This window comes from Polymorphospora sp. A560 (genome assembly GCF_045781765.1).
In the GTDB taxonomy this organism is placed as follows: Bacteria; Actinomycetota; Actinomycetes; order Mycobacteriales; family Micromonosporaceae; genus Polymorphospora; species Polymorphospora lycopeni.
Window position 1 is genome coordinate 6,815,511 of sequence record NZ_CP122282.1, and the last position, 57,671, is coordinate 6,873,181.

Consider the following 57,671-nt stretch of genomic DNA (forward strand, 5'->3'; position numbering starts at 1 on the left):
GGGTGCGGCACCAGCGCCGTACGGGAGTCACCCGACCCGAGCAGCGGCACGGGGAACCAGAACCGGCCGTCGTACGACGCCTCGACGGTCAACTGCTTCGTCGCGGCACCGGCCGATCCGTCCTGGCGCTGCACCGAGACCGGTACGGAGAACACCGTGCCGCCCGGCGCCCGGTTGTGGTCGTCGAGGTTCGGCGCGAACCGGACCACCGCCAGCGGCAGCCGCTGGGGTGCCGTAACCGTCGCCGACTTGAACGTCCACTGCACCGACACCGAGGTCGACAGGCTGGCCACCCCGCTGCTGCGGGTCGCCTTCGCCTCCAGCCGGTACGTCGCCTGCCCGGCCGGCACGCCGAACGACCCGGTCGCCACCTGCGCGTTCTGCCCGACCAGCGAGCCGTTCCGGAAGAGCTTCGTCGACGCGCCCGTCACGTTGGAGCGCGCCTCACGGTTCGCGCCGTGGTCGGTGAAGAGCGGGATCTCGACGTCGATCTGGTTGCCGGTGCGGGTCGCCTTCGTCCACGACCACGGCCAGCTCGCCGGGAACGACGGGCCGAACACCCCGGTGTTCCAGCGCTCGCTGCCCTGGTTGCCGACGCCGAACATGCGCGCCCCGCTGTAGAGCATCGTCTCCGGGTTGTCGTTCGGCGCCCCGGTGAAGGTGCCCACCGACGACAGCCACGGGGTGTCCGGCACGTAGTACTCGGTGATGGTGAACGGCAGCGTGCCGTGGACCAGGTAGTCCTTGCGGCCGGTCTTGCCCGGCGCGGCGGCGGACAGCCGGGCCTGCACCTTGCCCAGCTCGGCGTCGCCCATGTGCCGGATCAGGTCGGTCGGCACCCGGTCCGGTTCGAGCCACTGCACGTGGTAGAGGTACGGGCTGCCGCCGAATCCGCCCTGGCCGTCCGGCCGGGCCAGCCGGGCGGCGACATAGAAGACGAACTGGTCGGCCGGTGCCGCACTGTCCGACGGCCGGACCAGCATGCCGTCGAAGTTCACCCCGTGCGTGCTGCCGCCGATCATCCGGCCGTCGACCGTCATCCGGGAGAAGATCGCGGCGACCTCGCCCGGCTCGGCGTCGGCCCGGTCGACGGTCAGCCCGATCGGGCGGCCCTCGGTGGCGGTCAGCGCGATCGTCCGGGCCCGGTCGTGCACCACCAGCGGCTCGGCGATGTAGGTGCTCAGCGCACCGGTGCCGATCTGGGCCTCCATGAAGTAGTTGCCGGCCGGCAGCGAGACCACGGCGGTGCCGGACGGGTCCGTCGCCGTCACGACGTTCTCCCGCTCCACGTCGTTGAAGGTGACGGTCCAGTTCGTGGCCGGGTTGCCGTTGTGGTCGGTGGCGACCAGGGTCAGCTGGTGGCTCGCCTGGGTCACGACCGGCGTACGCGCCGCCGCGCCGGACCGGACGAACCGGGTGCCGTCGGCCCCGCCGGCGGTCACGGCGAGGTCGATCGGACCGGCCCCGGTGGCCGGGAACCGCTCGACGACCGCGAGGTCGACGACGGCCTCCCGGCGCTCGGTGGCCGCCCGCATCCCGGCGATCAGCCGCGACTCCGAGTCGGCACCTAGGTCCGGCGCGCCGCTGCCACCGGCCGTGGCGGAGAGCGGGGCGTCGAGCCAGAGCCCGGCGGCTCCGCCGCCCAGCACGGGTACGTCGTTCTTCGGCGCCAGCCGGGACCAGAACTGTCCGGCCCGGTCGCGCGCCACCCGTACCCCCGCCGCGTCGATCAGCGGCAGCCGGGTGACGGCCTGGCCGCCGGCGGCCGCCGCGGCCCGGGCCTCGTCGGCGGCGGTCACGATCAGTGGCAGCTCACGGGCGTCGGCGTCGGCGTAGCCGAGTTCGAGCAGGCGGCTGACGTTGAACAGGCGCGCGTCGACGGTGCCGGCGGCGATCAGGGTGGCCGCGTCGGAGGGTACGACGTGCACGTCGCCGCCCCGGACGGACCGCTGGAACCGGACCGACTCGCGGCCCGGCGCCGGCTTCACGACCAGTTCCTGTCCGGCCGGTGCGTCCGGGCGGGACAGCACCCGGTCACCGGTGACGAGAGTCAGCCACGGCTCGGCGTACGGGGCACCGGTGGTCGACGGGGCCGCCTGCGCGCCACCGGCCAGCACCGCGGTAGTGACCGGCAGCACGACCGCGAGGGCCAGTGCCATGGTGGGGAATCTGCTGCGCCGTCGTGACATGGACACTCCTCACGGCTGGGACGGCTCGGACGAGCAAAACCATAGGTGCCGTAGATCGACCGGCCGCGAAATATGGCAACCGACGGCAAGACCCGTGGACTACGCGGAAACGGCGACGGAGCATCGATTCGAGCCGACTTCCCCGGGAGGTGCCGGTGCCCACGGCGCGACCGACGCTCCTCGACGGTGCGATGGCCACCGAACTCCAGCGGCACGGCCGGTCGATGCGCGATCCACTGTGGAGCAGCGAGGCGCTCGGCGACGCCGCCGGGCGGACCCTGGTCCGCGACGTGCACGAGCGCTACCTCGCCGCCGGCGCCGACGTGGTCACCGCCAACACGTTGCGGTGCAACCGCCGGACGCTGGACCGCGCCGGACTCGACGAACCAGCCGCCCGCCACCTGGTCGAAATCGCCGTCCGGCTGGCGGTCACGGCCCGCGACACGGTCCGGCCGGCGGCCCGGGTCGCCGGTTCGATCGGGCCGGCCGAGGACTGTTACCAGCCGCACCTGGTGCCGCCGGACGCGCAGATCCGGGCCGAGGCCCGCTGGCTCGCCGGGCTGCTCGTCGCCAACGGGGCGGACCTGCTGCTGGTCGAGACGGTCAACACCGCGCGCGAGGCGCTGGCGGCACTGACCGAGGCGCGGGCGTACGACGTGCCGGTCTGGGTCAGCCTGGTGTGCGCCCCCGGCGCCCGGCTGCTGTCCGGCGAGCCGCTGGCACCGGTGGCGGCCCGGCTGGTGCGGGCCGGGGCGGCGGCGGTGCTGGTCAACTGCACCGGGCCGGCCGACACCGGCACCGCGCTGACCGCCCTGGCGGCGGCGCTGGCCGGCACCGGTACGCCGTTCGGCGCGTACCCGAACGTGGAGGACCGGACGGGGATCGCGCCGAACACCGCGGTCGACCGGTACGTCGCACCGCACACCGGTCCCGCCGGCTTCGGCGCCCTGCTGGCCGACTGGTGCGACCACTTCGGACTGTCCGTCGTGGGCGGCTGCTGCGGCACCACCCCCGCACACGTGGCGGCGGCCGCGGCCGGGTTCGCCGGGGCGGGAGCGTGGTTCAGTGCGCGCTGACCCGGAACTCCGCCAGTTCGGCCCGCAGCCGCCGGCCCAGGTCGTGCCGGTCCGGCTCCGGCAGCAGCGCCGAGTCGGCCCCGGCCAGCGTCATCTCGGCCAGCTCGGCAACACTGAACCCGAAGTGCGCCACCGCGAGCCGGTGCTCGTCGGTCAGGTCGGTGTGGAACATCGACGGGTCGTCGGTGTTGACGGTCACCGGCACCCCGGCCTCCCACAGCCGCCGCAGCGGGTGCTCGCGCAGGTCGCGCACGGTGCCGGTGCACAGGTTGCTGGTCGGGCAGACCTCCAGCGGGATCCGGCGGTCGCGCAGCACGGCGAGCAGGTCCGGGTCCTCGGCGGCCCGGATGCCGTGCCCGATGCGGGCCGGCCCGAACTCCAGGCAGTCCCAGATCCCCTCCGGCCCGACCGCCTCGCCGGCGTGCGGCACGAACGCGACCCCGTTGGCGGTGGCGTACCGGATCGCCTCGGCGAACAGCGAGGCCGGCCGGCCGGGTTCGAAGCCGCCGAGCCCCAGGCCGACGACGGCACCGGTGCGGGCGCCGGCCACGCACATGGCCGCCACCTCGAAGCACTCGTCGAGCGGCTCGCCCCGGACGTGGTCGAGCACGAAGCGCATCCGTACGCCGGTGTCGGCGAGCACCCGGTCGGCCGCCCGGGACAGCGCGTCGAGCTGCTCGTCGTACGGGATGCCCCGGCCGCGGTAGCGGGGGCCGGGGCTGTACGTCGCCTCGAGGTAGCGGACGTTCTGACCGTGCGCGCGCAGCCCCAGCTCGTACGTGATCAAAGAGATGTCGTCCGGTTCGCGGATCGCCGCCGTGCACCTCTCGTAGAGGTCGAGGAAGTGCGCGAAGTCGCGGAACCGGAACAGTTCACGCACCTCCGCCTCGGTGTGCACGCCGAGGTCGAGGTGGTGCTTGCGGACCAGCCGCAGAAACGTCTCGGGGCGCATCGACCCCTCGACGTGAACGTGCAGCTCGACCTTCGGCATCGCCGCCACGACGGCCGAGAGGTCCGCATGACACAGAGAGGATGACATCGATCGATCGTAGGTTGACGGTGTCGTCAAGTACACCACCGGTCGAGCGCCCTCGACCGGCCGAGCTGTCCACCAGGACGGGGGCGACCGCCCTCGTCACCACCCCGGACGGAGTGCGTCAATGACCGCCACCCAGTCATCCGGCAGTCGGGCCAAGAGCCTGATCGCCACCCTCAACGGCCCGCTGCACCAGCGGGCCCTCGCCATCTACATGATCATCGTGGTCGCCCACTGGGCCGAGCACATCGTCCAGGCGGTGCAGATCTGGGGCCTCGGCTGGCCGACGCCGGAGGCGCGCGGCGTGCTCGGCATGCCGTTCCCCTGGCTGGTGCAGCAGGAGTGGCTGCACTACGGATACGCGCTGGTGATGCTGATCGGGCTGGCCATCCTGCTGCCGGGCTTCCACGGCCGGTCGCGGACCTGGTGGCGGATCTCGCTGATCATCCAGGTGTGGCACCACTTCGAGCACCTGCTGCTGCTCATCCAGTCGCTCACCGGCGCGCACCTGCTCGGCAGCGCCACCCCGGTCAGCATCGCCCAGCTGGTGGTGCCCCGGGTGGAGCTGCACCTCTTCTACAACGCGATCGTGTTCCTGCCGATGATCATCGCGATGTACCTGCACGTGCGCCCGACCAAGGTCGAGGCCGCGAAGATGACCTGCCGCTGCGCACCGGCCCGTACGGCGGCCGCACTGGCCCGATGACCGCGGCGACCCTGCGCCGCGCGGTCGCCATCGGGATCTTCGCCGTCTCGCTGCTCGGGCTGCTGCCGCTGGTGCTGGACGAACCCGTCGGGCTCGCGGCGGCGGCACCGGCCGACCAGTCGGTCGTCGAGACGGCACCGCAGACGGTCTCGCTCACCTTCGCCGGCGAGATCGACCGTGACTCGGCGCACGTCACGGTCCTGGACGCGGACGGCCGGGCGGTCATCGCCGGCCGTCCGGTCGTGGACCGCTACGAGATCCGCCAGCCCGTCTCGATCAGCGGCTCCGGTGGCTACTCGGCCACGTACCACGTCAGGTTCGCCAACGGCGCGGTCGCGACCGGCACGGTGTCGTTCGGGGTCGGCGACGGCGCACCGCCCCGCGTGGCGGGCGGGCACGCCGGCCACGGGGGGCAGATCGACCCGGTGACGCTCACCGTGCTGGCCGCCAACGTCGTCGCCCTCGTGGTGATCGGCTGGAAGCTCGCCCGGCGCCGGCCGGCCCGGACGGATCCACCCACCTGAGACCGATTACTATCCTCCGGACATACCAACCGCGCCGCCACGCTCACCTCACCACCCCCTCGGCACTGCCGGTAGCGAGCCGATCGCAGATCGTCTAGCACGGCAAACGGGATCATGTAACGACCACACCGGCACCCACCGAACGGGTACCCCGCACTACGTGATTTTGAAGGTAAGCTGGGAGGGCGGCCCCGCTGCGGTGCCGCCCGGCCCGGGTGGGGTCGGGTGGTGCTTCAGCCAGGTGGTGTTCTGGCCAAGTAGCGGTTGGACCAGGTGATGGTGGGGCCGGGTGGTGGTGGGGCCGCGGGCGCGCGGCCCCGGGTAGGCGCCGCCGCGGCCGGAACACGGCCCGCGGGACGGCCCGGTGAGGAGCGACGGTGAAGGAGCAGCGCGAACGGCGCACGTACGGGCAGCAGTGCGGTCTGGCGTACGCATTGGACATCGTCGGCGAGCGCTGGACCCTGCTCATCGTCCGGGAGATGCTGCTGCGCCCCCGCCGCTACCGCGAACTGCTCGACGCGCTGCCCGGCATCGGCACGAACCTGCTCGCCGAACGGCTCAACTTCCTCACCCAGGCCGGGGTGATCGAGCCGACCGACCCCGACCGGCGCACCGGCGGCTACGCGCTCACCGAACTCGGCGAGAAGCTGCGCGAACCCGTGCTCGCCATGGCCCGCTTCGGCCTCGCCGTCATGTCCGGGCAGTCCGAGCCCAGCCCGGCCACGGTCACCCGCGCCTCCTGGGCGGTGCTCGCGATCGAGGCGATGTGCCAGGCCGAACGGGCCACCGCCGACGAGACGTACGAGTTCGACGTCGCCGGCGAGGTCTTCCACGTCATCGCCGGCGACGGCAAGGTCACGACCAGGTCGGGGCCGGCGACGGACCCGGTGCTGCGGATCGGCACCGACACGCAGACGTTCTTCGACCTCGGCTCGGGGCTGATCGAGCCGGTCGAGGCGGTGCTCAGCGGATCGGTCACCATCGAGGGTCCGCCGGCCGCCGTGCCGCGCTGCCTCTACCTGCTGGGCCTGGGCTCGGAGCCCGCCGAGCGCAGCCTGCTGGGGCCGGCCCGCCGCACGCCCCGCCGGCCGGCGACCGGCGCCGACCCGGCACTGACCTCCGCGCGGTAGCTCAGCACCCGCCGCCGGCGACCGACGTACGCAGCCGGCGCGCGCTGTCCACGTCGGGGCAGCCGGCCAGCGCCATCGCCTCGTGCAGCTCCTCGCTGATCAGGTCGAACACCCGGGTCACGCCGGGCGCTCCCCCGGCCGCCAGTCCCCACAGCAACGGCCGGCCGACCAGCACCCCGGCCGCGCCGAGCGCCAGGGCCTTGAGCACGTCGACGCCGCCGCGGATGCCGCTGTCGACCAGCACCTCGCAGCGGCCGGCGATCGCGTCGACCACCGCCGGCAGCGCGGTCGCCGTCGCGACCGCCCCGTCGAGCTGCCGCCCGCCGTGGTTGGAGACCACCACGGCGTCGGCGCCGGCGTCGACCGCCAGCGCGGCGTCGTCCGGGTCGAGGATTCCCTTGAGCACCAGCGGCAGCCGGGTCACCGAGCGCACCCAGGCCACGTCCGCCCAGCTCAACGAGGGGTCGAACAGGACTTTGGTGTGGAGGGCCACCTCCGACCTGCCGGCCCGGCCGGCACCCGCGCCGCCGCCCGCGCCGCCGAGGTTGGCCGCCACCACCGTCGCCGGCCGGACCAGGCCGCCGCGCATGTCGCGCAGCCGGCGGCCGAGCAGCGGTACGTCGACGGTCAGCATCAGGGCCGCGCAGCCGGCCGCCTCGGCCCGGCCGATCAGTTCCCGGAACAGCCCGCGGTCGCGCAGCCAGTAGAGCTGCATGACGGTGGCGGCACCGGTCGCGGCGATGTCCTCGACCGTACGGCTGGCCATCATGCTCACGACGAACGGCACCCCGGCCGCGGCGGCCGCCGCCGCGGTGGCGACCTCCCCGTCCGGGTGCAGCCACGTCTGGTAGGCCATCGGCGCCACCGCCAGCGGGACCGGCACCGGCAGGCCGAGCAGCCGGGTCCGGGCCGTACGGCCGGCGACGTCGACCGCGACCCGGGGCAGCAGGCGTACCCGGTCGAACGCCAGCCCGTTCTCCCGCATGGTGTGCTCGCCACCGCTGCCGCCCTCGACGAAGTTCCACGCGTCGGCGGTGGTCGTCGCGCCGGCGGCGGCCCGCAGGTCGTCGAGGCAGACCGCGGCCTCGACCGGACCGGTCAGGGTGTCGCTCACCAGACCACCGGCGAGAGCGTCGCCAGCAGCCAACCCAGCGCGAGCGCCTGCACTGGGGCGGTGAGTCGCGGGTCCCGGCTGGCGACGTAGACCCCGGCGACGACCAGTTCGAGCAGGATCAGGAACGGCGCCAGCACCATCAGGTAGAGCCCGAGCATGCCGGGCAGCACCGCGTTGCCGACCCCGACCATCACGGCGCCCAGGATCAGTACGCGGGCGGCCAGTGACCAGCCGCTGGCGGCGAGCGGCGGGCCGGCCCGCAGCAGGTCGTCGACGACGTGGAAGAACGGCAGCATGATCAGCGCCATCAGCAGGGCGATCACGATCCGGGCCGGGGTCGGGACCAGCGTGTGTCCGGTCGGCCCGACCGGCAGCAGGACCAGCAGGAGGCCGCCCACGGCCAGCGCCACCGGCAGCAGCAGCCGGCGTACCCCGGCCGTCGGGGCTTCGGGGCGCGGCCCGGCCGGGGGCGCCACCGCTTCCGGTGCCGGCTCCGGCGGCGCGACCCGCTCCGGTGCCGCGCCGGGTGGTGCGACGGATGCCGTCGCGGCGTACGCCGGAACCGGCCCGGTCGGGGTCAGCCAGCGCCGCACCGGGTCGAGGCGCCGTACGGCCAGCAGCAGGACGCCGGCCACCCCGAGCAGCAGCGCCAGCGCACCACCGGCCTCCACGCCGATCAGCAGGCCGGCGTCGCCCCAGGCCAGGAACGGGATCGGGAGCACCACGGCGACCAGCACCAGCGGTAGGGCGCGCCAGCCGGCGCCCCGGCGGTCCGGCCGGCGCCCGGCGACGGTGCCGGCCAGCAACCCCAGCCCGAACAGCACGCCGACGGCGGCGGCCAGGTAGAACACGGCGAGCAGCCGGGTGTCGTCGTCGGTGGTACGTGGTGCCGCGCCCGGCCCCGCCGCCCGGTCCATCCAGTCGGCCATCAGGTCGGCGGTCTGCCCGGCGTACAGCATCGACAGGTGGTTGGAGTTGGCGATCTCGCGCAACCCGACCGCCGACCCGGCCGCGATGTCGCCGTACTCGCTGCCGAAGTCGATGTCGCCGCCGAAAACCTCCTCGGCGGTCCGTACCGCCTCGTCCCGGACCAGGACCGGATCACCCTGGGCGACCAGGAACAGCATGTTGCGGGCGGTGACGCCGCCCTCCACCGAGGCGACCGACCCGCCGAGCGCCATCGTGGCCACCGGCCGTGTGTCGTGGGTGGCGAAGTCGACCACGGCGGCGGCACCCATGCTGTGCCCGGCGACGGCGATCCGCCGCTCGTCCACGTACGACTGCCGGGCCGCCCATTCGAAGACCGCGGCGAGGTCGGCGCGGCGCCCCTCGAAGCCGTGGATCTCGTGCCGGTCGGTGTTGCCGCCGTGCCCGCGGAAGTCGAAGGTGACCACCACGAAGCCGGCGTCGGCCAGCCGGCGGGCGAGCCAGTTCATCATCGAACGGTCCGCGGAGTGGCCGTGCGCCAGGACGACGGCCGGCAGGCCGCCGGGCGGCGACGGCGGCAGGTCGACCGTGCTGCTGTTGCCCGGCACCGCACCCGGCACGTACATCGTGGCCGGGATGCGGCCGTCGATGACGACGTCGCGGTGCGGGACGCCGCCGAGGTTACGGGCGCCGAGCTGGACGGCCAGCACGGCCGTGACGACGGTCAGCAGGCCGACCAGGCCGAGCCCCACCAGCCGCCGGCGCCGCCGTACAGGTTTGTCCGTCATCTCCCCCACCTCGTTTCGCCCGCCCGTTGATCCGGCGGTGTTACAGGGTCATGCTCCACACGCCGATCGGTACGCCGGTGGGGTCGGCCAGCTCGGCGAACGCGCCCGACTCGGCATCCATCATGGACGGTTCGGAGCGGACCGTGCCGCCGAGCTTCACCGCCTGCTCGACGGTGCCGCGCAGGTCGTCGGTGTAGACGAACAGCACGGTGCTGGCGGTGCCGACGATCGCCCCGTCGGCTTGGGTGATCATTCCGATCTCCTTGCCGTCGTGCCAGATGGTGGCCCCGATGACCTCTCCCAGCGGCGCGAACGGCTGGTACGTCCAGGCGAACAGCTCGGCGTAGAACGCCTTCGCGGCCTCGGGGTCCGGGGTACGGATGTCGAACCATTCGACGCTGCCGGTCGGCACAGCACTCACCTTCCCAGTCGGGATCGGTGGGCCGGGTCCGCCGGACCCGGCCCGGGGAACCTACGCGTAACGGGCGTGGACGGCGTTGAGGTAGCGGGTGATCCGGTGGTCGGCGTGGTCGGGGTCGAAGACGATGCTGAGCAGCACCTCCGGCGACAGCCCGATCGGGTGCTCCACGGCGTCGTAGTAGCGCTGGGCCGCCTGCTGGTAGAACACGTCGAGCACCGTGGTGTCGGTGTGCGAGGGCAGCCGCAGGCCGGCCTCGATCGAGGCGGAGACGCCGTGGAAGGCGAACTCCTTGACCGCCTCCTCGACCGTCATCGACTCGATCGGCCGCCGCTCCGGCTTGAAGTGCGGCACCGCCTCGGCGAGGCTGCCCTCGCCGAGGATGTCGTCCACGACGAGCTTGGCCAGCACCGGCGAGCAGTGGAAGCCGTCCCGGTAGGTGCCGGTGGCGACCAGCAGCCCGTCGATCGACGTACGGCCGATCAGCGGGAAACCGTCGATCGCGACCGGGCGGTTGCCGACCAGCCAGCTCACCACGTCGGAGTAGAACAGCCGGTGGTCGAGCTGCTCGCGGGCCACCTGCACGAGGAACTCGCTCATGCCGATGTCGGGGGTGTGTGCCGGCTCGGAGAACAGCAGGTTGGTGGCGCCGAGGTATTCGACCCCGTCACCGAGCGGGATCGCGTGCAGGCCGCAGGAGCCGGAGCGGTTCGGCGTACGCACCACGTGCTGGAAGCCGACGCCGACCCGCCGCTGGGTCTGGACCGCGATGCCCTTGCCGGCGAACATCGCCGGGACGCTGCCCTCCTCGAAGACGCTGGTGAGCGGGCCGCTGAACGAACCGGCGGCGAGCAGGACGGTGCCGGCGCTCAGCGTGCTGCCGTCGGCCAGGCTCACCCCGCGTACGGTGCCGTTTTCCACCTCGAAGCCGGCGGCCTCGCCGTCGACGAACCGTACGCCGTGCCGGGTCGCGGCGGTCTCCAGCGCCGACAGGACGGCGCGGGCGTCGATCGCGCCCTCGCGCGGCAGGTGCAGGGCGCGCAGCGGCCGGGCCTCGGCCAGCGGGTCCAGGCCGGGGATGTCGGCGGGCGCGATCTCCTCGTGCGGTTCGTCGAACTTGGCCAGCGCCGCCAGGAGGGCCGCGAAGTTCTCGTCGTCCAGGTGGCCGGACTTGGCGTTGAGCAGCACGGTCGTGCCGTGGCTCAGCGACTTGTCGACGTCGGCGACGCCGGACTCCTGCTTGAGCTGCTCCAGCCAGGCGGGCCAGGCGTCCAGCGCGTCGCGGCAGAGCTGGAACTTGGCCTGGCTGGCCGGCGACATCAGGGTGTACTTGGTGATCTCGCCGAAGGTGTTGAGCATGGCGCCGGCGGCCATCGAGGCGGCGCCCGAGCGGTGCCGCGGTCCGAGCACGACGATGCTCGTCCCCGGGGAACGCCGGGCCAACTCGTAGGCGATGGAGGTGCCGATGACGCCGTTTCCGACCACGACTACGTCAATTGAATCCTGCTCAGGCATTTGTTCGCTCCCTGGCTGGCGGCGCGTGACGCTGCTGACTGTTGCCAATTTCCATGCAAGCTATACGCCGGTACGTACCGGCTGGAAAATTCTGTTAGATGTCTGATGCCATTAATTCGGCCGCCGAAGACGGCGGCGAGTCGCCGGTGGTGGCCGTACCGGAACTGAACGGACAGCCGGTGGCCGGGGTGGCCGCCGGGGCGAGGAAATTCGGCAGCAGTTCGGCGGTGTCGTAGTACCGGTGGAATACCGGGGTCTGCGAACTGGACATCGGTGGCACGATCCAACTCCAGTCCGCCGGGCATATCCGGCCGGCCCGTTCCTCACTGCGCAGATGCGTGATGAATCGGGCGGACTCCGTATGGTGGTCGGTGATGGTGACGTTGGCCTTACGGAACGAGTAGAGGACCGACCGGTTGAGTTCGACCAGGGCCCGGTCCCGCCACAGGGTGTGCTCGGCCGAGGTGTCCAGGTCGAGAAGTTTGGCGACCGCCGGCAGCATGTCGTAGCGGTCGATGTCGCCGAAGTTGCGCGCGCCGATCTCGGTGCCCATGTACCAGCCGTTGAACGGTGCCGCCTGGTAGGTGATGCCACCGATCCGCAGCGCCATGTTGCTGATCGCCGGTACGGCGTGCCAGCGCAGCCCCAGGCCGGCGATCGTGTCCAGTTCCGGGTGCTCGATGTCGACTTCCAGTACGGCGTCGGCCGGTAGCTCGGCGAGCATCGGCCGGCCACCGGCGGGTTCGACGATGAGCGGCAGGACGTCGAACCGGCCGGGCGGGCTTGGCGGCTGCCAGCCGAGCGAGCGGGCCAGCTCGGTCAGCTCGACGTTGCGCGGGTCGCCGCGGACCGACCCGTCCGGCTCGCGGTAGCCGGCGTAGCGGATGAGCTGGTCGTTGACGATCCGGGGCCCCGGCCGGCCGGGCCGGTCCGGCGGAAGCACGGTGATGACCGGACGGATCCGGCCCTTATTGGTGGCCGCCCGCAGGTGGTCGACGCAGGCGAGCATCACGTCCCGCCCGGTCGTGGCGGTGCGGAGGTCGCGTACCTGCAGGCTGCGCCAGTAGAGCCGGCCGATGCAGGCGTCGCTGTTGCGCCAGGCGACCCGGGCACCGAACCGCAGCTCGTCGGCGGTCTGCTCGTACGTTCCGGTCTCGGCGATCTGCCGGCGGACCTCGGCGACGCGTTCCGTCGGCGGGCCGAGGGCCGGCGTCTCGGCGTGGTACTGCCGGATGAAGGCTTCCGCCTCCTCGACGGCCGCCGGTGCGGGCAGTTCCGCCAGTGGCGCCGACCGGCTCGGCCGGCGCGACGGCGGCGGCGACCAGATGCGGCTGGGGACGGTCATGGTCACTCCTGATCGCTCGCGGAGGTCGGTGGCGTCCCTAGCCCGGCTCGCCCGGGGTGCTGGCGGCGGTGGGTACGGTCTCCACCGGCTGGTCGGTGCCGCGCATCACGAGTTGGGCGCCGTCGAGATCGTCGGGGTCGCCTTCGCAGTCGATGACGACGATCTGGCCCGGCTTCAACTCGTTGAACAGGATCCGCTCGGACAGGTTGTCCTCGATGTCACGCTGGATCGTCCGACGCAACGGACGCGCACCCAACACAGGGTCGAACCCCTTCTTCGCCAGATACCGCTTGGCGTCGTCGGTCAACTCCATACTCATGTCCTTGTTCCGCAACTGCGTCTCGATCCGACCGATCATGATGTCCACAATCGAAAGGATCTCCGTCTGCCGCAACTGATGGAACACGATCGTGTCATCGATCCGGTTCAGGAACTCCGGCCGGAAATGCTGCTTCAACTCATCGTTGACCTTCGTCTTCATCCGCTCGTAGTTCGACTCCGAGTCCTCAGAAGCCTGGAAACCAAGAGACACAGCCTTCGCCACATCCCGCGTACCCAGGTTCGTCGTCAGGATGATCACCGTGTTCTTGAAGTCCACGATCCGACCCTGACCATCAGTCAACCGACCGTCCTCCAGGATCTGCAACAACGTGTTGAACACATCCGGATGAGCCTTCTCGATCTCATCGAACAACACCACCGAGAACGGCCGACGACGGACCTTCTCCGTCAACTGCCCACCCTCGTCGTAGCCGACATATCCGGGAGGCGCACCCACCAGCCGCGACACCGTGTACCGGTCATGGAACTCACTCATGTCCAACTGGATGAGCGCGTCCTCACTACCGAACAGGAACTCCGCCAAAGCCTTCGACAGCTCCGTCTTACCAACCCCGGACGGGCCGGCGAAGATGAACGAACCCGACGGACGCTTCGGATCCTTCAACCCGGCACGGGTACGACGGATCGCCTTGGAGACCGCCCTGACCGCGTCCTCCTGACCGATGACCCGCTTGTGCAGCTCGGCCTCCATACGCAGCAGCCGCGAAGTCTCCTCCTCGGTCAGCTTGTACACCGGAATACCCGTCCAGTTCGCCAGGACCTCGGCGATCTGCTCGTCGTCGACCTCGGACACCACGTCCAGGTCCCCGGCCTTCCACTCCTTCTCCCGCTGCGCCTTCTGACCCAGCAGCTGCTTCTCCTTGTCCCGCAACTGCGCCGCCCGCTCGAAATCCTGCGCGTCGATCGCGGACTCCTTGTCCCGACGCACCTGCGCGATCCGCTCGTCGAAGTCCCGCAGGTCCGGCGGCGCCGTCATCCGACGGATCCGCATCCGCGCACCCGCCTCGTCGATCAGGTCGATCGCCTTGTCCGGCAGGAACCGGTCCGAGATGTACCGGTCCGCCAGCGTCGCCGCCGCGACCAACGCCGCGTCGGTGATCGTCACCCGGTGATGCGCCTCGTAACGATCCCGCAAACCCTTCAGGATCTCGATCGTGTGCGCCAGCGACGGCTCACCCACCTGGATCGGCTGGAACCGCCGCTCCAACGCCGCGTCCTTCTCCACATACTTGCGGTACTCGTCCAGCGTCGTCGCACCGATCGTCTGCAACTCACCACGGGCCAACATCGGCTTCAGGATCGACGCCGCGTCGATCGCACCCTCCGCGGCACCCGCACCGACCAGCGTGTGGATCTCGTCGATGAACAGGATGATGTCGCCGCGGGTACGGATCTCCTTGAGCACCTTCTTCAAGCGCTCCTCGAAATCACCCCGATACCGCGAACCGGCGACCAGAGCACCCAGATCAAGCGTGTAAAGCTGCTTGTCCTTCAGCGTCTCCGGCACCTCACCCTTGATGATCTTCTGGGACAAACCCTCGACCACCGCGGTCTTGCCCACCCCCGGTTCGCCCGTGAGCACCGGGTTGTTCTTCGTACGCCGGCAGAGGACCTGCATGACCCGCTCGATCTCGCGGTCCCGCTCGACGACCGGGTCGAGCTTGCCCTCACGGGCCGCCTGGGTCAGGTTACGACCGAACTGGTCCAACACCGGGCTGACCTGCACCCCGGTCTCCTGGGCGTGCGCACCGGGGGTGATCGCCTCTCGGCCCTCCCCGGAGAGCAGCTTGGTCACCTGGTCACGGACCCGGTTGAAGTCCCCGCCGAGCTTGACGAGCACCTGGGCGGCGACACCCTCGCCCTCACGGATCAGCCCGAGCAGGATGTGCTCCGTGCCGATGTGGTTGTGCCCGAGCTGCAACGCCTCACGCAGCGACAGCTCCAGGACCTTCTTCGCCCGCGGCGTGAACGGGATGTGTCCACTCGGCGACTGCTGCCCCTGCCCGATGATCTCCTCGATCTGGTGCCGGACACCCTCCAGGGAGATGCCGAGGCCCTGGAGGGCCTTCGCGGCCACCCCACCGCCCTCGTGGATGAGGCCGAGCAGGATGTGCTCCGTGCCGATGTAGTTGTGGTTGAGCATCCGGGCTTCTTCCTGAGCCAGGACGACAACCCGTCGCGCTCGGTCGGTGAACCGCTCGAACATCTCTGCTCCTCGACACGAATCCGCAGGGGCCGGTACGCCGTCAGTCGCGCCGGCGCGTCACTTGACGAGTTCCAGGAGGTAGCCCTGGCCCCACACGGTGCGGATGGCCAGGTTCAACGGGCCGATCCGGCGACGGACCCGCATGATGTGCAGATCCAGCGCGTTGCGCCGGCTCAGCGCGGGGCGTTCCGGAAGGCAGCGCAGCAGCTCGCCGCGCGACACGACCTCGCCGAAGTTGCGGGTCAGGCATTCCAGGATGTCGGCCTCGGTCGGCGAGATCGCGCAGGACCGGCCGCCGTAGCGCAGCACGCCGACGGGGTCGATCTGCGGGACGCTGTCCACCCATGCCTTCGCGCGCAGGGTGGCCATGCGGGCTTCCAGGTCCGTACGGCTGACCGGGGCGCGCACCCAGTCCTCCTTGGCGTCGCTGCACAGTGGTGGCCGGCAGCCGCCCTCCACGACCAGCAGCCTGGGTATGCCCAGGGCCTTGTACCGTTCCCGCCGGACTTCCTCCGCCGGCCAGCGAACGAGCTTCACATCCGTATCGTTGTGGATTCCGGTCACGGTTCACCTACCACTTGGCGGACTACCGATGGGAAGAGTCCGGGTGTCTGTCATTGACAAGGAATCGCCCGGCCATCGACAGGTTTACATCCGGACACGGACCCTGTCAATCACTTGACAAGCAGTCGAACGCCCTACCGGGGTTTGGTCAAGTCTACCCGGGGGCACCCCGGATCGCTTTGCTGCCAACGCTTCCCACGCCGAGGGCACGCGTACCGGCAACCGTACGACGAATCCGTCAACGAGCTGACGGATGCCGTCGTAACCGCCGGTTGACGGAACTTGAATGGGCAGCGACCGGGCGCGATCCGCGACGACCACAGGGAGCGACTCCGTGCAGCAATCGACGACACCGGCCGGCGTCCCGGGTGCGGCGACCCCGGCCCCGCCGACCCCGCCACCGCGCTCCGCCGCCGGCCCCCGAAGCGGCCCGCCACCCCCGCCGTACGCCGCGAACCGGCTGCGCTCGCTGGGCAACCGGGTCGACGAGGTCGTCGTACTCGCCCGGCGCAACCTGATCCAGATGCGCCGCCGGCCGGCGCTGCTGATCTTCTCCATCATCGAGCCGGTGCTGCTGGTCCTGATGTTCCGGTTCGTCTTCGGCGGTGCGGTCGACACCGGCGTCGACGGGAGCTACGCGGACTTCATGGTGCCCGGCATCCTGGTGCAGACGGCCACCCTCGGCGCGGTCACCATCGGCTCCAGCCTCGCCCGCGACCTGCACGGCGGCACCCTGGACCGGTTCCGGTCGATGCCGATCGCCCGGGCCTCGGTGCTGGCCGGGCACACCCTGGCCGGCCTGGTACGCAGCCTGGTGGTGCTGCTGGCCATGGTGCTCACCGGCCTGCTCGTCGGCTTCCGCCCGACCGGTGGGCCGCTGGACTGGCTGGGCGCCATCAGCCTGCTGCTCCTGGTCGCCTTCGCCATGGCCTGGGTCACCGCACTGGTCGCGCTGCTGGCCGGCGGGGTGGAGATGGTGGAGACCCTCGGCCTCAGCCTGCTGTTCCCGCTCACCCTGATCAGCAGCGCGTTCGTACCGGTGGCGAGCATGCCCGGGCCGATCCAGGCGTTCGCGGCCAACCAGCCGCTCACCGCGTTCATCGACGCCATCCGCGCGCTCCTGCTGGACCAGCCGGTCGGCACGAGCGCGGTCCGGGCTCTCGTCTGGACCGCCGTCATCTGCGCGGTGTTCGTGCCGCTGACGGCCGCCGCCTACCACCGCAGCACCCGCCGTTGATCCTCACTACATAATTCTCAACCACGATTTCAGACCACCGATCGGCGACGTTTCCGCACTTCAACGCTGGGATCTGGCGATCAACAGGGCGCCGGACATCGACGAACCTCTTGACCGGGAAGGCCGTCACTATATTCTTATGAAGCAGTTGCCGTACTCCTAGCAGAGGAGCCCAGCATGTCCCAGAACTACTTCCCGCCCGGTGGTACCGACTACCTGCACCTCTGGACCGACGCCGTGATCGAGATCGCCGGCGACACCGAGACGATCGAGGCCGACGGCTGGTTCGTCGTCAACCGCAGCTTCCCGCTGCGCGAGGACCCGAACAAGATCATCGTCCAGATCCTGCAGATGAACCTGCGGGGCCACAGCGAGCACCTCGGTGAGTTCCTCTTCACCATCAACCCGCAGCTCCCGACCATGGGCGAGGAAATGACCTTCGCCCCGGAGGAGTTCGCGACGCGGTTCAAGGGCTACTTCAACGTGTTCTTCGAGCTGCAGCTCCTGGAGCAGGGCAAGACCCTGATCAACAAGGACCCGATCAACATCTCGGGTCTGTTCGGCGCCCTGCCGCCGATCGGTGCCGTCGGCGAGATGGCCCCCGGCGACCGGGTCGGCATGTACGACAAGGCCAACCCGGACAGCGAGCCGATCATGTACATGCTGGCCACCCGCAAGATCGTCGGCCAGTACGTCAGCGGCGACTTCAACGCCCGCAACGAGGACTTCGTGGCCAGCCAGGAAGTCGCCGCGGAGTGGGCGCGTACCGCCAGCACCCTCACCAGCGCCCCGGCGAAGGCCTGACCTTCACCGTAAGCGTTGACACCTGCCGCCCAGGCGACCTGCGTCGCCTGGGCGGTACGGCCGTGCGGCACCGGCCCGGCCGTCGAGCCCAGGGAGGAACCGAGTGACCGGTCGCAAGCCCTGCACGATCCGGCGGTATCCGCGGTGGACCCACCGGCGGGGTCGGGCCGACCTCGCCGTACGCCCCACCGGGCGGCGGTTCGGCGAGGGGCGGCACTGATGGCCGACCCCGGATCGGTGGCGAACTTCAACCGGATCGCCGACCGCTACGACCGCCACCCCGGCCAGTTCGGCTGCCGGCGGGCCGACGACGACGTCCTCGACGCCCTCGACGGGGTGTCCCCGCGCACCGTGCTCGACATCGGCTGCGGGACCGGCCGCCTGCTGCACCGGGTCGCGCTACGGTGGCCGGCGGCCCACCTGACCGGTATCGACCCGGCGTCGGAGATGATCCGGGTCGCCCGGACCAAACTGCCCGAAGCGACCCTGCTCACCGGCACCGCCGAACACCTGCCGGTCGCCGACGGCACGGTCGACCTGGTGCTGAGCACGACGTCGTTCGGGCACTGGTCGGACCAGCCCGCCGGGCTGCGCGAGGTGGCCCGGGCGCTGGCCCCGCAGGGCCGGTTCGTGCTCGCCGAACACACCCCGCCGCCGGCCTGGTCCCGGCGTCTGCTGCGGGTGTTCGGCGAACTGCCGGCACACCACGACCAGGCGACGACACGGCGGCTGGTGGAGGCGGCCGGGCTGCGGGTGGTCCGCGCCGGCCGGGTCCGTGGCGGGCTGCTGCTGGTGGTCGCCGTACCGGCCTGACACGGGTGCCCCGGCCGCTTGACGAGCTTGTCAGGCGGCCTTCTCCTTCGGTACGGCGGTCAGCAGCGCCCGGATCAGCACCGGCTTGGCCTCGGCCTGGAAGTCGACGTCCGCGTCGAACTCGTTGATCATGCCCTCGAGGACCAGCAGCGAAAGCAGCGGGAAGACGAACTCGGGCGCGGCGAAGAGGCCGCAGCGGCGCTGGAGGTCGAACAGGGTGGCCGCGAACGGGGCGAGCTGGAACTCCCCCGCCGGCTTCGCGTGCGCGCCCTCGACCAGTTCGATGATGCCGGCCCGGAAGCGTTCCAGATCGGCCGTACCGGCCTCGTTGCGCGCGCTGCGCTCCACGATGGACGCGCACTGCCGCCCGTTGCCGCGCGACATGTTGAAGAAGAACTCGGCGAACAGCTTGCGTACCCGCGGCGTGAGGTGCACGACGAAGCCCGCGTCGAGCAGCACGACCTCGCCCTCCTCATCGAGGTAGAGGTTGCCCGGGTGCAGGTCGCAGTGGACCACCCCGTCGATGAACAGCATCCGGTAGACGCACTGGAGCACCCGGCGTACGGCGAGTTCGGCGACCTCGGGGGCGAGATCGTCGCGCCGGAAGCGGCGCAGCCCCGGCACGAACTCCATCACCAGGACCCCCTCCCGGCTGGCGTCCGGCACCGGCGCCGGGACCCGCAGGTAGCTCAGGTCGCCCAGGTTGGCCCGCAGCAGGTCGAGCGCCTCGGACTCGGCGTCGAAGTCGAGTTGGCCGAGCACCGCGTCGCGGATCTGCTGCACCATCGTGACGGCCGGCAGCCGGGCGAAGCCCGGAATCCGCTGGATCACGCCGGCACCCGTCGCCATCAGCCCGAAGTCGGCGGTCATCCGCCAGTCCAGCCCGGGCCGGCGCACCTTCACCGCCACGTCAGTGCCGTCGAGCAGCCGGGCCCGGTAGACACAGGCGATGCTGCCGCTGGCCAACGGCTCCCAGTCGAACTCCGCGAACGGCCAGTCCCCGCCGGCGTACGCCTTCTCCACCGTCTCCCGCACCTGCCGGTCCGACATCGCCGGCACCCGGTCCTGGAGCTTGCTCAGCGACTCGCACAGTGCGGGATCCAGGAGGTCCTGCCGGGTGCTGAGCAACTGGGCGCCCTTGATGTAGCTGGCCCCCATCGCGGTGAGCAGGCCACGCAGCCGGGTCCACAACGCCTCGCGGACCGCCTTCCGGCCGCGGGGCGCGACCCGGACCACCGCCGGGACCGACGCCACCGCGTGACCGGTGACGATGCCGGCGAGTTGCACCGTCCGGAGTCCCAACTGATGCCAGCGCGGCTCGGCCATACGCACCCCCTAGGTACGCGCCATACTGCTTGACCGACAGATTAGGGTCAATAGCGCCCAACCAGCGTGCAACTGTGCCCACAAATAGCGCACGGACTTGTTGCCACCGCTTGAAAGATGTGTTGTCCGACGTCCGCGACCGGCACTAACTTCGGTCGCGTGAAGGTGATTACCATACCGGGCGTCGAGGAATATGCCGCCGCCCATACCACGGCAGATCCGGACCACCTGCTCGACCTGGCCGCCGAAACGCGGGCCCGCTGCGAGCGGCCGCACATGATGATCGGCCCGGTCGAGGCGCGCTTCCTCCAGTTCTTTCTGCTCACGCTGCAACCGAAGCGTGTTCTGGAGGTCGGCACGTTCACCGGCTACTCCTCGCTGTCGATGATCGAGGTACTGCCGCCGGACGCCGAGATCACCACCTGCGAGATCAGTCAGGAACACGCTGACATCGCGCGTAAGCACATTGCCGCCGCCGGTTACGGGGATCGCATTTCCGTACGCGTCGGACCGGCACTGGAAACTGTTTCCACGCTTACCGGCCCGTACGACTTCGTGCTTCTCGACGCCGATCAGCGGCACTTCCCGGAATACCTGGATCTGGTGCTCCCGCTGCTGTCCGAGGACGGCGTCGTGGTCGCCGACAACGTGCTCTGGAGCGGCGCGGTACTCGACCCGGAGGACAGCGAGCCGGCCACCGAGGGCATCCGCCGGTTCAACGACACCGTCGTCGCCCGGCCCGACCTCGTCTGCGTGCTGGCCAGTGTGCGCGACGGCATGATGTTCATCCGACGCAAGAAGGCGACCCGCTGATGGACCCCGCCGGCATCGACCACGTCGAACTGTGCACCGACCAGCCCGACCGGCTGGTGGCGTACTTCCGCGACGGCATGGGCTGCACCGCCCGGCCGGTGGGCGACCCTGCCGGCGGAGGCCGCGTCCTGCTCGCCCAGGGCGACATCCGGCTGCTGATCACCCCCGGCTCCGCAGACGACAGCGCCGCCCGGTACATCGAACGGCACGGCGACGGCGTACGCGACATCGCGTTCGGTGTCGCCGACGCCGCCGAGGCGTACGCGACGGCGCTGCGCCGCGGCGGCCAGTCGGTCGCCGCGCCCGCGGTCCGGACGCTGCCGGACGGCACTCCCGGCCTGGTCGCCGTCGTGGCCGGCCCGGGCGACCTGGTGCACTCGCTGGTCCAGCGGCTCGAGCCCGCGCCGCCCGCGTCCCGCGACGGAGCGCTGCTCACCCTCATCGACCACGTCGCCATGTGCGTCCCGGCCGGGGAGCTGGCACCGACCGTCGAGTTCTACAGCCGGGTCTTCGGGCTCCAGACGATCTTCGAGGAGAAGATCGAGGTCGGCGACCAGGCGATGAACTCGATCGTGGTGCAGAACCGGCACACCGACATCACGCTGACCCTGATCGAACCGGACACCAGCCGCGCCCCCGGCCAGATCGACGCGTTCGTCGCCGACCACGGCGGCCCCGGCGTGCAGCACCTCGCGTTCCTCACCGAGGACATCACCGTCGCCGTGCCGACGCTGCGGGACCGGTCGATCACCTTCCTGACCGCGCCGGACAGCTACTACCCGATGCTGGCGGAGCGGCTGCCCCACCTGGAAGACCTCATCTCGCCGCTGCGCGAGCTGGACGTGCTGCTCGACAACGACCACTGGGGACACCTGTTGCAGATCTTCACCCAGTCGCGGCACCCCCGGGGCACGCTGTTCTACGAGATCATCGAGCGCCGCCAGGCCCGTACGTTCGGCAGCGGCAACATCCGCGCCCTGTACGCCGCCGTCGAACACGACCGGCTCACCGCCGGGGCACCCGACCGCAAATGACCGCCACGCGGGTCGCCACGGCGGCGGACGGACGGCTCGAACTGCGCGCCGCCGACCTGTGCGCCGCGCTCTCCGACCCGGTCATCGAATCGGCCACCTTCCTCAACGAGATCGCCTCCCGGCACCCGGCCGCGATCTCGCTGGCCGCCGGGCGGCCGTACGACGGGTTCTTCGACCCCGGCGAGATCACCGGTCTCGTCGACGAGTACGTCCGCCACCTGCGGGCCGAAGGGCTGGACGACGCGGCGGTGACCCGGCACCTGTTTCAGTACGGCCGCACCGCCGGGCACATCCACGAACTGGTGGCGCGTACGGTCGCCAACGACACCGGGCTGGTCGTCGACCCGGAGTCGGTGGTCGTGGTCACCGGGGCGCAGGAGGGCATGTTCATCACCGCCCGGGCGCTGTGCGCCGGCCCCGACGACGTGCTGCTGGTGCCGACCCCGTGCTACATCGGGATGCTCGGCGCGGCCAGCCTGCTCGACGTCACCGTGGTCGGCGTACCGGAGGGGCCCGGCGGGCTGCGTCCCGCCGACGTGGCGGCGACGGCCGCCCGGGTCCGGGCCGCCGGCCGCACCCCGCGCGCCCTGTACGTCGTGCCGAACTTCGCCAACCCCTCCGGGCACACGATGTCCACACCGGACCGGGAGGCCCTGCTGGCCGTGGCCCGCGAGCAGCGGCTGCTCCTCGTCGAGGACGACCCGTACGGCTTCCTCGCCGCGCCGGAGGACCGCCTGCCGGCGCTGAAGGCGCTGGACACCACCGGTCACGTCGTGCACATCGGCACCTTCGCCAAGACCTGCTTCCCCGGTGCCCGGGTCGGCTACGTCATCGCCGACCAGACGGTACGCACCAGCGACGGCCGGCAGACCCTGCTGGCCGACCAGCTCGGCCTGATCCGCAGCATGATCACGGTCAACACGTCGGCGATCGCCCAGGCGGTCATCGGCGGGATGCTGGTCCGGTCCGGCTGCCGGCTGGACGCCCTCAACGAGGACCGGACCCGGTTCTACCGCGACAACATGCGTCACCTGCTGCACCGGCTGGCCGCCGAGTTCCCGCCGGACCGCCGCGCCGAGCACGGGGTGTCGTGGCACTCGCCGGCCGGCGGCTTCTTCGTCGTGCTCGACCTGCCCTTTCCCGCCGACGAGGAGCTACTGGCCCGGTCCGCCGCCGACTACCAGGTGCTGTGGACGCCGATGAGCTACTTCTACGCCGGTGGCGGCGGCACCCACCAGCTCCGGCTGGCGTGCAGCGCGCTGCCGCCCGACCAGATCACCGAGGGCGTACGCCGGCTGGCCCACCTGGTCCGGGACCGCAACGCGGCCGCCGGCCCCGACCACACCGCCGCGTCAGCGGCCGACCCCGACCATACCGCCGCGCCCGCGGCCGCAAACCAGACCGCCGCCACGCAGGCGGCCGACGCAGGAGGTGCGCCGTGACGCTACCCGGCACTGACGAGCGGCCGTTCACCGGCGCGGAGTACCTGGAGAGCCTGCGGGACGGCCGGGAGGTGTGGATCTACGGCGAGCGGGTGAAGGACGTCACCAGCCATCCGGCGTTCCGCAACAACGCCCGGATGGTCGCCCGGCTCTACGACGCGCTGCACGGCGAGGCCGAGCGTGACGTGCTGACCATGCCGACCGACACCGGGTCCGGCGGGTTCACGCACCGCTTCTTCCGCGCGCCGCGCGACACCGACGAGCTGCGCCGCTCCCGGGACGCGATCGCCGCCTGGCAGCGGCACTGCTACGGCTGGCTCGGCCGCTCCCCGGACTACAAGGCGTCGTTCCTGGCCACGCTGGGCGCCAACGCCGACTTCTACGCGCCGTACGCCGACAACGCCCGGACCTGGTACCGGCGGGCCCAGCAGCGGGTGCTGCACGTCAACCACGCCCTGGTGCATCCGCCGGTGGACCGGCACCGCCGGCCCGACGAGGTCGCCGACGTCTACGTGCACGTCGAGCGGGAGACCGACGCCGGCCTCATCGTCAGCGGCGCGAAGGTGGTCGCCACCGGGTCGGCGCTGACCCACTACAACTTCATCGCCCACCACGGCCTGCCGATCAAGGAGAAGCCGTTCGCGGTGGTGTTCCTCGCCCCGATGGACACCCCCGGGGTCAAGCTGCTCTGCCGTGCCTCGTACGAGATGACCGCGGCCCGCACCGGCAGCCCGTTCGACTATCCGCTGGCCAGCCGGATGGACGAGAACGACGCGGTGATCGTCTTCGACTCCGCGCTGATCCCGTGGGAGAACGTGCTGGTCTACGGCGACGCCGAGAAGGCCAACACGTTCTTCCACAACTCCGGCTTCCTGCCCCGGTTCACCCTGCACGGGGTGACCCGGCTGGCGGTCAAGCTGGACTTCATCTGCGGCCTGCTGATCAAGGCGGTCGAGATCAACGGCACCTCGGACTTCCGCAGCGTGCAGGCCAACATCGGCGAGGTGATGGTCTGGCGGCACCTGATGTGGGCGCTGTCGGACGCGATGATCGAACGGTCCCGGCCGTGGGAGGGCGGCTTCGTCCAGCCCAACGAGGAGTACGCGCTGACGTACCGGGTACTCGCCCCGATCGCGTACGGCAAGGTCCGCGAACTGGTCCAGCACACCGCCGGCAGCGGGCTGATCTACCTGAACTCCAACGTGGCCGACTTCCACTCCGAGGAGATCCGCCCGTACCTGGACCGCTACCTGCGCGGCTCGCACGGGCACACGGCGGTCGACCGGGTCAAGGTGATGAAGCTGCTGTGGGACTCCGTCGGCAGCGAGTTCGCCGGCCGGCACGAACTCTACGAGCGCAGCCACGCCGGCAACGCCGAGGAGACCCGGGTCCAGACGCTGAAGAAGGGCACCGCGGCCGGGCTCGCCGGCCACATGCTCGACCTGGTCGACAGCTGCCTGTCGGAGTACGACCTCAACGGCTGGACCGCGCCCGACCTGGTGAACCCGGCCGGGCCGGTCACCGCCGACGGCGCCTGAGCCGCCCCCGGCCCGCCAGGGCGCCCGTGATCATCAGCTGCCCAGCAGCACGACACCCCGTACGGACAACGGCGGAACAACTAACGATCACCACGGGGCGGGACGGTTGAACCGTCCCGCCCCGCCGTTTCGGGTTCAGCTGCCGGAGCCGGTGCGCTGGGCCGGGATCAGGTCACCGACCCCGCCGTCGCGGCCCACCCGGCGGGCCCGGACCGCCCCGGCGACGAAGCCGACCAGCAGCGGGCTGAGCACCAGGGCGTTGCCGGCGTAGCCGAGCCCGGTCAGCAGGCCGAGCTGCCACAGGATCAGCCCGAGCGCGCCGCCGAGCAGCACGGTGGCCAGGGCCGGCGCGATCAGCCGCTGCCAGCGGCTCTCGCCGGTGCCGGACCGGCCCAGGAAGCGGATCACCGCGAGGCTGGTGGCGATCTCCAGGGCGATCACGCCGACCAGGGTCGGCGCGTTGGTCCAGGCGATGATCTGCGTGTACGGGTCGAGCGAGGTCAGCCCGAAGCCGGCCAGCAGGCCGATCACCAGCACGGTGTGCACGATCCCGGCGACGCTGGGCGTCTTCGTCCGGCCGCCGGTGCGGGCCAGGGCCGCCGGCAGGATGCCCTCGCGGCCGAGCGAGAACAGGTAGCGGCTGCCGGCGTTGTGGAAGGCGAGCACCGAGGCGAAGAAGCTGGTGACGATCAGGATCTGCATGACCGCCGTCATCGCCTCGCCGACGAACTCGTCGTTCAGGTTGAACATCAGGCTGGACGGGTCGCCGGCGAGCAGCGACTCCAGCCGGCTCGGGCCGGCCGCCATCAGGATGACCCAGGAGATGAACGTGAAGGTCACCGTCAGCACCCCGATCGACCAGTAGGTCGCCCGGGGCACGGTGCGGCGGGGGTCGCGGGCCTCCTCGCTGTAGATCGCGGTCTGCTCGAAGCCGATGAACATGATGAACGTGATGACGAACAGCACACCGATCGACGGCGTCACCAGGTTGACCGGGTTGAAGCTGGCGAACGAGAGGCCCTCGTGGCCGCCCTGCGCGAGCACGAAGACCGCCATCACGAACAGGATGCCGATCTCCAGGGTCAGCAGCACGGCCAGCACCCGGGCGCCGATGGTCACCTTCGAGTACGACAGCGCGGCGATGACCAGCCCGGACACCAGCGCGCACGCCTGCCAGGAGACGGTCAGGCCGGCCACGGCGTCGAGCATCAGCGACGTGAAGACGCCGGCCGCCGCGGCGAAGCCGACCTGGCCCAGCGCGTACGCGACGTACGCCAGCACCGCCGCGCCGCCGCCGGCTGTCCGGCCGAAGCCGGCCGTGATGTAGGCGTAGAAGGCGCCGCTGTTGCGCATGTGGCGGCTCATCGCGGTGAAGCCGACGGCGAAGACCGCGTACGTGATGCCGGCGATGAGGTACCCGGACGGTACGACGATCCCGCCGAGGATGAAGGCGAGCCCGATGAACCCGGCCATGCCGGTCAGCGGTGCCGCCGAGGAGACGACGAAGAACACCAGGTGGTGTGCGCCGACGGCGTTGGGGCGCAGCTGGCCGGTACCCGCCGGCGCGGCGGCCGGCTCGGTCACGGCGGCCCCGGACGCCGGCGGTACGGGCGCGGCGGCCGGGGCGGCGGGGGCGGTGGGTAGCGGGTGCCGGGTGAGCACCGGATCGGACTGATCGTTCATCGGGTGGTTCCTTCCGGGTGGGCGTCCTCCAGACGCCGTACGGCCTCGTCCTCGGTGAGGCCGTCGAGCATGGCGAGCACCTGCTCCTGCGCCATCCGGGCCAGGTGTTCGACGGTGAAGTCGGTGAACGCCCCGTCCGGCTGGATGCGTACGCCGAGCACCCGGTTGACCTCGACGAGGATCTGGTTGGCCAGGACCGAGTCGCCGCCCAGCTCGAAGAACCGGTCGTGCACGCCGATCGGTTCGATGCCCATCGACTTCTGCCAGATCGCCACGATCCGCCGTTCCACCTCGTCGCGGGGGGCGACGTACGGCACGGCCAGGTCCGGCCGCACCGAGGTCGGCGTACCGATCGAGTGCAACGCCTCGGCGTCGGCGGTGGTGATCTCGGACAGGAACGACCGGCCGGTCGCCGAGGGATAGAACTGCACCAGGTCGCTGAGGTCGAACGGCAGCACCACCGGCTGCGGCAGGCCGGCGGCGATCGCCGCCTCCAGCGCGTCGAGGCCGGCGGCCGGCAGGATGGCGCTGGCCCCGACCCGCAGCTCGCGGTCGAGGCTGTCCTCGTGTTCGGCGGCCATCCCGGCGTCGGCCCACGGTCCCCAGCCGACGGAGACGGCGGCCCGCCCGGCGGCGCGCAGGTGGTGGGCGTACGAGTCGAGCCAGGCGTTGGCGGCGGTGTAGTTGGCCTGCCCGGGAGAGCCGAGGACACCGGCCGCGGACGAGAACAGCACGAACCAGTCCAGCGGGTCGGCGGCGGTCAGCTCATGCAGATGGGTCGCGCCGAGAACCTTGGGCGCCAGCACCGCGCGCACCTGCGCCGGGGCGAGGTCGAGCAGCGCGCCGTTGTCGAGCAGCCCGGCGGCGTGCACCACCCCGCGCAGCGGCCGGCCGGTGTCGCGTACCGGCGCCAGCGCGGCCGCCAGGGCGCCCCGGTCGGCGACGTCGGCGCGGACCACCCGTACGTCGCACCGGTCGGTGAGGGTCGCCGGCAGCGGCCCGTCCGCGCCGTGCCGGGACACCAGCACCAGGTGCCGGGCGCCCCGGTCGGCCAGCCGGCCGGCCACCTGGAGGCCGAGCGCGCCGGTGCCGCCGGTCACCAGGTAGACGGCCTCGGGGTCCAGGCGCAGCGGCGCACCGGCCGGTGGCCGCTCGGCGACGATCCGCCGTACGTGGCGGGCGGTGCCGGCGTAGCCGACCTCGGCGTCCGGGCCGGCGGCGGCGAGTTCGGAGCGCAGCGCGGGCACCGGGTCGCCGGCCGGGTCCAGGTCGACGCAGACCAGCGGCAGCAGCGGGTGCTCGATGGGCAGCGTCTTCGCCAGCCCCCACAGGGTGGCGCCGAGCGGCGCGGTCACCGGCCGGTCGCCGACCGGCTGGGCGCCGACGGTCGCCAGCACCAGCCGGGGCGGGCGGGCCGCGGCCGCGAAGGTGACCGCCCGGATCAGGTGCAGGGCGGACTCCACTGGCAGGGCGACCGGGTCGAGGTCCGTCGGGCCACCGGCAGCGGCCGGGTCCCCGCCGCCGGCCCGGCCGGCCGCCGGGTCGTCGTCGACGGCCAGCAGGTGCAGCACGCCGGTGAGGTCCGGGCCGGCCCGGTCGATCAGCCGGGCGAAGTCCGCCGGCGAGGTCGGGTCGAGCCAGGTCTCCCCGGCCGCCCGGGCCGGATCGGCGGCACACACCACCAGTTCGATCCGGTCGGCGTCGGTGGCGAGCTTGCGGGCCAGGTCGAGGCCGGGTCCGGCCGGCGGGGCCAGGACCAGCCAGTGACCCGGGTCGCCGGCCACCGGTTCGGCCGGCTGCTCGCGCCACAGCAGCCGGTAGTGGCGCAGCCCGTCCGGCGCGGCGGCGTCCGGCGCCGCCGTGCGGTGCAGCCGCAGCGCCCGCAGCAGGGCGACCGGCGCCCCGTCACCGAGCAGCAGTACGTCGGCGACCAGGCCGGCGGGCCCCGCCTCGGTGACGGTGGCCAGGACGTCGGTGACGGCGTCGGGTTCGCCCCACCAGGTCAGCTCGCCGGCGGCGACCGGCAGCACCGGCGCGTCACCGCCGACCGACCGGCCGGCGACGGTGGCCGCGACCGCGTGGCAGGCGGCGTCGAGCAGCCGCGCCCGCCGGGTCGCCGGGTCCGCGGCCGGCACGGTCAGCGCCGCCAGTGCCTCGTTCTCGCCGGCCAGCACGTCGGCCACCCCCCGGAACGCCGGACCGTACGACAGGCCCCGCCCGGCGAGCGCCGCGTAGAGGGCGTCGGTCGGCACCGGGTGCGGGCAGCGGGCGCGCACCGCGTCGAGGTCCGGCCGGGCCGGGGCCGCGCCCCGGGGCAGCAGGTCGGCGGTGGCGTGCACCTGCCAGCCGGTCCCGTCGACCGGCCGGGCGTGCACGGTGGCCGTACGCCCACCGTCGCGTTCGTCGACGGTGCACTGGAGCAGGACGCGCCCGTCGACCGGCAGCGGCCGGACGAAGGCGAGGTTGGCCGGCACCAGGTCGGCGTCCAGTGCCTCGGCGGCCCGCAGCAGGATCTCGGCGTAGCCGGCGGCCGGGAACACGGCGGTGCCGCCGACCCGGTGGTCGGCGAGCGACGGCAGCAGCCGGGGGTCGATCTCGGCCTGCCAGATCCGGCGGCCACCGGCGTCGGCCAGGTCGACCGGGGCGCCGAGCAGCCCGACCGGGGAGGTCCGGCCCGGCGACCGGCGCTCGATCCAGTGCCGGGTGCGGTCCCACGGGTGGCCGGGGGTGCTCACCACCGGCTGCCGGTCCGGGTAGACGTGCCGCCAGTCGACCTCGACGCCGTACCGGTAGAGGTCGGCGGCGGCCCGCAGCACACCGAGCCACTGGCCGTCCTCACCATCCACGGTGGACACCGCCGGGGTGGCGGGGGCGGTCCGGCGCAGCGCCGACCCGAGCACCGGCCGGGGGCCGACCTCCAGCAGCACCGCACCGCCGGCCACGGCCGGGTCGGCGAGCATCGCGGTGACCGCGTCGGCGAACCGGACCGGGGCGCGTACGCCCCTCGCCCAGTAGCCGTCGGTCAGCTCCGCGACCCCGATCCGGCCGGCGAGCACGGTGGAGAAGAACGGGACACCGGGTTCGCGGACCGGCGGCGCCGGCAGCCCGGCCAGCTCGGCGGCCGCGCCGTCCATCAGCCGGCTGTGGAAGCCGTACGCGACCGGCAGCCGGCGGGTCCAGACGTCCTCGCCGGCCAACTCGGCGGCGATCGCGTCGAGGTCGGCGGCCGGGCCGGACAGCACCGCCGAACCCGGGCTGTTGACCGCCGCCAGGTCGACGCGGTCGCCGTACCGGGCGGTGGCGGTGTCGGGGTCGAGCCCGACGGCCAGCATCGCGCCCGGCCCACCGCGGCCCATGGCGGCGCCCCGGCGCACGGCCAGGGCGATCCCGTCGGGCAGCGACAGCGCCCCGGCGACGACGGCCGCCGAGATCTCCCCGACGCTGTGGCCGACCACGGCGGAGGGGCGTACGCCGAAGCACTCCCACACCGCGGCCAGGCCGAGCTGGACGGCGACGATCAGCACCTGGGCGACGGCGGTGTCGTCGAGGTCGGCGGGCCGGTCGCCGGCCAGCGCCTCCTCGATCGACCAGTCGAGCAGGTCGGCCGCCGCCTCGTCGCAACGCCGGATCGTGGACCGGAAGAGCGGCTGGGTGGCGAGCAGTTCGCGGCCCATCCCGGCCCACTGGCCGCCCTGGCCGGAGAAGACGAGGCAGACGGCGGGCGCGGCCGGTGGCGCGGCCACCGGCGGGTCACCGGGCCGGGCGAGCCGGTCGGCCGCCGCGCGCAGCGCCGGCACCAGGTCGGCGGGTTCGGCGGCGACCGCCAGGCGGTACGGCCGGTGCCGGGTGCGCCTCGTCGCCATCGTCGCGGCGAGCGCCGCCAGCCGGGCCGGCTCGGGTCCGGCCGCGGCCAGTTCGGCGGTTTCCCGGGCCAGCGCGGCCAGCCCGGCCGGGCTGCGGCCGGTCAGCGGCACCACCAGCGGTCCGGCCGGCGCCGCCGGGGCCGGTACGGCGGGTGCGGCGGTCAGCACGACGTGCGCGTTGGTGCCGCCGAAGCCGAACCCGCTCACCCCGGCGTACCGGGTTCCGGCCGGCCACGGGGTCGGCTCGGTGACCACCCGCAGCCCCCAGTCGTCGAACGGGATCGCCGGGTTGGGGCGGCGGAAGTTGAGGCTGGGCGGGATCGTGCCGTGGTGCACGGCGAGCACCGTCTTGATCAGGGCGGCGATGCCGGCGGCGGACTCCAGGTGCCCGATGTTCGTCTTCACCGACCCGATCAGCAGCGGCGCGTCCCCGCCGGGCGTCCCGCCGTCGGCGGCCTGACCGCCGGGCGCCGCGTCGTCGGCGGCCGGGCCGCCGGCCGGCACGGCCGTGCCCCGGACCTCGGCCAGTGACCGGGCCTCGATCGGGTCGCCGAGCAGGGTGCCGGTGCCGTGGCACTCCAGGTAGCCGGCGGCGGCCGGACTGGTCCCGGCGTCGGCCCAGGCGGCCCGCAGCACGGCCCGCTGGGCGGCCGGGTTCGGCGCGGTCAGCCCGTTCGAGGCGCCGTCGGAGTTGACCGCGCTGCCACCGATCACCGCGTAGATCCGGTCGCCGACCGCGACCGCGTCGGCGAGCCGCTTCAGCACGACGACCCCGCAGCCCTCGCCCCGTACGTAGCCGTCGGCCTCGGCGTCGAACGTCTTGCAGCGCCCGTCCGGGGCGAGCATCCCGGCCTTGCTGAGCCCGATCGACAGCTCCGGGTCGAGGATCACGTTGACGCCGCCGGCCACCGCCCGGTCGCACTCGCCGGCCCGCAGCGCCCGGACCGCGAGGTGGACGGCGACCAGCGACGACGAGCAGGCGGTGTCGACCGCGACGCTCGGGCCACGCCAGTCGAAGACGTACGAGACCCGGTTCGCCGCGACGGCCAGCGAGTTGCCGGTCGCGGTGTGCCGGCCGATCAGCTCGCGGTCGGCGATCTGCCGGTGCGCGTAGTCGTTGGTGGAGATGCCGACGAAGACGCCGGTCGCCGAGCCGCGCAGCCCGGCGGCCGGTTCCGCCGCGTCCTGCACCGCGTCCCAGCAGGTCTCCAGCAGCAGCCGCTGCTGCGGGTCCATGCCGTCGGCCTCGGCCCCGGTGATCCGGAAGAACCCGGCGTCGAAGCCGGCGACGTCGTCGAGGAATCCGCCGTACCCGCTGACCATCCGGCCCGGCTCGGCCGGGTCGGTCGCGACGAGGTCGGCCGACCAGCGGTCCGGCGGGACCGGCCCGACGGCCGGCCGGCCGGCGAGCAGCAGGTCCCAGAAGGCCGCCGCGTCGGCGGCACCCGGCATCCGGCAGGCGAGCCCGACGACCGCCACCGGCCCGCCGTCCGGTGTGACGGCCGGTGCCGCCGCCCCCCGATCCGGACGCGGCGGGCGGGTCAGGTGGTCGACGACGGCGTCGACGGTCGGGTTCTCGAAGAGCACCACCGGGTCGACCGTGCCGCCCCACTCCCGGCCGGCCTCCTCGGCGAGGCGGGCCAGCCGCACCGAGTCCAGCCCGTTCGCGGTGAAGGTGTCGGTCGGGTCGACGTCGCCGGCCGGGCGGCCGGCGAGGGCGGCGATCCGCCCGACCAGCCAGTTCCGGAACTCGTCCGCCCGCTCGGCCGGGATCATTCGGTCTCCTCCTGTTCCGGATGGACGTCGTGCGGTTCCGGGTGGACGTCGTGCGGTTCCGGGTGGACGTCGTGCTCTTCCGGATGGACGTCGTGGTGGAGTACGGCGACGTCGCCGGCCCGTACCGCGGCGGCGGTCGCGGCCCGGCGCAGCTTCCCGCTGGAGGTCTTGCCGACACTGCGCGGCACCACCAGGTAGATCTCGTCGATCGGCACCTGGTGCTCGGTCAGCACCGCGCCCCGGATCGCGCCGGCCAGCCGGCGCAGGTGCTCCGGGTCGCGGGTGGACACCTCCTGGACGAGCGTGATCCCGTCGCCGAACCGGCCGGGACGGCTGACGGCGACGCCGGCACCGCGCCGCAGCCGCGGGTCGACGTTCTGCGCGGTCTCCTCGACGTCCTGCGGGTAGACGTTGCGGCCCCGGACGATGAGCAGGTCCTTGACCCGGCCGGTGACGAAGAGCTGCCCGTCCCGCAGGAAACCCAGATCGCCGGTACGCAGGAAACCGCCGGTGCGCAGGAAGCCGCCGGCACCGGCACCGTCGAGGCGGGCGCCGAACGCCGCCGCCGTCTGGGCCGGCTTGCGCCAGTAGCCGTGGCTGAGGCTCGGCCCGGCGAACCAGATCTCGCCGACCTGCCCGTCGGGCAGCTCGCGCCCGCCGTCGGGGTCGACGATCCGCACGTCGTGTCCGGGCGGCAGCCGGCCCGAGCTGACCAGGTTGCGGCCGGGCTCGTCGGCGGCGCAGGCGACCGCCTTGCCGGCCTGGAGGCCGTCCTCGCGGACCCGCAGGATCCGGGGCTCGTCGCCGCGCCGCGCGCCGGTGATCAGCAGCGCCGCCTCGGCCATCCCGTAGCAGCCGACCACGGTGCCCGGACGCAGCCCGGCCGGGGCGAACGTCGTCTCGAAGGTGGTAAGCACCTCGGCGTTGATCGGCTCGGCGCCGTTGAACGCGACCTCCCAGGTGGACAGGTCGAGTTCGGCGAGGTCGTCGGCGGCCACCCGGCGGGCACACAACTGGTACGCGAAACTCGGGCCGCCGCTGATCGTCGCGCCGACCCGGGTGATCAGCCGCAGCCAGCGCAGCGGCCGGTGCAGGAAGTGCACCGGCGACATCAGGTGCCCCGGGATGCCCCGGTAGACCGGGTACAGCGCGGTCCCGATCAGCCCCATGTCGTGGTACATCGGCAGCCAGGAGACGACCGTGCCGGTCGCCGGGCGGCCGACGAACCAGTGCATCGAGTCGAGGTTCGCCAGCAGGTGCTCCTGGCGCAGCATGACGCCCTTCGGCGTGCCGGTCGACCCGGACGTGTACTGCAGCAGGGCCAGCGCGTCCGGGGTCACCCGGACGGCCGGTGCCAGGGCGTCCCGCCCGGCCGCCTCGGCGTCCGGCATGGCCGTCCACGGCACCGCCGCCAGCCCGCCGAACCCGCCGGCCGCGGCGGCGAACCCCGCGCCGGCGGCACTGGTCAGCACCAGTTCGGCCCGGCAGTCGGCGACGACCCGGTCCAGGTTGGCCAGACCGGGCAGCGGCTTGGCCGGCGACGGCGGATACACCGGCACCGCCGCGACCGCGGCCAGCTGGCAGGCGAAGAAGGCCACCAGGAAGTCCGGGCCGGGCTCGAAGACCAGCACCACCCGGCCGCCCTGGGCCACCCGCCTGGCCAGGAACGCGGCGACCGCGCCGGCCCGGTCGGCGAGCTGCCCGTACGTCAGGTCGTGCCGCTCCTGCTCACCGTCGGCCAGGAACGAGTACGCGAGTTCGTCGCCCTGCCGGTCGGCGCGCTCGCGTACCAGGGCGGCCAGGGTGTCAGCCATTGCCCGGCCCCCGGCGCCCGGCACCGGAGCCGCCGACGTGCAGCCGCCACAGCGAGGCCGCGTCCAGCGCCCGCTGCGTGCCGACGTGCTCCTTGGTGACGCCCTCGCGCTCCCACAGCCGTGGGTACGACTCGACGACCTCGTCCGGCGCCGCCTCGATCGGGGTGACCCGCGACAGCGCCCGCTCGATGTACGGCTCCAGCTCGGCCTGCTTCTTCGCCTGGCGGATCGCGTGCCGCTCGGCGAACTCCGGAAGCACCGAGGTGCCGAGCAGCTCCAGCGACTCGCAGATGTGCTCGTGCTCGTACCGGCCGCCCTGCTGCAACAGGATGAGCTGGTCGACGCCGGCCTCCTCCAGCCCCCGGAAGTGCTCGCGCGCGCCGGCCGGGTCGTTGACCCCGCCGAGCCCGGCCATCGGCTCCGGCTCGCTGGCCTTGAACTCCTCCCAGAGATTGGTCCGGCCGGGTACGTGGGCGCCGAACCGGTAGTAGTGCGCCAGCGCCCACTTGAAGAACTGCTGCCCCTCCAGGCCCCGGGCCCGGGCGACCTCGGCGTCCGGGTGGCACATGACGCCGGCCAGCATCGCCACGTTCGGGTTGACCGTCTGCCCGATCGGGGTGCACTCCCGCTTGAAGGTCTCGTAGTACTCGTTGACCCAGAAACGCGCCTCGCCCGGATCCATGAAGGAGAAGGTGAGCGCGCCGAGGCCGAGCCGGGCGGCCATCTTCAACGTGTCCCGGTTGGTGCAGGCCACCCACATCGGCGGGTGCGGCCGCTGCACCGGCTTCGGTACGACGTTGCGCGACGGCATCGAGAAGTACTTGCCCCGGTAGCCGGGGTAGGGATCAGCGGCCATCATCCGGGCCGCCTCGCGGGCCCCTTCGGCCCACATCGCCCGCTTCTCGATGTAGTTGACGCGGAAGCCCTCCAGTTCCAGCCGGGAGCTGGACTCGCCGGTCCCCCACTCCACCCGGCCGCCACTGACCAGGTCGAGCATGGCCACCCGTTCGGCGACCCGGGCCGGGTGGTTGTAGGCCGGGGCCATCAGCGCGATGCCGTGCCCGACCCGCATCCGGGTGGTGCGCTGGCTGACCGCGGCGAGGAACACCTCCGGGGCGGTGGAGTGCGAGTACTCCTCCAGGAAGTGGTGCTCCTGCGCCCAGGCGTAATCGATGCCCGCGGCCTCGCCCAGCTCGGCCCAGGTGAGGGCGTTGTTGATGAGGTTCTGTTCGCTGTCGGCCGCCCACGGCCGGGGCAGCTGAAGCTCGAAGAACATGCCGAACTGCATCGGTTCCTCCAGGTCACGATCCGGTGGACGCGGTCGAAGTCACGACGCCGGTGGAAGCCGGCCCGTCACGGGGCCGGCGGCCGCTGGCCCTGCTGCGCCAGCAGGCTGGCGAGCAGCCCGTCGAGCTTGTCGTCCGACAACTCGCCGACCATGCGGCGCAGCCCCTCGCGCTCGTCGGCGAGCTGCTTGCGCCGGTCCTGATCGGCGGAGATCAGCGTGGCCAGGTGCTCCACCGTCGGGGAGGCGAAGAGCTTCTGCATGACGATCTCGACGCCGTACCGCTCCTGCATCCGCACCACGAGCTGCGCGGCCCGGATCGAGTGGCCGCCCAGCTCGAAGAAGTCGTCGTGCAGGCCGACCCGGTCGATCTCCAGGAACTCCTCGACGTCCTTGGTGATCTCGATCTCCAGCGCCGTGCGCGGTGCGACGTAGGCGACGTCGGTGCGGCGCACGTTGCCGGCCGGCGCCGGCAGCGCGTTGAGGTCGACCTTGCCGGTGCCGGTCACCGGCAGCTCGGGAAGCACCACGAACCGGTCCGGCACCATGTACGCCGGCAGCGCGTCGCGCAGGTGCCGGCGTACGGTCGGCACCAGGTCGGTGTCCGGGTCGCCGGGCCGGGCCCGCCGCACCAGGTACGCCACCAGGAGCTGGTCGTCGGTCGACGGGTCGGGGAACACGGTGACCGCGGCCTGGGCCACCGCCGGGTGCCGTTCGGCGACCGAGGCGATCTCGCCCAGCTCGATCCGGAAACCACGGACCTTGACCTGCTCGTCGCGCCGGCCGGCGAACTGCAGCGTGCCGTCCGGCCGGTAGCGGGCGAAGTCGCCGGTGCGGTACATCCGGGCGCCGGGCTCGCCGGCCGGGTCCGGCACGAACCGGTCGGCGGTCAGGCCGGGCCGGTTGGCGTAGCCGCGGGCCGGCGCGACCCCGCCGACGCAGACCTCGCCCACCGCGCCGATCGGGACCGGTTGCAGGTCCTCGTCCAGCAGGTGACAGGTGACGTTGCGGACCGGGCGGCCCAGCGACACCGGCCCGTCCGGGTCGAGCCGGGTGACGGTGACCCAGACGGTGGCCTCGGTGGGGCCGTACTGGGTCCACGCCGAGCGCTGGGTGGTGGCCAGGTAGTGGGCCAGGTCGTCGCCGACCCGCTCGCCGCCGACGAGGGCGTCGATGTGGACCTGCTCGGTGGCGCCGCGCAGGAGCTGCCAGACGGTGGCGGTGCCGGAGATCGTGGTAACCGCGCCGGCCCGCAGGGCGTTGGCCAGCCGGTTGCCGTCGACCATGTCCTCGGCGTCGACGAGGTGGACGGTGCCGCCGACCGACAGCGGCCCGAACAGTTCGGCGACCGAGGCGTCGAACGCGGGCGAGGCGATCGCGCCGAGCACGGTCCGCTCGTCGAAGCCGTGTTCCTCGGCGAGCGAGACCAGGTAGTTGACCGCGGACCGGTGGGTGACCGCGACGCCCTTCGGCCGGCCGGTCGAGCCCGAGGTGTAGATCAGGTAGGCCAGCGCGTCCGGGTCGACCGCCGGCGGCTCCCAGGTGTCGGGCGCGTCCGCGCCGGCGTCCGATTCCGGCCCGGCAAGTTCCGCGCCGGGGTTCGGCTCCGGCCAGAGCAGTACGGTCAGCTCCCGGCCGGTCTCCGCGGTGATCCGGGCCGCCTCGTCGGTGCTCGCGCAGACCAGCACCGTCGCCCCGGCGTCGTCGAGGGTGGCGGCGAGCCGGCCGGGCCGGTACGCCGGGTCCAGCGGCAGGTAGCAGCCGCCGGCACGCAGCACGCCGAGGGCGGCGCTGACCAGGCCGGCGCCGCGTTCCAGGCAGACCGCGACCGGGGTCTCGGCCCGTACGCCGGCCGCGGCGAGCCGGGCGGCCAGCCGGTCGGCGGTCCGGGCCAGCCCGGCGTAGTCGAGGGTGCCGCCGACCCCGGTGACCGCGGTCGCGTCGGGCCGGGCGCGTACCTGCCCGGCGACCAGTTCGGTGATCGTCCCGGCCGGCGCGGGCCGGCTCGGTCCGGCCGACCAGCGGGCCAGCACCGCGCGCTCGTCCGGCGGCAGCAGCGTCTGCTCGGCCAGCGGCAGGTCGGGGTGGGCGACCAGGTCGGCGACGGCGGCGGTGAGCCGGGCGGCCAGCCGGTCGGCGGTGACCGCCTCGAACAGGTCGGTGCGGAAGACCAGCCCGCCGTGCAGGGTCGGCTGGTCCCACATGTGCAGTTCGAGGTCGGCCCGGCTGGTCCGCCAGCCGAGCTGGATCGGCTCGGCGGCGAGGCCGCCGAAGTCGCGTACCGGGCCGCCGGGCTGCAGCACGAAGGTGACCGGCAGCGGCCCGGCGTGGGCGGCGCTGCGTGGCAGGTTCAGGTCGGCGACCACCTGGTCGAAGGGCAGCCGCTGGTGGGCCAGGGCGGCCAGCGTGTTCAGGCGTACCGAGGCGAGCAGGTCGCGGAACGTGGCGCCGGCGGTCACCTCGTTGCGCAGCGCCACCGTGTTGGTGAAGTTGCCGAGCATGCCGTGGGTCTGCCCGAGTTCGCGGCCGGTGACCGCGCCGCCGACGACGATGTCGCGCTGCCCGGTCCAGCGGTTCAGCACCACGGTCAGGGCGGCCAGCAGCACGTGGTACGGGGTGGCGTCCTGGGCCCGCGCGAGGTCGCGTACGGCCCGGTCGACCGGCTCCGGCAGGCTGACCGGGCGCCAGTCGCCGGCGTACCCGAACTCCGGCGGGCGGGGCAGGTCGGTGGGGAGTTCGGGGGCGCGCATCCCGGCCAGCCGGTCGCGCCAGTAGTCGCGTTCGGTCGACAGGTCGCCGGCGGTGTCGTGCTGCCAGGCGGCGAAGTCGGCGAACCGGGGGCCGGGCGCGGGGGCGGCGGGTGCGGTGCCGGCGAGCCGGGACCGGTAGTGCCCGGACAGTTCGCGCAGCGCGACGCCGAGCGCCCAGCCGTCGGCGATGACGTGGTGCACCACCAGCAGCATCAGGTCGGTGTCGGGCAGCCGGTAGACGACCAGCCGGGCCAGCGGCCCGGTGGCGAGGTCCATCGGGGTGTCGGCCGCCTCGCGGGCCTGCTCCAGCGCCTGCGCGCGGGCCCGGTCGGCGGGCAGGTCGGTCAGGTCGACCCATTCGGCGACGGGGCGGGCCTCGTCGCGGATCACCTGCCGCGCCTCACCCTCGACGGTCGCCACGACCGTACGCAGGACGTCGTGCCGCTCGACCAGGTCGGTCAGCGCGGCGTCCAGCGCGGTCGGGTCGAGCCGGCCGTCGAGGGCGACGCAGTGGCTCAGGTTGAAGGCGGCGGAGCCGGGCAAGAGCCGGTCCAGGAACCACAGGCGGTGCTGGGCCGGAGTCAGCGGTGCCGGCCCGGTCCCGAACGCCGGGATGGTCGGCTCCGCGACGGCCGGGGTGCCGGCCACCGACTCACCGGCGCGCCAGCGGCGCAGCAGCTCGGCCTTTGCCGCCGACAGCTTCGGGCCGGCTTCGGGATTGCTCATTACCTGCCTCCGCAAGTGGTTCCGGGATCGGGGATTCAGGCGCCCATGCGCTGCCGGAGCGACTTCGGGCGCAGGTCGGTCCAGACCTCGTCGACGTGCGCCAGGCAGGCGCCGCGCGGCCCGGTGAACCCGGTCTCCCGCCAGCCGGCGGGCAGGGTACGGCCGGCCGGCCAGACCGAGTACTGCTCCTCGTCGTTGACCACGACGGCGAACGTGGACAGGTCGGTGTCGGTGCTCATCGGTGCGTCTCCTCGGGGGTACGGCGGTCGGGGTGACCGCGCGCTGCCGGTCTTGGGGCGTTGGCGGGTGACGGTGGCGCCTCCCCGGGTGGGGTACGGGGAGGCGCCACCGGGTCACCGCCGCCGGGGGAACGCCTCCGGCGGGTCGAGCTGGCCGTGGCGGACCAGGTAGGCGAGGCAGTCGTGCATGTACTTCTCGTCCAGCGGGGCGGGCTTGTAGCCGGTGCCCTTGATGCCGTCGAGGAGGTTGATGCACTCCGACCGGTTGTCGATGGCGTCCTCGGTCTCCATCGACATCTCCAGTCCGGCGTCACCGCTGGTGTAGAGCAGCAGGACGGGGACCATCGGGTAGATCGGGTGGTCCGGGCCCGCGTTGATCGCCAGCTGGACGGCCTCGTCGAAGTCGACGGTGTCGAACTTGTAGCCGAACGACTGGATCCAGGGGAACAGCGCGTTGTGCGGGATCGCCTCGGTGTTCCAGAGGTGGTAGATGTTGCCGAGCGACGCCTCCTGCCGCGACACGTGCACCATCGCGGCGCTGGCGTAGTCGAGGGTGATGGCGTTCATCGACTCCGGGTAGTCGGGCAGGATGCCGAACTCCAGGAAGCCGCGCAGTGCGGTGAGCACGTAGTTCTGCGCGTGGCAGGCACCGGTCTTCGGGTGCCCCATCATGATCGACGGCCGGTAGATGCTGACCGGCAGGCCGCGCTGCTTGGCCTTCATGATGATCTTCTCGCTGACCCACTTGCTCTGCGGGTAGCTGAAGGGCACCTGCGGCGGACGGCTCGGCAGCTCCCGCTCGAGGAACGGCCGGTTCATGTGACCGGCGATGAAGACGTCGATGGTGGAGACGAAGTGCACCTGCTTGGCCTTGTAGCGCGAGGCCAGCCGGAGCATCTCGACCGTGCCGTCCACGTTGGGCGCCTTCAGTGCCGAGTACGGCATCGAGAAGTTGACCAGCGCGCCGTTGTGGTAGATGACGTCGATCAGCTTGGCCAGGTCGTCGAAGATCGACGGCGACAGGCCGAAGAGCGGCTTGCCGAGGTCACCGACGACCGCCTTGACCCGGCGCTCGAACCGGTCGTCCCACGGCACCTCGTAGTGGGCGCAGGTCTCCTTGAGCCGCCGGATCGCCCCCGGTACGTCCCGGGCCCGGACCAGGCAGTAGATGTCGGCCTCGGTCTGGTCGATGAGCTGGTCGAGCAGGAAGACGCCGAAGTAGCCGGTGGCGCCGGTGAGCAGGATCGCCTTCGGGGCGAAGAAGTCCGCCTGCGCCAGGTTCTCGCCGGTGATCGTCTCGTCCAGCTCCGACTCGCGGTCGAGGTCGTCGGCCGCGTCCCGGGTGGCCTTCAGACCCTCGAAGCCCTCCCGCTCGTAGAGCTCGACGCGGGCCGCCACCCCGGCGACGGTCGGCGTGCTGAACAGCGCGTGCAGCGGCAGTTCCAGGCCGTACGCCTTGGACAGCCGGGCACCGACCCGGGAGAGCTGGAGCGAGCTGCCGCCGAACGAGAAGAAGTCGTCGTGCAGGCCGACCCGGGCGACACCGAGCGCCTCGGAGAAGACGTCGGCGATCTCCTTCTCGATCCGCCGGCGCGGCACCTCGCCGCTGGGCAGCGAGATCGGCGTGGCGACCGGGTCGGGCAGGGCCCGGCGGTCGACCTTGCCGTGCGCGTTGAGCGGGAACTCCTCGCAGACCACGATCTGGCCCGGCACCATGTAGTGCGGCAGTTGCCGCTTGAGGTGCGCGACCAGGTCGGTCTCCGACGGCGGCGCGGCCGCGTCGGCCGGGATGATCCAGGCGATCAGGTCGGCGTCGTCGCCGGTCGGGTGGCGGCGGGCGTCGGCGACCGCGCTGAGCACCCCCTCGTGGCCCTGGAGCACGTTCTCGATCTCGCCGAGTTCGATCCGGAAGCCGCGGATCTTCACCTGGGTGTCGACCCGGCCGAGGAACTCCAGCCGGCCGTCCGGCAGGTGCCGGGCCAGGTCGCCGGTGCGGTAGATGCGGGCGCCGGGGGTGCTGGCGAACGGGTCGGGTCCGAACCGGTCGGCGGTCGCGCCGGCCTGGCCGAGGTAGCCCCGGGCCAGCCCGTCACCGGCGACGTAGATCTCGCCGGGCACGCCGACCGGCACCGGGTTGAGCTGCTCGTCGAGCAGGTAGACCCGGGTGTTGTTGATCGGCCGCCCGATCGGGACGCTCGCGCCGTCCTCCTCCGCGGTGGAGAGCTGGGCGGTCGCCCAGACGGTGACCTCGGTGGGTCCGTAGTCGTTGTAGAGGTGTGCCCATGGCAGGGTCTTGTAGTGGTCCACGGCGAGCTGCGCCGGGAAGACGTCACCACCGGCCGAGATGTCCTTCAGCGAGATCAGCTGACGGCCGCCGGCGGCGAGCAGGAGCTGGTAGTACGACGGCATGTGGGTGATGTGGGTGACCCGCTCGTGCTGCACCAGCCGGGCCAGCAGCGCCGGGTTGCGCACCTGGTCCTCGCTGGGCAGCACCACCCGGCCGCCGCTGGTCAGCGTCCAGTAGAGACCGGCCGCCGAGGCGTCGAACGACAGGGCCACCGGGATCGCGTACGCCTCGGGCGCCTCGCGGCCGAAGCCGCCGCGGGCCAGCGTCGAGTTGACGATCTGCCGGTGCGGCACGACGACGCCCTTCGGGCGGCCGGTCGAGCCGGAGGTGTAGATGACGTACGCGACGTTGTCGGCGTCGACCAGCTTCGGCAGCGGCTCGTCGGATTCCGCGTCGACGTCGGCGGAGTCCGGGCGGACCCACACGTCGCTCGCCTCCTGGTGGAACGCGGCCTGGTCGTCGGCGGCGACCATCACCCGGATGCCGGCGTCGGCCAGCAGCGAGCTGAGCCGGTCGGCGGGCTGGTCCGGATCGATCGGCACGTAGCCGCCGCCGGCCTTCATCACGCCGAGGAACGCGACGACCGTGCCGATCTTCCGGCTCGCGGTCACCCCGACCAGCGTCTCCGGGCCGACCCCGAGGGCGCGCAGCCGCCGGGCCAGCCGGTTCGACCACGTGTCCAGCTCCTGGTAGGTGATCCGGTCCGAGCCGGCCATGACCGCCAGCGCGTCCGGCGTACGGGCGGCCTGCGCGGTGATCAGGTCGTGCAGCAGGGCGTCGCGGGGGTAGTCGACCGCGGTGTCGTTCCACTCCGTGAGCACCTTGGCCGTCTCGGCCTCCGACAGCATCGGCAGGCTGGCGCAGCCCCGGTCCGGCTCGGCCAGCGCCCGGGTGAGCAGCGTGGTCAGGTGCTCCAGGAACAGGCCGATGGTCTCGGACTTGAACAGCTCGGCGTTGTACTCGCCGTGCAGCAGCGTCCGGCCGTCCTCGGTGTGGCGCAGGTAGACGGTCAGGTCGAAGGCGGCCAGGCCGCTGTCGACGTCCGCCAGCCGCCAGCTCGCACCACCGATCTCGCGGGTGTCGAACTTCGGCTGGCTGTCGACGAACCGGATCTGGTGCAGCGGCGAGCGGCTGAAGTCGGCCTCCGGGCGCAGCTTCGCCACGACCTGCTCGAACGGCAGTTGCTGGTGCGCCCGGGCCTGCTCGGTGTTGGCGTGCACCTGGTCGACGAGCTGGCGCAGCGTCGTGTCGGCGCCGACCTCGCTGCGTACGACGACGGTGTTCTCCAGGGTGCCGAGCGTGTTGGCGAGTTCGGCGTCGTCGCGGCCGGCGACCGGGATGCCGATGGCGATGTCCTTCTCGCGGGTGTAGCGGGCCACGACGGCGAGCAGGCCGGCCATCGCCACCGACGACAGGTCGGTGCCCTGCGCCGCGGCGAGTTCGCGGGCGGCGGCGACCAGTTCCGGGCCCAGCTCCACGGTGCTGCGGGCACCCTTGAGCAGCGGCATCCGGTCGAGCGGACGCGGGTGGTCGATCGGCAGGTCGAGGTTCGGCACGGCGGCCAGCCGCCGGGTCCAGAACTCCATCTCGCGGCGGGCCGCGGCGGTGCCGAGCCAGCTCCGCTGCCGGTCGACGACCGCGGTGACCGACGCCGCCACCGGCGCCTCCGCCGGTTCACGGCCGGCCGACAGCGCGTCGTACGCCTCGGCGAGCTGGCCGAGCAGCAGGTCGGCGGTCACCTCGTCGGCGATCATCTGGTGCGCGGTGAGCTGCACCTCGTGGTGGTCGGCGGTGCGCCGTACGACGGCGACCCGGGCCAGCGGGGCGACGTCCAGGTCGAAGGGACGGCCCGCCTCCCGGACCCGCACCTTGTGCAGCGCCTCCTCCGCCGGCTCGGCGGTTCCGTCGCCGACCTCGAACGTGGCGATGCCGGGCCGTACGGCGCCGGCGTCGGCGAGCGCGGCCACCGGCCGGCCCTCCACGCTGACGAAACTCGTGCGTAGTTGCTCATGCCTGTCGACCAGCAGGTTGAAGGCCTGCTCCAACCGGCTGACGTCCAGTTCGCCCGTCACGTCGACGGTGCGTACGACATGGGTGGGGACCTGTGGCGAGACCTGGTGCAACACCCAGTACCGACGCTGCGGGGGCAGCAGTCGCTCACCTTCCCGGTTGCCGTCCTGGCCGAGCAACTGGGCCAGGAGAGCACGCTTCTCCTCATCGGACAGCTCTGCTACCTGTTCGCGGACACTCGACACCGTGTGCTCCGTCCTCTCTCGATCCAGGGCTCCAATAACTGAGCGGATCAACGCGGATTACACGTTAACGAGTCGATCGGAAAACAAGCTGATGCTTGATAGATTTCTTGCTGACTCTCTGCCTGGCCACTTCGTTTCCGGAACACCGCGCGACGGCCGGACCGTTCGCTTTCAGGAATTAGAAAGATCTGTCAGATCCGCTTGACCCGTTTGCGCACCGGGCCGAAGAATCCAGTTACGCCTCGCCCAGGTAGACAATCGATTCGCATTATCCGGCTCAGTCGTCAGGGGCGAAGTGCCGTAACGCGTGGGCGCGTCCCTGGCTTTCCCCGGTCCGCCATCGCGAAAGGAGGGAAGGCCATGCGTTACCTGCACTGAAACTAGGGTAGTGCGCCGTGGCCCGGCCGGCGTGGCCGGGCCACGGCCCACTCGATCGCACGCACCACTTCTCGGCCACGGAAACTTCTCACCGGCCGCCCCGCCGGCCAGATCGGCAGACCGAAGTGAGCTCCCAGAAGGAAATCTTCAATCCGCTCGACCCGCACACGATCCGCGACCCGTACCCGGTCTACCGGCAGCTACGCGAAACGGATCCGGTGCACTGGCACGAGCAGTTGGGCGCCTGGATCCTGACCCGGCACGCCGACTGCCTCGAGGCGCTGAAGAATTCGGCCGTCTTCGCGGCGGATTTCCGCAAGGTCGGGATTCCCACGCCGGGGCCGTTGCTGAGCCTGCAAACCCTCGACCCGCCGGACCAGACCCCGCTGCGCCATTTCGCCGTCGACGCGCTGCGCTCCCAGGACCTCGGCGCCCTGGAACGCAACGCGGTCGAACGCGCCGAGCGGCTGCTCGACGACCTGGCCGGACGCGACAGCATCGACTTCGTCAGCGACTACGCCACCCCCTTCACCCTGGGCACCATCTCCGATCTCGTCGGGATGCCGCCGCCGGAGAAGGACGAGGAGTGGCGGCAGCGCAACGACGAGCTGCACCGCAGCATGGACGCCGGCCTCGACCCCAACAGCGAGGAGGCCGGTCTCACCGCCCGGCAGCACTTCAGCGACTTCGTCGCGCGCTGGCTGGCCACCGGACCCGCCGACGGGATCTCCGGGTACGTCGCCACCAACCGCGCCAAGGTCGACTACCCGGACGCCGTGCTCTTCAACTCGCTGCGGGCCTTCTGGCACGCCGGCTTCGAGGTACCGGCCCGGTTCCTCGGCAACGCCCTGACCACCTTGCTCGCCAACCCCGACGCGCTCGAACGGATGTGGTCGGACGTCGACACCGGTGTCGAGGAACTGGTCCGGTTCTCCGGCCCGGTCCACGTCGTCAGCCGGGTCTGCACCGAGGACACCACGCTGGGCGGGGCCCGGCTGCGCAAGGGCGACATGGTCGTCATCGTTCTGGCGGCCGCCAACCGCGACCCGGCGCGCTTCGACCGGCCCGAGGAACTGGTGATGGACCGGGCGCCGAACCCGCACCTCGGCTTCGGCCGCGGCACCCACTCCTGCCTCGGCAACATCATCGCCCGGATCGAGGGACGGGTCGCCCTGACCGCGGTCCTCAAGCGCTACCCCGATCTGCGGGTCAGCGGCGAGACGCACTTCTGGGAGAACGCCACGCTGCGTGGCCACTCCAGCATCCCGCTGAGCCTGACCGGTGCGGTGCCGGTCGGAAGCTGAGACGTCGGTTCAGATTTCGGCGGGGACGGGCCTCAGGCGCGTCCCCGCCTCTGCGATGAGGAGCAGTGTCATGGTCGACCCGGCCGAGCCCGCCCCGTCCGGCGGCGTACCGCTGCTGGTGGTCGGTTATCCGGTGCAGTGGGAACGGGCCCGCTTCGACGCGTCGACCCGCGCGGTGTGGGCCAGCGCCGAGGCCAGCCTCGGCATGCTGATGGACGCCATGCAGCGCGGCGGCAACAGCACCGAGGTCGCCCGGCGCTTCGAGTTCGCCGTGGACAGCACCGCCGCGCTGGCCGCCCGGCTCGACGCGATCGCCCCGGTCGAGGAGCCGTGGCGGTTGCCGCCCCCGGTCCCGGTGCACTCCGACTACTTCCGGGTCCGGCACACCCCGCTGACACCGCACCAGCAGGCCGCGCAGACCGCCGTGGCGGTGTTCCGTACGCTCGCCGACCTCCGCCTCACCATGCTGGAGATCAACGACGTGCTCGCCGAGGTCGCCAGCATGTCGCTGCTCTTCCGGCTGCTGCGGCCGGCGTCGGCCGGCGGGACGAACGGCTCGACCCCCGACGGCCCCCCGGTCGACGTACCGGCCGGACCACCGCCGACCCAGCCGGCGGCGCCGAACGGTTCCGCCGGCACGGCGGCGCCGAACGGTACGGCCGCCGGCACGGCGGCGCCAAACGGTACGGCCGCCGACATGGCGGCGCCAGACAACCTGGCGGAGTCTGCCGCGGCGTACCGGCCGGACGGGGACTGGATGGACCGCTGGTTCCTGGTCCACCACTACTACTTCGTGCTCAACGTCTACGCCGCCGCGCTGATCCACCGGGCGGTGGAGCACACCCGGGCCGGCGCGGACGGGCCCGCGGCGGCCGCCCTGGCCGACGCCGCCGTCCTGATCCGCGGCTTCACCGCCGCGATGATCCACAGTGGTGCGATGCCGGCGAAGTACTACCAGGACGTGGTCCGCCCGACCATGTCGCCGCCGTACGTGCCGATCAACCTCACCGGCGTCATGCAGATCGAGCACCGCCGCTACCGGGCCGCGGTCGAGGAACTGATCACCGCCGTGCCCGAGCCGTACGCCGACCTGATGCTGACCCGCCCCGAGCTGGCCGACGCCCGCGACGAGGTGCTGGAGGCCGACCTGCTCGACCTCGAACGGCACATCACGCTCGCGGCCGTGCTGGTCGGCGGGGAACGGTCCCTGGTCCAGCCCGGTACGACGACCCAGAACGCGACGAGCACCCTGCGGAAGATGCGCCACATGAGGGCCGCCAACTACTGCCCGCTGATGCAGTTCGGCGACCGGTGGCTGACCCGGATGTCGCGCTGACCCGCCGATTGGAGTCGCTATGACCATCCAGCCCGCGCTCGCCCCCAGGGAACTGGACGAGCCCCTGGAAGTCGATCCGGCCGACTGGTCGAAGCCGGACGTCTACCAGCTCATCACCTCGCTGGTGGTGCCCCGGCCGATCGCCTGGATCTCCACGGTGTCGCCCGCCGGCCGGCGCAACCTCGCCCCGTACTCGTACTTCAGCCTGGTCGCCGACCACCCGCCGCACGTCGCGTTCAGCTCCATCGGGGAGAAGGACACGCTGCGCAACATCCGGGCCACCGGCCAGTTCGTGGTGAACCTGGCCGACCAGGGGCTGCTGGAGCAGCTCGACAACTCCGGCGCACACTTCGGCCCCGACCAGGACGAGTTTCTTGAGGTGGGGGTGACCCCCGTGCCGTCGGTCCGGGTCCGGCCGCCCCGGGTCCGGGAGGCGAAGGCGCACATGGAGTGCGAGGTCGCCGGTATCCACCCGGTCGGCAACGGCAACCTGGTGCTGGGCCGGGTCGTGCACGTGCACGTGGAGCCGGGCGTGTGGCGCGACGGCCGGGTCGACAGCACGCTGATGGATCCGGTGCTGCGGCTCTCCCGCTGCTACGGCCGGCTCAGCCCGGAGGTCACCGCGGAGGAGGAGCCCGCCCCGCACGTGTTCACCTGACCGTACGACGAAGGTGGGGTGGTCACCGAGGTGACCACCCCACCTTTTCGCGTGTGTGGTGCCGTCAGTCGGCCGGACCGGCCGGGGCCGGGGCCGGGCTGACCGGTGCCGGCGGCGCCGGCTGGCGGGGCAGGGCCAGCACGCAGATCGCCACGAGGGCGGGCAGCACCAGCGCGGACAGGAAGCCGGTCCGGTAGCCGGCCATGGCCGCCTCCGCCGACTCCGGCCCGCCGTTGGCCACGATCACCCGTACGACGATCAGGTTGAGGACGGCCAGCACGACGACGCCACCCATCTGCTGCGCCGTGGAGAGCAGCCCGGAGGCGAGACCCTGCTGCTCGTTGGCGACCCCGGTGGTCGCGACGAACATCGCCGGCGCGAAGCCGAGGCCGCCGCCGATGCCGAAGACGACCAGGCCGGGTACGACGTTCAGCAGGAAGCTGCCGTCGGCGGGGGCACTGGCCAGCAGGAGCATGCCGAGCGCGTTCAGTGCCGCGGACACCAGCAGGACGGCCTTCACCCCGAACTTCGCGACGGCGGCGCCCGACTTCAGCGCCACGATCGTGATGACCGCCGAGACGGGTGCGAACGACAGGCCGGCCACCAGTGCCGACGCGCCGAGCACCTGTTGCATGACCAGGGCGGCGAAGAACACGGTGCCCATGGTGGCGCCGGCCGAGGCGAAGCAGATGACGTTGCCGAGGCTGACGTGCCGGTTGCTGAAGAGGCCGAGCGGGACGATCGGGTTCGCCACCCGCCGTTCCACGAGCAGGAAGACGACCAGTACGGCGAGCCCGGCGAGCGCGCTCACCGCGACGAACGGGCCGAAGCCGTTGGCGGCCTGCCCGGCCGCGGCGACGAGCAGCACCATGCCGCCGGTGAGCAGGCCGGCGCCGGTCAGGTCGGTGCGGCCCTGGGACTGGCCGGGGCGGTCGGCGGCGACCTGGCGCAGCACGGCGAAGACCACCAGCGCGGCGAACGGCAGGTTGATCAGGAAGATCAGCCGCCACGAGGCCAGGTCGGTGAGGACACCACCGAGCAGCTGCCCGACGACGCCACCGCCGGCGGAGACGGCGCCCCACATGCCCAGTGCCTTGGCCCGGCCGGCGCCCTCGCCGAAGCTCGTCATCACCAGCGACAGCGCGGCGGGCGAGATCATCGCCGCGCCGATGCCCTGCAGCGCCCGGGAGACGAAGAGCGTCCAGCCGTTGACGGCGATGCCGCAGCCGAGCGAGCCGAGGGCGAACACCGCGAGGCCGATCAGCACCATCCGCCGGGCACCGAGGAGGTCGGCGAGCCGCCCGGCGACGACCAGGAAGCCGCCGAAGGTCAGCGAGTAGGCGGTGCCGATCCACATCAGGTCGCCGGGGGCGATGCCGAGGTCGCCCTGGACGGTGGGCATGGCCACCGCGACCACGGCGACGTCGAGGATGAGCATGAACTGGGCCAGGCAGAGCACCCAGAGCAGCAGCCCGCCGCCGCCGCCAGAATCGGTGTCGGTTGCCCCGGACGGTGCGGTGCCACCCGTGGGGGGTTTGGTGACCTCTGCGCTCATCGGTAGTCCTCCGGATCGACGTCCTTGCGACCGTTCTCGAAGACGTCGACGCGGTACTTCCCCCAGTCGGGGCGGGACCCGTCGACGTCGGTGAACCCGTATTCGTTGGCGAGCTGCCACGAGGACAGCACCTGCCCGTTCCACCGGGCGACCTTCTCGTCGCCGGCCAGTGCGGCCACCGCCCGGCCGACGTAGTGCGGGGTCTCGGAGATGGCGAAGTGGGGGTCCTTCCTCGCCGCGTCCCGCCAGTTGCCCTCGGCGACGCCGAAACCCTCGAGCATCGCCTCGGAGCGCAGGAAGCCGGGCGTCAGCGAGACCGCGGTGACCCCGTGCTTGCCGAGGTCCTCGCCCAGCACCTTGCCGAGACGGCGGACGCTGGCCTTGACCACGTCGTAGAACAGCGAGCCGTAGTAGTCCTCACGGTCGCCGTCGGTGATCTCGACGAGGAGTCCGCCCCGGTCGATGAGCAGCGGGACGAGGCGGTGCAGCGACACCAGGTGGCTCTGCACGCCGTTGCGCCAGGCGGTCAGCGACCGGTCGAGGTCGTGCTCCCAGAACGGCTTGCCCCACTCGACCAGCGGGTCGCCGCCCCAGACGTCGTTGACCAGGATGTCGAGCCGCCCGTCGACCTCGGACCGGATCCGGTCGCGCAGCGCGTCGACCTCCGCCGGTTCGCAGAAGTCGACGCGGACCGGGATGCCGCGCCCGCCGGCCCGGTCGACCAGTTCGGCGGTCTCCTCGATCGTCTCCGGCCGGTTCATCGCCGACGGCGCCTGCCGGGTCGACCGCCCGGCGACGAACACCGTCGCACCGGCCGCCCCCAACTCCACCGCGATGCCCCGGCCGGCGCCCCTCGTCGCACCCGCGACGACGGCGATCCTGCCCGCCAGCGTCCTGTCCACCAACGACCTGCCCTCCAACGATCGGCACGCCCCCGGCCGGTCGCGCGGGCGGACCACGTGCCGTCCGGCCACCGACCGTCCACCGTGCCCGGTCTGGCCGCGCCCCGTGACGCACCCACGCGGATCGGCCGGACGTGCGCCCGGCGACTTTCTGATCTGCTCCTCAAAGGGGTAGTTAGTCAATCACAGAAATGATTCAGGTAGAACCATGACGTGACGGTCGCCGGACAGATCCAGCCGTTGCCGGCAGCGCGACCGCGGCTGGCCGGGCGAATCGGGACCACCGCGTACGCCGGGACCGGCAGCTACAGGTTTTCGCGGTGAAGATCATGACGGGAACGCCGCCGCCGCCCGGACCAGTTCGTCCGGCACCGGGACCGGCACCGGATGCGGCTCGGCCCGGCGCAGGCAACCGACGGTCTGCCGGCCGACGGCCACCGTCTCGTCACCGCGGCGAAACCTGAAGTCCATCGCGATCCGGTTGCCGCCGGTGTCGCGCAGGGTCATCTGCACCTCCACCAGGTCGAGCCCGAAGCACTCGGCGTAGTAGTCCATCCCGCAGGAGATGGTGACCAGGGCGAGTTCCCCGGACTTCAGCGCGGCCATCACCCCGGGGGCGTGGTCGACCAGGAAGCGTTCCCGGCAGTGCCCCTGCCAGTGCAGGTAGTGGGCGAAGTAGACGTTGCCCACCAGGTTCGTCTCGTCGAGGGTCACCAGGTGCCGGTAGACGTACACGGACATGTCATGTCACCTTCCCTCCACGGCCACCGCGACCGCCGCGATCGCCGGCCGGTCGGCGCCGACCAGCGACATCCGCGCGGTCAGCACCTGCGTGCCGTTCGCCCGCAGTACGACGGTGCCGGGGTCGACCACGATGTCGACGCGCAGCGGCTGGTCGTGCGTACCGCCGGTGAGCTGGCGCAGGGCGGCCCAGGCGGAGGTGACGCGCCCGAGCGCCTGCGCGAAGGGTTCGTCGGCCTTGTCCGCGACGTCCCGGGCGAGCTGGTGCTGCCACCCCTCCCCCTCGCCGGCCGGGGCGTCGTCGGTGGCCGGTACCTCGTCGGTGGCCCACCGCCATTCCAGGCCGACCGGTCCGCCGGCGACCGCGCCGAGCACTCCCGGGACGCCGGCGCCGGACGGTGCCGAGGACAGGTCTACGGTGTCCGCGACCCCGCACTCGATGAGCCGGCGGGCCAGGTACGGGCCGACCGCCGCCACCGGCAGCGGACCGGGCCGGGGCCGGCCCACCGCGCGCAGCCGCAGCCCCTCCCAGGCGGCGACCGCCCGGCCGGCGGCGTCCCGGGCCTCGACGTCGTAGACGTAGTCGTCGGCGGTGTGCCGGCGCTCGACGGCGGTCACCAGGACCGGGCCGTCCGGGCGGTGCCACACGGTGAACCGGTCCACCCCCACCGGCAGCGCCCGCCGGTGCGGTACGCAGGCGAGCAGCACGTGGATGCTGGCGTCGTGCAGGCCGGGGTCGCCGAGCAGCAACTCGTCGCCGTGGAACGCGGAGAACCAGCGGCCCGCCTGGTCGGCGCCCACCCAGGCCCGTACCTCGAACGCGGACAGCCGGTCGTAGCCGACCAGACGGCGGAACCGTCCGCTGTGGAACAGCAGGTCGCCGTAGAAGGGGTGCGGCGCCGCACCGGCCGGTGCCGGCCCGACCTCGGCGTCGGGCGGCGCGGCCGGCGGCAGCGGGTCGACGGTTCCCCGGAAGCGGTCGGCGGCGAAGCCGTCGCTGTCGTCGCGCAGTGTCACGGTGACGGCGTCGGGGTTCGTCGCCGCGCCGACGGCCGAGCAGCGCAGTGCCCGCTCCGCCCGCTCCGGAACGGTGATCGGGGCGGCGAACTCCGCGTCGCACACCGACCAGACCGGCCGCGGCCCCCGCAGCGACCGGGCGCTCTGCGCCATCGCCTCGAGGCCGAGCACGGCCGGGAAGACCGCCGTACCGTCCAGCCGGTGGTCGTCGAGGTAGGGGTCGGCGCCGAGCGAGAGCGAGTTCTCCAGCACCACCTCCACCCCGGGCAGCAGGTCGCGGCGGCTCTCGGCGAACCGGAGCGCGGGCACCTCGACGGTCGCGGTGGCGAACGTCGGCATCGCCGGGAACCGGCTGGTGACCGTCACCGTGACCGGGGCGCCGGGATCGCCGACCAGGTCGAGCAGAACGGCGCAGCCGTCGGCCGGGAGGATGGGCGCCACGCCCCGCCGGGCGAGGCTGTCGACGGCGCCCAGCCGGACCCCCATGCCGAGGTCCGACCAGACCGACCACTCCAGCACCAGGGCGCGGCGGTCCGGGTGCGCGGCGGCCCACCGCTCGACGAGCAGCCGCATCCAGTCGTTGGCGACGCAGTACTCCGGCTGCCCGGTCAGCCCGCACCGGCCGATGATCGAGCCGAAGCCGACGACCAGCCGCAGGTCGGGGCCGGCGGCGTCGAGCAGGTGCCGCAGGCCGTCGACCTTGGGGCGCAGCACCCGGTGCAGCGACGCCGCGTCCACGTCCGGCATCGGGCGGGGCTCGTTGATCCCGGCGCCGTGCACGATGCCGGCGACGACCCCGTCGGCCGCCGCCGCGGCCAGCGTCCGCCGTACCTGGTCGGCGTCGGTGACGTCGCAACTGACGTACGTCGCCGGGGCGCGGCGGCGCAGGCGGTCCAGGCCGGCCACGACGGCCGGGGCGTCGGCGGCGGTGCGGCCGAGCACGAGCAGCCGGCAGCCGCTGCGTTCGGCCAGCACCGACGCGGCCTCGGCGGTGATGCCGTCGACCCCGCCGGTGACCAGCAGCACGTCGCCGGGGCGCAGCGGCGCGTCGCCGCCCTCGCCGGTGGCCCGGACCGAGGTCTCGACCCGGTGCCGGCTCCCGTCGGACCCGATCCGCAGTTCCTGGTAGCCGTCGGCGACCAGGTCGGGCAGGTCGTCGGGCCGGGCGTCGGCCGGCAGCTCGACCACGGTGGCGTGGCATCCGTACTCGGCGACCGCGCTGCGGGCGACGGCCGCGGCGGCGGGATGGCCGTGGTGCGTCACGAGCAGCCGTTCCGGCCGCTCCCGGCCGATCCGGGCCAGTAGTTCGGCGACCGGCCCGGCCAGGTGGTCGCTCGGCACGCCGGGATCGACCTCGGGCAGCGCCACGGCCAGCCCGGTCGCCGGTACGTCGTCCGGCGCGGCCAGCCGCTCGGCCAGCCAGTGCCCGTCCGGCGCGACGACCCGCCAGGCGACGGTGGGCGCGGGCCGGTCCGGCGTCCGGTGTTCGACGAGGCGGTGGGCGAAGACCCGGGGGCCGGGCGGCGGCTCCGGCGGGGCGTCGGGCGCCGCCACGGGCGCTGCCGGCCGGTCGGCGCTGGCGAGCACCTCCGCCGCCTGCGCGACGGTGGCGCCGGCCAGCAGCACCGGGGTGAGCTTCACGTCGCGGCCGAGCATCCGGGCCACCTCGCTCACCGTGTGCACCACCTGCAGTGAGCTGAGGTGCAGGTCGCCGAGGAGGTCGGCGGTCGGCCGGATGGCGGCGACCGGCAACTCCAGCGTACGGGCGAGGTGTTCGCGCAGGACGGCCAGCGGCTCGCCGCCGGTGGTGACCGGTGCGGCGGCCTCGGCGACGGGCGCGGCGGCCGGCGCGGACGCGACGGCGCGGGCCGGTGGGCGTACGTCGGCGACCTCGTCGACCGGCAGCGTCTCGCACGGGTTGGTGAGCAGTTCGACCGGCTGCCCGGCGGTCATCAGCCGGTAGCCCCGGCCGGCGAAGTACGGGCCGAGGTCGGCGGCGCCGGCGGCGGCGAGTACGGCGGTCGCCATGGCGTGCTGGCGCTGCCCGCCGCCGCAGTCGAGGCTGACGGCCGGCAGCGGCACCCCGCAGTCGGGGGCCAGCCGGGTCAGGATGGTGCCCGGTCCGGTCTCGACGAGCAGGTCGCACCGGCCGGCCAGGTCCCGCACCGCGGCCAGGAAGTCGACCGGCCGGGTCAGCTGCTCCACCAGCAGGGCGGCGAGGTCGGTGGCCGGGGTGAGCGGGGCGCCGGTGGTGGTGGACACCACCGTCGCGCGTGGCTCGCCGAAGGTGAAGCCGCTGAGCGCGAACCGGAGCGGGTCGGCGACCGGTTCCATGGCCGGGCTGTGGAAGCCGTGCGAGACGGCGAGTTCGACGCCGGTGACGCCCGCGGCGGCGGCCCGGCGCAGCACCTCGCGCACCCGCGGGACCGGGCCGGCGACCGTCGTCTGGTGGGCGCCGTTGCGGCCGGAGACGACCACGCCGGTGCCGTCGAGCAGGGCGGCGGCCCGGTCGGCGTCGGTGGCCAGGTTGGCCATGCCGGTGCCGGGCCGGCCGTAGTCGGCCATCAGCCGCCCGCGTACGGCGGCGAGCCGCAGCCCGTCGACCGGGTCGAGGGCACCGGCGTGGACCAGTGCGGTGATCTCGCCGAGGCTGTGCCCGACGGCGGCGACCGGCCGGCAGCCGAGCGCGTGCAGCCAGGCCAGGCCGGCGAGGCTCTGCCGGACGATCGCCGGCTGGGCCACCTGGGTCGCGGCGTCGCCGTCGCGCAGCCCGACCCCGTCGGGGACCACCGGCACGCCGGGCCGGTCCAGCCAGTACGGCAGCCGGGCGCGGACCGGCGCGGCCTGGCCGGGGAACAGCAGGCCGACCCGGGCCGGCGCGCCGACGCCGACCGCGCACCCGGCCCGCTCGTCGATGCCGACCGCGACGGGTTCGGCCAGGAGTTCCCGGGCCCGGCGGGCGGCGGCGGCGAGCTGGTCGGGCCGGGCGGCGACCAGTGCCGCGCGGGCCGGGCCGTGGTCGCCGGTGTGGTGGCAGGTGGCGGCCAGGTCGTGCAGTTCGGCGACGCTGAGCCGGTCGGCCTGGGCGGCCAGCAGGTCGAGCCGGTCGGCGAGGTCGGCCCGGTCGCGGCCGTGCAGCAGCACGATGTCGTACTCCGGCACCGGGGCCGCCCAGCGGGCGACGGCGGGTGCCGGCAGCGGGGCGCCGCTGCCGGCTCCGCGCAGGACCAGATGGGTGTTGATCCCGCCGAAGCCCATGGACGAGACGCCGGCGACCGGCTCCGGGTCGGTCCACGGTTGCGGCTCGGCGAGGATCCGGACCGGTACGCCGGGTCCGCGCAGCAGGTCGTGCGGCTCCTCGCAGCCGGTGGTGGGCGGCAGGATCCGGTGGTACGTCGCCAGTGCCGCCTTGATCAGTCCGGCGACGCCGGCGGCGGCCTTGGTGTGGCCGATGTTGGCCTTGATGCTGCCGAAGGCGGCCGGGGTGCCGGCGCGTTCCAGCACCTGGCGCAGCACCCGCATCTCGACCTGGTCGCCGACGGCGGTGCCGGTCCCGTGCCCCTCGATCAGGCCGACCGCGGCCGGGTCGACGCCGGCCATCCGGTAGGCGCGGGCCAGCGCCCGGGTCTGGCCGCTCACCTCGGGCCGGGTGAGGCCGCCGGAGCCGTCGGAGGAGGTGCCCCAGCCGACGATCGTGGCGTACGTGCGCAGGCCGAGCCGGTCGGCGTGGGAGGCCCGCATCAGCGCGACCATCCCGCAGCCCTCGCCGGGCAGGAATCCGGTCGGGTTGGCGTCGTAGACCCGCATCTCGTCGACGGCGAGCGCGCCGACCCGGGCGAAGCCGACGAGTTCGAGCGGGTCGAGGCTGAGGTCGACGCCGCCGGCGATGGCCAGGTCGAGTTCGTGGTCGCGCAGGGCCCGGCAGGCGGTCATGACCGCGAGCAGGCTGGACGAGCAGGCACCGTCGACGGTGTAGCCGGTGCCGTGGAAGTCGAAGTGGTTGCAGATCCGGCCGGCGATGGTGTTGGACAGGGCGCCGGCCAGGGTCTCGTCGTTGGGCGCGGCGAAGGCGTCGCCGACGAGTTGTTCGAGTTCGCCGAGGGTGGCGGTGACCCGGTCGGGTTCGATCCCGCTGCGGCGCATGGCCAGGGCGCTGGCGTCGCGCAGGAATGGCAGCCGGGCGCGTACCGTGGCGGCCCGGCTGAACTCCCCGGTCAGCGAGTTGCCGAGCACGACCCCGACCAGGTCGCGGTCGACCCCGGCCCGGTCGAGGTCGGGTCCGGACAGGCCGGCGTCGGAGAGCACCTCGGCGGCGGTCTGGAGGGCCAGCCAGTGGCTGAGGTCCGCCGACCGGTACAGCGGTCCGGGAATCCCGAACCGCTGCCGGTCGAACGACCAGTCCCGCAGGAGACCGGCGTGGGTCACGTACGTCGTGTCCGCCTCGTCCGGGGTGCCCCGGTAGCCGGCACCGAGCCGCTGTTCCGGCAGTCGCCGGAAGGCTCGGCGCCGGCCGAGGACGGTCTGCCACAACTGTCCGGCGTCGGTGGCGTCGGGGTAGTGGCAGGCCATCCCCACGATGGCGATCGGTTCGGTACTCATTTCGGCGGTCCGGCCACTGTCTTCGCGGGCTCGGCCACCGGGGCGGCGGGGGTGGTGCCGGCCGTGGCGGTGGCGGTTGCGGCCGTGGCGGCCTCGGCCGCCCGCCGGTTGGACTCCCGGCGGGCCGGACTGAACAGGAGGATCAGGCCGCGCAGGATGCAGGTGATGACGAGGGCGAAGAAGAGTCCGAAGGAGACCTCGGCGAGGACCAGGATCGAGTAGGTCGCGGCGGCGGTCAGCCCGAAGATCACCTGGCCGCGCCGGGATCTGGGCGTGGTGCCCGGGTCGGTGATCATGTAGTTGGTGAACAGGATGAAGGCGAAGCCGGTCATCGGCAGCAGCGCGCCGACCAGCGAGTGGTCGAGAAACAGCCAGCGCAGGAACGCCTGGGCCGCGAAGCCGAGGACCCAGGCCATGATCAGCGGGATCTTCTTGGTCAGCCCGGCGTTGAGCATCGTCCCGGCGCCGAGCACCGCGAGCGGGAGCAGCCAGTCCAGCGTGTCGGAGATGTTGTTGGTGAAGTGGTACGGCGGGGCGATGCCGACCCACGGGAAGACCACCAGGGTCAGCGCGATACCGGCGTTGGACGGGTTGAGCATGTGCCGCAGCCGGCCGTTCTCGCGCAGCCGGATGACGTACTTGCTGGCGTTGGCGGCGGTGACCGCGAACAGGTAGGGCCAGATCGACTCGTGGCCCCACAGCAGCATGGCGCAGGCGAGCCCGGCGATGTGCGCCGGCAGCAGGAACGTCACCAGGTTGCCGGTGCCGCCGGTGAACTCCGGCACCCGGCCGTGTGCCCTGCTGTCGACCCATTCCATCAGCAGGGCGGTCGTGTAGCTGCCGAGCAGCGCGAGGATCGGGGTGATCGGCGACTGCTCGAAGCCGAGGAAGAGGTGCCCGACGATGTTGAACACGGTGATGGAGAGCGCGAACCGCTGCAGCGCCTTGACCCGGGGCGGGGTCGGTGGCTTGGCCGCCGCGGCGGCGGGTTCGGTGGTGGTGCCGCCGACCGGCTCCGGCCTGTCGGCCGGCGTACTGGTGGGGGGTGCGGCCGTCGTCGTCATCGCAGTTCCGCCGTTCCGTTCGGGGTGAGCAGAATCGTGTGCCGGCCGGCGGTCAGCTGGACGTCGGCCCGGTGCACCGTGGTGCCGGCCCGCCAGGTGATGGTCGCCCGGGTCGCGCCGGTCGACGGCAGGGCCATGGAGACCTCGGCGGCGGAGACGCCGGCGTGCCCGTTGGCCGGGAAGAACTGGGTCCGGCGGACGCCCTCCGGGTCGTGCACCTCGATCTTGGCGCCGATCGCCGGGCGGGTGCCGGCACCGGCCGGCATCTCCAGCCGCAGGAACGCGCCCGGCCCGGCCGGCCCCTCGTTGATCAGGACCCGGGAGTCCTCCCACTGGTTGGCCACCAGCATGTCGAGCTTGCCGTCGCCGTTGACGTCGCCGAACGCGAATCCCCGGGACACGTCCTGCGCGCCGAGGCCCACATCCTTGGCCAGGTCGGTGTAGCGGCCGTCGGACCCGCGTACCCAGAAGGGGTTGTGCTGGTGCCCGGAC

At 72.7% G+C, this 57,671-nt stretch carries 37 protein-coding genes (2 of these 37 cut by a window edge); 14 read left to right on the top strand and 23 right to left on the bottom strand.

Translation table 11 applies throughout. The features are described from left to right. Window positions 1-2,159, bottom strand: partial view of a hypothetical protein gene (locus QCD66_RS30720; RefSeq protein WP_375735133.1) — the 5' portion only. Its footprint begins 100 nt before the window's first position; the window shows 2,159 of its 2,259 coding nt (coding positions 1-2,159); its start codon is at window positions 2,157-2,159; the stop codon falls past the left edge of the window. Window positions 2,160-2,344: 185 nt separating this feature from the next. Here QCD66_RS30720 and QCD66_RS30725 point away from each other — a divergent pair, with 185 nt between their 5' ends. Further along, entirely contained in the window at window positions 2,345-3,265 is a 921-nt protein-coding gene (locus QCD66_RS30725) for a homocysteine S-methyltransferase family protein (RefSeq protein WP_375735132.1), read from the top strand. On the opposite strand, the gene add is transcribed toward QCD66_RS30725, so the two are convergent. Then, window positions 3,252-4,304 (bottom strand): adenosine deaminase, encoded by a 1,053-nt coding sequence (add, locus tag QCD66_RS30730; protein ID WP_364208742.1) that lies wholly within the window; start codon window positions 4,302-4,304, stop codon window positions 3,252-3,254. The genes QCD66_RS30725 and add overlap by 14 nt on opposite strands. A 121-nt stretch (window positions 4,305-4,425) precedes the next feature. Here add and QCD66_RS30735 point away from each other — a divergent pair, with 121 nt between their 5' ends. From QCD66_RS30735 to QCD66_RS30745, 3 genes are all read left to right on the top strand, one after another. Further along, window positions 4,426-5,007 carry a hypothetical protein gene (locus QCD66_RS30735; RefSeq protein ID WP_364208745.1) on the top strand — a complete coding sequence of 194 codons (582 nt, stop codon included), beginning with the start codon at window positions 4,426-4,428 and terminating at the stop codon, window positions 5,005-5,007. Then, window positions 5,004-5,531, top strand: coding sequence for a copper resistance CopC family protein (locus QCD66_RS30740; RefSeq protein ID WP_375735131.1), 528 nt, complete (start codon window positions 5,004-5,006; stop codon window positions 5,529-5,531). The genes QCD66_RS30735 and QCD66_RS30740 overlap by 4 nt, the downstream gene beginning before the upstream one ends. A 377-nt stretch (window positions 5,532-5,908) precedes the next feature. Continuing rightward, window positions 5,909-6,661: a winged helix-turn-helix transcriptional regulator gene (locus tag QCD66_RS30745; protein ID WP_375735130.1), complete on the top strand. Its 753-nt coding sequence runs from the start codon at window positions 5,909-5,911 to the stop codon at window positions 6,659-6,661. Window position 6,662: 1 nt separating this feature from the next. Here the strand turns inward: QCD66_RS30745 and QCD66_RS30750 are convergent, their stop codons facing one another. The 7 genes from QCD66_RS30750 to QCD66_RS30780 form a co-directional block, all read right to left on the bottom strand. Further along, complete coding sequence (locus QCD66_RS30750; protein ID WP_375735129.1) at window positions 6,663-7,775, bottom strand: alpha-hydroxy acid oxidase; 1,113 nt, start codon at window positions 7,773-7,775, stop codon at window positions 6,663-6,665. Continuing rightward, on the bottom strand, window positions 7,772-9,490 hold the full coding sequence (locus tag QCD66_RS30755) for an alpha/beta hydrolase family protein (RefSeq protein WP_375735128.1): 1,719 nt from the start codon (window positions 9,488-9,490) through the stop codon (window positions 7,772-7,774). The genes QCD66_RS30750 and QCD66_RS30755 overlap by 4 nt, the downstream gene beginning before the upstream one ends. A gap of 40 nt (window positions 9,491-9,530) precedes the next feature. After that, window positions 9,531-9,902, bottom strand: a complete 372-nt coding sequence (locus QCD66_RS30760) for a VOC family protein (protein ID WP_357533011.1) — start codon at window positions 9,900-9,902, stop codon at window positions 9,531-9,533. 60 nt (window positions 9,903-9,962) lie between these two features. Then, the gene (locus QCD66_RS30765; RefSeq protein ID WP_364208757.1) at window positions 9,963-11,423 is read right to left on the bottom strand and encodes an FAD-dependent oxidoreductase; all 1,461 of its coding nucleotides are present in this window, start codon (window positions 11,421-11,423) and stop codon (window positions 9,963-9,965) included. Between the two features lie 94 nt (window positions 11,424-11,517). Further along, the gene (locus QCD66_RS30770) at window positions 11,518-12,768 is read right to left on the bottom strand and encodes a nitric oxide synthase oxygenase (protein ID WP_364208760.1); all 1,251 of its coding nucleotides are present in this window, start codon (window positions 12,766-12,768) and stop codon (window positions 11,518-11,520) included. A 37-nt stretch (window positions 12,769-12,805) separates the two neighbouring features. Continuing rightward, window positions 12,806-15,316 carry an ATP-dependent Clp protease ATP-binding subunit gene (locus QCD66_RS30775; RefSeq protein WP_407566890.1) on the bottom strand — a complete coding sequence of 837 codons (2,511 nt, stop codon included), beginning with the start codon at window positions 15,314-15,316 and terminating at the stop codon, window positions 12,806-12,808. Window positions 15,317-15,373: 57 nt separating this feature from the next. After that, a complete protein-coding gene (locus tag QCD66_RS30780) occupies window positions 15,374-15,853 on the bottom strand; it encodes a winged helix-turn-helix domain-containing protein (protein ID WP_212826927.1) in 480 nt (159 codons plus the stop codon). A 361-nt stretch (window positions 15,854-16,214) separates the two neighbouring features. On the opposite strand from QCD66_RS30780, the gene QCD66_RS30785 reads away from it, so the two are divergent. The 3 genes from QCD66_RS30785 (at window position 16,215) to QCD66_RS30795 (ending at window position 18,734) form a co-directional block, all read left to right on the top strand. Next, window positions 16,215-17,117, top strand: coding sequence for an ABC transporter permease (locus QCD66_RS30785; RefSeq protein WP_375736677.1), 903 nt, complete (start codon window positions 16,215-16,217; stop codon window positions 17,115-17,117). 177 nt (window positions 17,118-17,294) lie between these two features. After that, window positions 17,295-17,921 (top strand): DUF6073 family protein, encoded by a 627-nt coding sequence (locus QCD66_RS30790; protein ID WP_357533023.1) that lies wholly within the window; start codon window positions 17,295-17,297, stop codon window positions 17,919-17,921. 219 nt (window positions 17,922-18,140) lie between these two features. Then, complete coding sequence (locus tag QCD66_RS30795) at window positions 18,141-18,734, top strand: class I SAM-dependent methyltransferase (RefSeq protein WP_375736676.1); 594 nt, start codon at window positions 18,141-18,143, stop codon at window positions 18,732-18,734. A 30-nt stretch (window positions 18,735-18,764) separates the two neighbouring features. Here the strand turns inward: QCD66_RS30795 and QCD66_RS30800 are convergent, their stop codons facing one another. Then, window positions 18,765-20,060 carry an AarF/UbiB family protein gene (locus QCD66_RS30800; RefSeq protein ID WP_364218394.1) on the bottom strand — a complete coding sequence of 432 codons (1,296 nt, stop codon included), beginning with the start codon at window positions 20,058-20,060 and terminating at the stop codon, window positions 18,765-18,767. 159 nt (window positions 20,061-20,219) lie between these two features. Between QCD66_RS30800 and QCD66_RS30805 the strand changes: the two genes are divergently transcribed. From QCD66_RS30805 to QCD66_RS30820, 4 genes are read left to right on the top strand one after another with little or no spacing between them, the layout of a single operon-like run. Beyond that, window positions 20,220-20,873, top strand: coding sequence for an O-methyltransferase (locus QCD66_RS30805; RefSeq protein ID WP_375736675.1), 654 nt, complete (start codon window positions 20,220-20,222; stop codon window positions 20,871-20,873). Then, the gene (hppD, locus tag QCD66_RS30810) at window positions 20,873-21,907 is read left to right on the top strand and encodes a 4-hydroxyphenylpyruvate dioxygenase (protein ID WP_364218390.1); all 1,035 of its coding nucleotides are present in this window, start codon (window positions 20,873-20,875) and stop codon (window positions 21,905-21,907) included. Before QCD66_RS30805 ends, hppD begins: the two co-directional genes overlap by 1 nt. Further along, on the top strand, window positions 21,904-23,349 hold the full coding sequence (locus QCD66_RS30815) for a PLP-dependent aminotransferase family protein (protein ID WP_375736674.1): 1,446 nt from the start codon (window positions 21,904-21,906) through the stop codon (window positions 23,347-23,349). The genes hppD and QCD66_RS30815 overlap by 4 nt, the downstream gene beginning before the upstream one ends. Continuing rightward, window positions 23,346-24,887 carry a 4-hydroxyphenylacetate 3-hydroxylase N-terminal domain-containing protein gene (locus QCD66_RS30820; RefSeq protein ID WP_364218386.1) on the top strand — a complete coding sequence of 514 codons (1,542 nt, stop codon included), beginning with the start codon at window positions 23,346-23,348 and terminating at the stop codon, window positions 24,885-24,887. The genes QCD66_RS30815 and QCD66_RS30820 overlap by 4 nt, the downstream gene beginning before the upstream one ends. Window positions 24,888-25,022: 135 nt before the next feature. Here the strand turns inward: QCD66_RS30820 and QCD66_RS30825 are convergent, their stop codons facing one another. The 7 genes from QCD66_RS30825 to QCD66_RS30855 form a co-directional block, all read right to left on the bottom strand. Then, window positions 25,023-26,570, bottom strand: a complete 1,548-nt coding sequence (locus QCD66_RS30825; protein WP_364218384.1) for an APC family permease — start codon at window positions 26,568-26,570, stop codon at window positions 25,023-25,025. Then, window positions 26,567-32,209: an SDR family NAD(P)-dependent oxidoreductase gene (locus QCD66_RS30830; protein ID WP_407566891.1), complete on the bottom strand. Its 5,643-nt coding sequence runs from the start codon at window positions 32,207-32,209 to the stop codon at window positions 26,567-26,569. Before QCD66_RS30830 ends, QCD66_RS30825 begins: the two co-directional genes overlap by 4 nt. Next, the gene (locus tag QCD66_RS30835; protein WP_375735238.1) at window positions 32,206-34,023 is read right to left on the bottom strand and encodes a fatty acyl-AMP ligase; all 1,818 of its coding nucleotides are present in this window, start codon (window positions 34,021-34,023) and stop codon (window positions 32,206-32,208) included. The genes QCD66_RS30830 and QCD66_RS30835 overlap by 4 nt, the downstream gene beginning before the upstream one ends. Continuing rightward, window positions 34,016-35,311 (bottom strand): LLM class flavin-dependent oxidoreductase, encoded by a 1,296-nt coding sequence (locus QCD66_RS30840; protein WP_364218378.1) that lies wholly within the window; start codon window positions 35,309-35,311, stop codon window positions 34,016-34,018. Before QCD66_RS30840 ends, QCD66_RS30835 begins: the two co-directional genes overlap by 8 nt. A gap of 65 nt (window positions 35,312-35,376) precedes the next feature. After that, window positions 35,377-38,784, bottom strand: coding sequence for an amino acid adenylation domain-containing protein (locus QCD66_RS30845; protein ID WP_375735237.1), 3,408 nt, complete (start codon window positions 38,782-38,784; stop codon window positions 35,377-35,379). Window positions 38,785-38,819: 35 nt separating this feature from the next. Further along, window positions 38,820-39,023 carry an MbtH family NRPS accessory protein gene (locus QCD66_RS30850; RefSeq protein WP_212826898.1) on the bottom strand — a complete coding sequence of 68 codons (204 nt, stop codon included), beginning with the start codon at window positions 39,021-39,023 and terminating at the stop codon, window positions 38,820-38,822. Between the two features lie 114 nt (window positions 39,024-39,137). Further along, entirely contained in the window at window positions 39,138-43,625 is a 4,488-nt protein-coding gene (locus QCD66_RS30855) for an amino acid adenylation domain-containing protein (protein ID WP_375735236.1), read from the bottom strand. Between the two features lie 503 nt (window positions 43,626-44,128). Here QCD66_RS30855 and QCD66_RS30860 point away from each other — a divergent pair. The 3 genes from QCD66_RS30860 to QCD66_RS30870 all read left to right on the top strand — a co-directional run bounded on the left by QCD66_RS30860 (window position 44,129) and on the right by QCD66_RS30870 (window position 47,301). Continuing rightward, complete coding sequence (locus tag QCD66_RS30860; protein WP_364218371.1) at window positions 44,129-45,307, top strand: cytochrome P450; 1,179 nt, start codon at window positions 44,129-44,131, stop codon at window positions 45,305-45,307. A 70-nt stretch (window positions 45,308-45,377) separates the two neighbouring features. Beyond that, a complete protein-coding gene (locus QCD66_RS30865) occupies window positions 45,378-46,643 on the top strand; it encodes a hypothetical protein (protein ID WP_375735235.1) in 1,266 nt (421 codons plus the stop codon). A 19-nt stretch (window positions 46,644-46,662) separates the two neighbouring features. After that, complete coding sequence (locus QCD66_RS30870) at window positions 46,663-47,301, top strand: flavin reductase family protein (RefSeq protein ID WP_364218367.1); 639 nt, start codon at window positions 46,663-46,665, stop codon at window positions 47,299-47,301. A 64-nt stretch (window positions 47,302-47,365) separates the two neighbouring features. On the opposite strand, the gene QCD66_RS30875 is transcribed toward QCD66_RS30870, so the two are convergent. The 6 genes from QCD66_RS30875 to QCD66_RS30900 all read right to left on the bottom strand — a co-directional run. Next, window positions 47,366-48,856, bottom strand: coding sequence for an MFS transporter (locus QCD66_RS30875; protein ID WP_364218365.1), 1,491 nt, complete (start codon window positions 48,854-48,856; stop codon window positions 47,366-47,368). Next, window positions 48,853-49,761, bottom strand: coding sequence for an SDR family oxidoreductase (locus QCD66_RS30880; protein WP_375735234.1), 909 nt, complete (start codon window positions 49,759-49,761; stop codon window positions 48,853-48,855). The genes QCD66_RS30875 and QCD66_RS30880 overlap by 4 nt, the downstream gene beginning before the upstream one ends. Window positions 49,762-50,085: 324 nt before the next feature. Continuing rightward, window positions 50,086-50,499, bottom strand: coding sequence for an acyl-CoA thioesterase (locus QCD66_RS30885; protein ID WP_357533057.1), 414 nt, complete (start codon window positions 50,497-50,499; stop codon window positions 50,086-50,088). A 6-nt stretch (window positions 50,500-50,505) separates the two neighbouring features. Further along, window positions 50,506-56,115 (bottom strand): SDR family NAD(P)-dependent oxidoreductase, encoded by a 5,610-nt coding sequence (locus QCD66_RS30890; protein ID WP_375735233.1) that lies wholly within the window; start codon window positions 56,113-56,115, stop codon window positions 50,506-50,508. After that, complete coding sequence (locus QCD66_RS30895; protein ID WP_375735232.1) at window positions 56,112-57,179, bottom strand: enediyne biosynthesis protein UnbU; 1,068 nt, start codon at window positions 57,177-57,179, stop codon at window positions 56,112-56,114. The genes QCD66_RS30890 and QCD66_RS30895 overlap by 4 nt, the downstream gene beginning before the upstream one ends. Then, window positions 57,176-57,671, bottom strand: the 3' end of a protein-coding gene (locus QCD66_RS30900; RefSeq protein ID WP_375735231.1) for an FG-GAP repeat domain-containing protein. Its footprint extends 1,397 nt past the window's final position; the window shows 496 of its 1,893 coding nt (coding positions 1,398-1,893); the start codon falls outside the window, past its right edge; the stop codon is at window positions 57,176-57,178. Before QCD66_RS30900 ends, QCD66_RS30895 begins: the two co-directional genes overlap by 4 nt.

Excerpts from the sequence above, each read along its gene's own strand:
- QCD66_RS30755 (WP_375735128.1), bottom strand. The coding sequence starts at position 9,490 with ATGACGGACAAACCTGTACGGCGGCGCCGGCGGCTGGTGGGGCTCGGC.
- QCD66_RS30895 (WP_375735232.1), bottom strand. The coding sequence starts at position 57,179 with ATGACGACGACGGCCGCACCCCCCACCAGTACGCCGGCCGACAGGCCG.
- QCD66_RS30885 (WP_357533057.1), bottom strand. The coding sequence starts at position 50,499 with ATGTCCGTGTACGTCTACCGGCACCTGGTGACCCTCGACGAGACGAAC.
- QCD66_RS30865 (WP_375735235.1), top strand. The coding sequence starts at position 45,378 with ATGGTCGACCCGGCCGAGCCCGCCCCGTCCGGCGGCGTACCGCTGCTG.
- add (WP_364208742.1), bottom strand. The coding sequence starts at position 4,304 with ATGTCATCCTCTCTGTGTCATGCGGACCTCTCGGCCGTCGTGGCGGCG.
- QCD66_RS30890 (WP_375735233.1), bottom strand. The coding sequence starts at position 56,115 with ATGAGTACCGAACCGATCGCCATCGTGGGGATGGCCTGCCACTACCCC.
- QCD66_RS30875 (WP_364218365.1), bottom strand. The coding sequence starts at position 48,856 with ATGAGCGCAGAGGTCACCAAACCCCCCACGGGTGGCACCGCACCGTCC.
- QCD66_RS30870 (WP_364218367.1), top strand. The coding sequence starts at position 46,663 with ATGACCATCCAGCCCGCGCTCGCCCCCAGGGAACTGGACGAGCCCCTG.
- QCD66_RS30775 (WP_407566890.1), bottom strand. The coding sequence starts at position 15,316 with ATGTTCGAGCGGTTCACCGACCGAGCGCGACGGGTTGTCGTCCTGGCT.
- QCD66_RS30790 (WP_357533023.1), top strand. The coding sequence starts at position 17,295 with ATGTCCCAGAACTACTTCCCGCCCGGTGGTACCGACTACCTGCACCTC.
- QCD66_RS30795 (WP_375736676.1), top strand. The coding sequence starts at position 18,141 with ATGGCCGACCCCGGATCGGTGGCGAACTTCAACCGGATCGCCGACCGC.
- QCD66_RS30770 (WP_364208760.1), bottom strand. The coding sequence starts at position 12,768 with ATGACCGTCCCCAGCCGCATCTGGTCGCCGCCGCCGTCGCGCCGGCCG.
- QCD66_RS30765 (WP_364208757.1), bottom strand. The coding sequence starts at position 11,423 with ATGCCTGAGCAGGATTCAATTGACGTAGTCGTGGTCGGAAACGGCGTC.
- QCD66_RS30835 (WP_375735238.1), bottom strand. The coding sequence starts at position 34,023 with ATGGCTGACACCCTGGCCGCCCTGGTACGCGAGCGCGCCGACCGGCAG.
- QCD66_RS30825 (WP_364218384.1), bottom strand. The coding sequence starts at position 26,570 with ATGAACGATCAGTCCGATCCGGTGCTCACCCGGCACCCGCTACCCACC.
- QCD66_RS30840 (WP_364218378.1), bottom strand. The coding sequence starts at position 35,311 with ATGCAGTTCGGCATGTTCTTCGAGCTTCAGCTGCCCCGGCCGTGGGCG.
- QCD66_RS30800 (WP_364218394.1), bottom strand. The coding sequence starts at position 20,060 with ATGGCCGAGCCGCGCTGGCATCAGTTGGGACTCCGGACGGTGCAACTC.
- QCD66_RS30830 (WP_407566891.1), bottom strand. The coding sequence starts at position 32,209 with ATGATCCCGGCCGAGCGGGCGGACGAGTTCCGGAACTGGCTGGTCGGG.
- hppD (WP_364218390.1), top strand. The coding sequence starts at position 20,873 with ATGGACCCCGCCGGCATCGACCACGTCGAACTGTGCACCGACCAGCCC.
- QCD66_RS30845 (WP_375735237.1), bottom strand. The coding sequence starts at position 38,784 with ATGAGCAATCCCGAAGCCGGCCCGAAGCTGTCGGCGGCAAAGGCCGAG.
- QCD66_RS30850 (WP_212826898.1), bottom strand. The coding sequence starts at position 39,023 with ATGAGCACCGACACCGACCTGTCCACGTTCGCCGTCGTGGTCAACGAC.
- QCD66_RS30740 (WP_375735131.1), top strand. The coding sequence starts at position 5,004 with ATGACCGCGGCGACCCTGCGCCGCGCGGTCGCCATCGGGATCTTCGCC.
- QCD66_RS30735 (WP_364208745.1), top strand. The coding sequence starts at position 4,426 with ATGACCGCCACCCAGTCATCCGGCAGTCGGGCCAAGAGCCTGATCGCC.
- QCD66_RS30815 (WP_375736674.1), top strand. The coding sequence starts at position 21,904 with ATGACCGCCACGCGGGTCGCCACGGCGGCGGACGGACGGCTCGAACTG.